Source organism: Pseudomonas sp. GW821-FHT03C07 (assembly GCF_059420925.1).
Genome location: NZ_JBWKUQ010000018.1, coordinates 19,124 through 76,794, shown reverse-complemented (window position 1 = coordinate 76,794; position 57,671 = coordinate 19,124). Strand labels below are relative to the sequence as shown.

Annotated in this window: 44 protein-coding genes and 1 pseudogene (1 of these 45 cut by a window edge); 10 read left to right on the top strand and 35 right to left on the bottom strand. The window is 59.2% G+C overall.

Annotated features, from left to right (window positions below):
• The 12 genes from AC07VG_RS26550 to AC07VG_RS26495 all read right to left on the bottom strand — a co-directional run.
• Nucleotides 1-1,385 carry the 5' portion of a hybrid sensor histidine kinase/response regulator gene (locus tag AC07VG_RS26550; protein WP_495003554.1) on the bottom strand. Its footprint begins 1,402 nt before the window's first position, so the window shows 1,385 of its 2,787 coding nt (coding positions 1-1,385); it begins with the start codon at nucleotides 1,383-1,385; its stop codon lies off the left edge, out of view.
• 99 nt (nucleotides 1,386-1,484) lie between these two features.
• Nucleotides 1,485-2,780, bottom strand: coding sequence for a phosphoribosylamine--glycine ligase (gene purD, locus AC07VG_RS26545; RefSeq protein ID WP_495003555.1), 1,296 nt, complete (start codon nucleotides 2,778-2,780; stop codon nucleotides 1,485-1,487).
• A gap of 135 nt (nucleotides 2,781-2,915) precedes the next feature.
• Complete coding sequence (gene purH / locus AC07VG_RS26540; RefSeq protein ID WP_495022181.1) at nucleotides 2,916-4,523, bottom strand: bifunctional phosphoribosylaminoimidazolecarboxamide formyltransferase/IMP cyclohydrolase; 1,608 nt, start codon at nucleotides 4,521-4,523, stop codon at nucleotides 2,916-2,918.
• Nucleotides 4,524-4,604: 81 nt separating this feature from the next.
• Nucleotides 4,605-4,925 carry a DNA-binding transcriptional regulator Fis gene (fis, locus tag AC07VG_RS26535; protein ID WP_003186237.1) on the bottom strand — a complete coding sequence of 107 codons (321 nt, stop codon included), beginning with the start codon at nucleotides 4,923-4,925 and terminating at the stop codon, nucleotides 4,605-4,607.
• Nucleotides 4,922-5,935 (bottom strand): tRNA dihydrouridine synthase DusB, encoded by a 1,014-nt coding sequence (gene dusB, locus AC07VG_RS26530; protein ID WP_495003557.1) that lies wholly within the window; start codon nucleotides 5,933-5,935, stop codon nucleotides 4,922-4,924. Before dusB ends, fis begins: the two co-directional genes overlap by 4 nt.
• 176 nt (nucleotides 5,936-6,111) lie before the next feature.
• Nucleotides 6,112-7,407 carry a DUF3426 domain-containing protein gene (locus AC07VG_RS26525; protein WP_495022180.1) on the bottom strand — a complete coding sequence of 432 codons (1,296 nt, stop codon included), beginning with the start codon at nucleotides 7,405-7,407 and terminating at the stop codon, nucleotides 6,112-6,114.
• Nucleotides 7,408-7,437: 30 nt separating this feature from the next.
• The gene (prmA, locus tag AC07VG_RS26520; protein ID WP_495003559.1) at nucleotides 7,438-8,316 is read right to left on the bottom strand and encodes a 50S ribosomal protein L11 methyltransferase; all 879 of its coding nucleotides are present in this window, start codon (nucleotides 8,314-8,316) and stop codon (nucleotides 7,438-7,440) included.
• 271 nt (nucleotides 8,317-8,587) lie between these two features.
• On the bottom strand, nucleotides 8,588-9,946 hold the full coding sequence (gene accC / locus AC07VG_RS26515) for an acetyl-CoA carboxylase biotin carboxylase subunit (protein WP_495003560.1): 1,359 nt from the start codon (nucleotides 9,944-9,946) through the stop codon (nucleotides 8,588-8,590).
• Nucleotides 9,947-9,963: 17 nt separating this feature from the next.
• Nucleotides 9,964-10,422, bottom strand: a complete 459-nt coding sequence (gene accB, locus AC07VG_RS26510) for an acetyl-CoA carboxylase biotin carboxyl carrier protein (protein WP_495003561.1) — start codon at nucleotides 10,420-10,422, stop codon at nucleotides 9,964-9,966.
• Nucleotides 10,423-10,446: 24 nt separating this feature from the next.
• On the bottom strand, nucleotides 10,447-10,902 hold the full coding sequence (gene aroQ, locus AC07VG_RS26505) for a type II 3-dehydroquinate dehydratase (protein ID WP_040063984.1): 456 nt from the start codon (nucleotides 10,900-10,902) through the stop codon (nucleotides 10,447-10,449).
• Nucleotides 10,903-11,170: 268 nt separating this feature from the next.
• On the bottom strand, nucleotides 11,171-12,214 hold the full coding sequence (locus tag AC07VG_RS26500) for a methyl-accepting chemotaxis protein (protein WP_495022196.1): 1,044 nt from the start codon (nucleotides 12,212-12,214) through the stop codon (nucleotides 11,171-11,173).
• 973 nt (nucleotides 12,215-13,187) lie between these two features.
• Nucleotides 13,188-14,849, bottom strand: coding sequence for a diguanylate cyclase (locus tag AC07VG_RS26495; RefSeq protein WP_495003563.1), 1,662 nt, complete (start codon nucleotides 14,847-14,849; stop codon nucleotides 13,188-13,190).
• 306 nt (nucleotides 14,850-15,155) lie between these two features.
• On the opposite strand from AC07VG_RS26495, the gene AC07VG_RS26490 reads away from it, so the two are divergent.
• The 6 genes from AC07VG_RS26490 to AC07VG_RS26465 all read left to right on the top strand — a co-directional run bounded on the left by AC07VG_RS26490 (nucleotide 15,156) and on the right by AC07VG_RS26465 (nucleotide 21,859).
• Nucleotides 15,156-16,223 carry a DUF2333 family protein gene (locus AC07VG_RS26490; protein ID WP_495003564.1) on the top strand — a complete coding sequence of 356 codons (1,068 nt, stop codon included), beginning with the start codon at nucleotides 15,156-15,158 and terminating at the stop codon, nucleotides 16,221-16,223.
• Between the two features lie 3 nt (nucleotides 16,224-16,226).
• Entirely contained in the window at nucleotides 16,227-16,754 is a 528-nt protein-coding gene (locus AC07VG_RS26485) for an NUDIX hydrolase (RefSeq protein WP_495003565.1), read from the top strand.
• Nucleotides 16,755-16,960: 206 nt separating this feature from the next.
• Entirely contained in the window at nucleotides 16,961-17,332 is a 372-nt protein-coding gene (locus AC07VG_RS26480) for a translation initiation factor Sui1 (RefSeq protein ID WP_248800307.1), read from the top strand.
• Nucleotides 17,333-17,559: 227 nt separating this feature from the next.
• Nucleotides 17,560-19,473 (top strand): arginine decarboxylase, encoded by a 1,914-nt coding sequence (gene speA / locus AC07VG_RS26475; RefSeq protein WP_495003566.1) that lies wholly within the window; start codon nucleotides 17,560-17,562, stop codon nucleotides 19,471-19,473.
• A 245-nt stretch (nucleotides 19,474-19,718) separates the two neighbouring features.
• Nucleotides 19,719-21,074 carry a contractile injection system protein, VgrG/Pvc8 family gene (locus AC07VG_RS26470; protein WP_495022179.1) on the top strand — a complete coding sequence of 452 codons (1,356 nt, stop codon included), beginning with the start codon at nucleotides 19,719-19,721 and terminating at the stop codon, nucleotides 21,072-21,074.
• Nucleotides 21,071-21,859, top strand: a complete 789-nt coding sequence (locus AC07VG_RS26465) for a DUF4123 domain-containing protein (RefSeq protein WP_495022178.1) — start codon at nucleotides 21,071-21,073, stop codon at nucleotides 21,857-21,859. The genes AC07VG_RS26470 and AC07VG_RS26465 overlap by 4 nt, the downstream gene beginning before the upstream one ends.
• Before the next feature lie 111 nt (nucleotides 21,860-21,970).
• Here the strand turns inward: AC07VG_RS26465 and AC07VG_RS26460 are convergent, their stop codons facing one another.
• The 4 genes from AC07VG_RS26460 to AC07VG_RS26445 form a co-directional block, all read right to left on the bottom strand.
• The gene (locus AC07VG_RS26460; RefSeq protein WP_495022177.1) at nucleotides 21,971-22,843 is read right to left on the bottom strand and encodes a hypothetical protein; all 873 of its coding nucleotides are present in this window, start codon (nucleotides 22,841-22,843) and stop codon (nucleotides 21,971-21,973) included.
• 98 nt (nucleotides 22,844-22,941) lie between these two features.
• Nucleotides 22,942-23,817, bottom strand: coding sequence for a hypothetical protein (locus AC07VG_RS26455; protein WP_495022176.1), 876 nt, complete (start codon nucleotides 23,815-23,817; stop codon nucleotides 22,942-22,944).
• A gap of 77 nt (nucleotides 23,818-23,894) precedes the next feature.
• Nucleotides 23,895-25,139, bottom strand: a complete 1,245-nt coding sequence (locus AC07VG_RS26450; RefSeq protein ID WP_495022175.1) for an AAA family ATPase — start codon at nucleotides 25,137-25,139, stop codon at nucleotides 23,895-23,897.
• The gene (locus AC07VG_RS26445) at nucleotides 25,139-25,783 is read right to left on the bottom strand and encodes a hypothetical protein (RefSeq protein ID WP_495022174.1); all 645 of its coding nucleotides are present in this window, start codon (nucleotides 25,781-25,783) and stop codon (nucleotides 25,139-25,141) included. The genes AC07VG_RS26450 and AC07VG_RS26445 overlap by 1 nt, the downstream gene beginning before the upstream one ends.
• Nucleotides 25,784-26,100: 317 nt before the next feature.
• On the opposite strand from AC07VG_RS26445, the gene AC07VG_RS26440 reads away from it, so the two are divergent.
• Nucleotides 26,101-26,478, top strand: a complete 378-nt coding sequence (locus AC07VG_RS26440; protein ID WP_495022173.1) for a Rap1a/Tai family immunity protein — start codon at nucleotides 26,101-26,103, stop codon at nucleotides 26,476-26,478.
• A 144-nt stretch (nucleotides 26,479-26,622) separates the two neighbouring features.
• On the opposite strand, the gene AC07VG_RS26435 is transcribed toward AC07VG_RS26440, so the two are convergent.
• The 12 genes from AC07VG_RS26435 to AC07VG_RS26380 form a co-directional block, all read right to left on the bottom strand.
• The gene (locus AC07VG_RS26435; RefSeq protein WP_495022172.1) at nucleotides 26,623-27,948 is read right to left on the bottom strand and encodes a TolC family protein; all 1,326 of its coding nucleotides are present in this window, start codon (nucleotides 27,946-27,948) and stop codon (nucleotides 26,623-26,625) included.
• Nucleotides 27,949-28,115: 167 nt separating this feature from the next.
• Nucleotides 28,116-28,943, bottom strand: a complete 828-nt coding sequence (locus AC07VG_RS26430) for a sulfotransferase family protein (protein ID WP_495022171.1) — start codon at nucleotides 28,941-28,943, stop codon at nucleotides 28,116-28,118.
• Nucleotides 28,944-29,078: 135 nt separating this feature from the next.
• Nucleotides 29,079-39,401, bottom strand: a complete 10,323-nt coding sequence (locus AC07VG_RS26425; protein WP_495022170.1) for a matrixin family metalloprotease — start codon at nucleotides 39,399-39,401, stop codon at nucleotides 29,079-29,081.
• 60 nt (nucleotides 39,402-39,461) lie between these two features.
• Nucleotides 39,462-40,043, bottom strand: a complete 582-nt coding sequence (locus AC07VG_RS26420; protein WP_495022169.1) for a DUF5625 family protein — start codon at nucleotides 40,041-40,043, stop codon at nucleotides 39,462-39,464.
• Entirely contained in the window at nucleotides 40,040-40,423 is a 384-nt protein-coding gene (locus tag AC07VG_RS26415; protein WP_495022168.1) for a hypothetical protein, read from the bottom strand. Before AC07VG_RS26415 ends, AC07VG_RS26420 begins: the two co-directional genes overlap by 4 nt.
• A 254-nt stretch (nucleotides 40,424-40,677) precedes the next feature.
• Nucleotides 40,678-41,091, bottom strand: a complete 414-nt coding sequence (locus tag AC07VG_RS26410) for a hypothetical protein (RefSeq protein ID WP_495022167.1) — start codon at nucleotides 41,089-41,091, stop codon at nucleotides 40,678-40,680.
• 274 nt (nucleotides 41,092-41,365) lie between these two features.
• Nucleotides 41,366-41,797, bottom strand: a complete 432-nt coding sequence (locus AC07VG_RS26405) for a lysozyme inhibitor LprI family protein (protein ID WP_495022166.1) — start codon at nucleotides 41,795-41,797, stop codon at nucleotides 41,366-41,368.
• Between the two features lie 196 nt (nucleotides 41,798-41,993).
• Nucleotides 41,994-43,415: an HlyD family type I secretion periplasmic adaptor subunit gene (locus AC07VG_RS26400; RefSeq protein ID WP_495022165.1), complete on the bottom strand. Its 1,422-nt coding sequence runs from the start codon at nucleotides 43,413-43,415 to the stop codon at nucleotides 41,994-41,996.
• The gene (locus AC07VG_RS26395; RefSeq protein WP_495022164.1) at nucleotides 43,402-45,579 is read right to left on the bottom strand and encodes a type I secretion system permease/ATPase; all 2,178 of its coding nucleotides are present in this window, start codon (nucleotides 45,577-45,579) and stop codon (nucleotides 43,402-43,404) included. Before AC07VG_RS26395 ends, AC07VG_RS26400 begins: the two co-directional genes overlap by 14 nt.
• A gap of 511 nt (nucleotides 45,580-46,090) precedes the next feature.
• Nucleotides 46,091-47,491: an MATE family efflux transporter gene (locus tag AC07VG_RS26390; protein WP_495022163.1), complete on the bottom strand. Its 1,401-nt coding sequence runs from the start codon at nucleotides 47,489-47,491 to the stop codon at nucleotides 46,091-46,093.
• Between the two features lie 33 nt (nucleotides 47,492-47,524).
• Nucleotides 47,525-47,818, bottom strand: coding sequence for a hypothetical protein (locus AC07VG_RS26385; protein WP_495003570.1), 294 nt, complete (start codon nucleotides 47,816-47,818; stop codon nucleotides 47,525-47,527).
• Between the two features lie 90 nt (nucleotides 47,819-47,908).
• Nucleotides 47,909-48,325: a response regulator gene (locus tag AC07VG_RS26380; RefSeq protein WP_495022162.1), complete on the bottom strand. Its 417-nt coding sequence runs from the start codon at nucleotides 48,323-48,325 to the stop codon at nucleotides 47,909-47,911.
• Nucleotides 48,326-48,637: 312 nt separating this feature from the next.
• On the opposite strand from AC07VG_RS26380, the gene AC07VG_RS26375 reads away from it, so the two are divergent.
• On the top strand, nucleotides 48,638-49,903 hold the full coding sequence (locus tag AC07VG_RS26375) for a hypothetical protein (protein WP_495003572.1): 1,266 nt from the start codon (nucleotides 48,638-48,640) through the stop codon (nucleotides 49,901-49,903).
• Between the two features lie 25 nt (nucleotides 49,904-49,928).
• On the opposite strand, the gene AC07VG_RS26370 is transcribed toward AC07VG_RS26375, so the two are convergent.
• The 5 genes from AC07VG_RS26370 to AC07VG_RS26350 all read right to left on the bottom strand — a co-directional run bounded on the left by AC07VG_RS26370 (nucleotide 49,929) and on the right by AC07VG_RS26350 (nucleotide 53,146).
• Nucleotides 49,929-50,489, bottom strand: coding sequence for a DUF4136 domain-containing protein (locus AC07VG_RS26370; RefSeq protein ID WP_495003573.1), 561 nt, complete (start codon nucleotides 50,487-50,489; stop codon nucleotides 49,929-49,931).
• Nucleotides 50,490-50,509: 20 nt separating this feature from the next.
• The gene (locus tag AC07VG_RS26365) at nucleotides 50,510-51,106 is read right to left on the bottom strand and encodes a DUF4136 domain-containing protein (RefSeq protein WP_495022161.1); all 597 of its coding nucleotides are present in this window, start codon (nucleotides 51,104-51,106) and stop codon (nucleotides 50,510-50,512) included.
• Nucleotides 51,107-51,120: 14 nt separating this feature from the next.
• Complete coding sequence (locus AC07VG_RS26360; RefSeq protein WP_495003575.1) at nucleotides 51,121-51,870, bottom strand: methyltransferase; 750 nt, start codon at nucleotides 51,868-51,870, stop codon at nucleotides 51,121-51,123.
• Nucleotides 51,867-52,172, bottom strand: coding sequence for a MazG-like family protein (locus AC07VG_RS26355; RefSeq protein WP_495003576.1), 306 nt, complete (start codon nucleotides 52,170-52,172; stop codon nucleotides 51,867-51,869). The genes AC07VG_RS26360 and AC07VG_RS26355 overlap by 4 nt, the downstream gene beginning before the upstream one ends.
• A 119-nt stretch (nucleotides 52,173-52,291) precedes the next feature.
• Nucleotides 52,292-53,146, bottom strand: a complete 855-nt coding sequence (locus AC07VG_RS26350) for a MaoC family dehydratase (protein WP_495003577.1) — start codon at nucleotides 53,144-53,146, stop codon at nucleotides 52,292-52,294.
• 261 nt (nucleotides 53,147-53,407) lie between these two features.
• Here AC07VG_RS26350 and AC07VG_RS26345 point away from each other — a divergent pair, with 261 nt between their 5' ends.
• Nucleotides 53,408-54,199 carry an AraC family transcriptional regulator gene (locus AC07VG_RS26345; RefSeq protein ID WP_495022160.1) on the top strand — a complete coding sequence of 264 codons (792 nt, stop codon included), beginning with the start codon at nucleotides 53,408-53,410 and terminating at the stop codon, nucleotides 54,197-54,199.
• Nucleotides 54,200-54,302: 103 nt separating this feature from the next.
• Here AC07VG_RS26345 and AC07VG_RS26340 read toward each other — a convergent pair whose 3' ends face one another.
• Together AC07VG_RS26340 and AC07VG_RS26335 are read right to left on the bottom strand one after the other, a co-directional pair.
• Nucleotides 54,303-55,031 carry a methyl-accepting chemotaxis protein gene (locus AC07VG_RS26340; RefSeq protein ID WP_495022195.1) on the bottom strand — a complete coding sequence of 243 codons (729 nt, stop codon included), beginning with the start codon at nucleotides 55,029-55,031 and terminating at the stop codon, nucleotides 54,303-54,305.
• Nucleotides 55,032-55,160: 129 nt separating this feature from the next.
• Nucleotides 55,161-56,051, bottom strand: a pseudogene (locus tag AC07VG_RS26335) (cache domain-containing protein); the annotation flags it as partial.
• A 639-nt stretch (nucleotides 56,052-56,690) separates the two neighbouring features.
• Here AC07VG_RS26335 and AC07VG_RS26330 point away from each other — a divergent pair.
• On the top strand, nucleotides 56,691-57,587 hold the full coding sequence (locus tag AC07VG_RS26330; protein WP_495003579.1) for a PA4780 family RIO1-like protein kinase: 897 nt from the start codon (nucleotides 56,691-56,693) through the stop codon (nucleotides 57,585-57,587).
• Nucleotides 57,588-57,671 lie beyond the last annotated feature (84 nt).

Sequence of the window (57,671 nt, the reverse complement as noted above, 5' to 3'; positions counted from 1 at the left end):
CCGGACTCCAGCTTGGAGATATCGAGGATCTCGTTGATCAGGGTCAGCAGCTCGTTGCCGGCGCTGTGGATGGTCTGCACATAGTCGCGCTGTTTGACCGACAGGGGCGTGCCCAGGAGCAGTTCGGTCATGCCCAGCACGCCGTTCATCGGCGTGCGGATCTCGTGGCTGATCTTCGCCAGGAACTCGGCCTTGGCGGCGATTTCCGCATTGCTCGCCGCCAGGTCGCGGCTGAGGCTGAACTGGTCTTCGGTGATGCTGCGGCGGCGCTCGCCCAGGGCCACGCTCATCAACAGGCCGCTGATGCAGATAAACACCAGCAGCGCGATGATCAGGCCTTGCGGCGCCACCTGCGTCAGTCCCAGTAGTGCGGGCAGGATCACCAGCGTGCCGATGTTGAAGATCACCATGGCCACCACGAACAGTCGCGCCGGACGGTAGCCCTTCTGCCAGTGATAGGCGGACACCAGCAGGATGCTCAGGCTCGCCAGGCCCACCAGGCCATAGGTCATGATGTTCAGCGGCAGGGTGTCGACGAACAACAGCAGCAGGCCGCCAAGGCTGATGATCAGGATGTCGCCCAGCAGTAACTTGTTCAGCGGATGCGGGCCCAACTGCGAAAAAAACGAGTAGGCGAACATCAGTCCACAGGGTGCCGTCAGCAGCAGCGCCACATAGGAGGCGGGGGTTTGCGCGCCATGCCAGTCGGGCAGCCAAGGGCCGATCAGGTTCAGCAGGAACAGTGCGCTGAGCAGCAGGAAACCTTCGCAGGCGGCCAGCCACAGGCTGCTGTGCGAGCGGGTGTAGGTGAAGCGGATCAGGTTGTGCAGGATCAGCATCGTCAGGCAGCCGAACAGCAGGCCGTAGAGCAGCGACTGGCTCTGGTCGGCGGCGACCGCGATAGCCGGTTCGAGGGTGATGTGCGGGCGTAGCTCGTGCTTGGACACCAGCCGCAGGTAGATATCCAGCGGTCGGTTGCTTTGTACCAGCGGCAGCATGAAGTCGCTGCTGGGCAATGGGCGCTCGGCCTGAGGCAGGTCGTTGCCGGTACGCACCTGGGCGATCAGGTTGTCGCCGTCGAGGGTATAGAGGTCAAGGCGGGCCAGATCAGGGGCGAAGACCCGCAGTACTTGTTCGTGGGTGCCCGGTTGCAGGCGAAAGCGCAGCCACAAGGCGCCTTCGGGTTGGGCCGCGGTCAGGCGTTCGAGCTCGACCGGACTGAATTGGTTGGTGTAGCGCGAAGAGCGGATATCGCTCAATTGCAGGTCGGCCTGGTCGTCGAACAATGACGCCCAGCCAATGCCTTGCGAGGCCTGGGCCGGAGCAAGGCAGAGCAGGGTCAGCAAGCTGACAGTAATACCTATGGCGATCCTGAGCCAGCGCACGGCGAAATCCCTTCGTAGGTTGATGCCTGGTGATAACTATGCGCAGGGCTGGAATAGTTCGGCAAGGGTTGCACACCCTTGCCTATCCCTTCGGATAGCTTATTCCTTTGATTCTGCGCGTTCGCGTGCAATTGCACGATAGCCGATATCGCTACGGTAGAAGCAGCCGTCCCAATCAATCTTAGCCGCGAGCTTGTAAGCTTGCTGCTGTGCGGCGTCAACACTGTTGCCCAGGGCGGTGGCGCAGAGCACCCGACCGCCGGAAGTTACTACCTGGCCGTCCTTCAGTGCGGTACCGGCGTGAAAGACTTTGCCTTCCAGACCCGCGGCCGCGTCCAGGCCCTTGATCAGCGCGCCCTTGGCGTAGTCGCCCGGGTAACCGCCGGCAGCGAGGACGATGCCCAGGCTCGGACGTGGGTCCCATTGGGCTTCGATCTTGTCCAGGGCCTGGGCCAGCGCGGCCTCGATCAGCAGGATCAGGCTCGATTGCAGGCGCAGCATCACCGGTTGGGTTTCCGGGTCGCCGAAGCGGCAGTTGAACTCGATGACTTTCGGATTGCCGGCCTGATCGATCATCAGTCCCGCATAGAGGAAGCCGGTGTAGACGTTGCCTTCGGCGGCCATGCCGCGCACGGTGGGCCAGATCACCTGGTCCATGACCCGCTGGTGCACCTCGGCGGTGACCACCGGTGCCGGCGAGTAGGCGCCCATGCCGCCGGTATTCGGGCCGCTGTCGCCGTCGCCGACGCGCTTGTGGTCCTGGCTGGTGGCCATGGGCAGGACGTTCTTGCCGTCGACCATGACGATAAAGCTGGCTTCTTCGCCGTCGAGGAACTCTTCGATGACTACCCGCGAACCGGCCTCGCCGAAGGCATTGCCGGCGAGCATGTCGCGCACGGCGTCTTCGGCTTCGCCCAGGGTCATGGCGACGATCACGCCTTTGCCGGCGGCCAGGCCGTCGGCCTTGATCACGATCGGTGCGCCTTTTTCCCGCAGATAGGCCAGGGCCGGCTCGATCTCGGTGAAGTTCTGGTAGTCGGCGGTGGGGATCTTGTGGCGCGCCAGGAAGTCCTTGGTGAAGGCCTTGGAGCCTTCCAGCTGGGCGGCACCGGCGGTCGGGCCGAAGCAGTCCAGGCCACGGGCGCGGAACAGGTCGACCACACCAGCGACCAACGGTACTTCCGGACCGACGATGGTCAGGGAAACGTTTTTCTCGGCAAAATCCGCCAGCTGCTCAAGGGCCAGGACGTCGATGGCGACGTTTTCGCACTTGGCCTCGATGGCGGTACCGGCGTTGCCCGGGGCGACGAAGACTTTCTCGACACGCGGGTCCTGCGCCACTTTCCAGGCCAGGGCGTGTTCACGGCCACCGCTGCCGATGATCAAAACATTCATTTCAAAAACCTCGATGACGCTGAATTCTGGGAGAGCATTGTGGGAGCCGGCTTGCCGGCGATGGCGGCCGCAAGATCAAATGCAGGACTCGCCGGCCTCATCGCCGGCAAGCCGGCTCCCACGGGGGCTGTGTTATCAGTGGCGGAAGTGGCGCATGCCGGTAAAGACCATCGCGATGCCGGCTTCATCCGCCGCAGCAATCACTTCATTGTCACGCATCGAGCCGCCCGGCTGGATCACCGCGGTGATACCGACCTTGGCCGCATTGTCGAGACCGTCGCGGAACGGGAAGAACGCATCCGAAGCCATGACCGAGCCCTGTACCTGCAGGCCAGCATGCTCGGCCTTGATGGCAGCAATACGAGCGGAGTTGACGCGGCTCATCTGGCCGGCGCCGACACCGATGGTCTGGCGGTTCTTGGCGTAGACGATGGCGTTGGACTTGACGTACTTGGCGACTTTCCAGGCGAAGATCAGGTCGTGGATCTCTTGCTCGGTCGGTGCGCGTTGGGTCACGACTTTCAAATCGTCGCTGCCGATCATGCCGATATCGCGGCTCTGCACCAGCAGGCCACCGTTGATGCGCTTGTAATCCCAGGCCGGGGCGCGGTTGGCATCCCACTGACCGCAGACCAGCAGGCGCACGTTGGCCTTGGCGGCAACGATGGCGCGAGCTTCTTCGCTGACGGACGGGGCGATGATCACTTCGACGAACTGACGCTCGACGATGGCCTTGGCGGTTTCGGCATCCAGTTCGCGGTTGAAGGCGATGATGCCGCCGAAGGCCGATTCACTGTCGGTGGCGTAGGCCAGTTCGTAGGCCTGGCGGATACCGCCTTCGGCGTCCGGGCTGACGGCCACGCCGCACGGGTTGGCGTGCTTGACGATGACGCAGGCCGGTTTGACGAAGCTCTTCACGCATTCCAGCGCGGCGTCGGTATCGGCCACGTTGTTATAGGAGAGCTCCTTGCCTTGCAGTTGGGTCGCGGTGGCGATGCCGACTTCGGCAGGCTTGGCTTCCACGTAGAACGCCGCGCTCTGGTGCGGGTTCTCGCCGTAGCGCATTTCCTGGGCCTTGATGAACTGGCTGTTGAAGGTACGCGGGAATTCGCTGCGACCTTCCGTGCTCAGGGTCTCGGCGGCCTGGTTCACGGTACCCAGGTAGTTGGCGATCATGCCGTCGTAGGCGGCAGTGTGTTCGAAGGCCTTGAGCATCAGGTCGAAGCGCTGGGCGTAGGTCAGGCCACCAGCCTTGAGGCTTTCCAGGACCTGGCCGTAGTCGCCGGCGTTGACCACGATGGCCACGTCCTTGTGGTTCTTGGCCGCCGAGCGAACCATGGTCGGGCCGCCGATATCGATGTTCTCGATGGCGGTCGGCAGGTCACAGCCGGGCTTGTTGATGGTGGCTTCGAACGGGTAGAGGTTGACCGCCACCAGGTCGATCGGCTTGATGCCGTGCTCGTTCATGATGGCGTCGTCGATACCGCGACGACCGAGGATGCCGCCGTGGATTTTCGGGTGCAGGGTCTTCACCCGGCCATCCATCATTTCCGCGAAACCGGTGTAATCGGCGACTTCCACCGCGGCCACACCGTTGTCTCGCAGCAGCTTGAAGGTCCCGCCGGTGGAAAGGATCTCCACGCCCAGGGCTTCCAGCTCCTTGGCGAATTCGAGGATCCCGGTCTTGTCGGAAACACTGATCAAGGCACGGCGGATCGGCAGGCGGGTAGTCTGGTCGGTCATCTCAATTTCCATCAAAAGCAAAGGAGTCAGCAAAAAAGGCGACCGTTTCTACGCGGGCGCCTTTCTGGTTTGATTGAATGCTTACAGCAAATCGTACTGTTTGAGTTTCTTGCGCAGGGTGCCGCGGTTCAACCCGAGCAGCTCGCTGGCCTTGGTCTGGTTGCCCTTGACGTAGTTCATCACGCTTTCAAGCAAGGGCGCCTCGACTTCCGAGAGCACCAGGTTGTACACGTCCGTGACGGCCGCGCCCTCAAGGTGGGCGAAATAATTGTGCAGCGCCTTCTCGACACTCCCGCGAAGGGTCTGGCCTTCTTCGCTCGGCGTGTTGAGGTGCTGTTTCAAATTGACGTTGTCGCTCACGGGCGTTGTTCCACTCACTAAAGTCTCGGTCATCATCGTCATGCGGCCACCCCCCTTCCTTCCCCTGTCACCAGGCTCTTGTAACGTTCGGCGAAGAACTCACGAACGTTGGCGCATTGTGCTTCCGTATCTTCCACACGATTGAAGTGGGCGCGAAACTCCTTGGCGCCCGGCAAGGTTGCGAGATACCAGCCAACGTGCTTGCGGGCGATACGCACACCCATCACCTCCCCATAGAAGGCATGCAACGCGGCCAGATGCTCTAGCAGAATACGTTCCACCTCGAACAGCTCCGGTGCCGGGAGGGTTTCACCGGTACGCAGAAAATGCTCGATTTCACGAAAAATCCATGGCCGCCCCTGGGCGGCCCGGCCGATCAACAGGCCGTCGGCACCGGTCGCGTGCAGCACGTGCCGGGCTTTCTCGGCCGAATCGATGTCGCCGTTGGCGAAGACCGGGATCGACACCGCCTGCTTGATCGCGGCAATGGTGTCGTACTCGGCTTCACCGGTATACAGGTCGGCGCGGGTTCGCCCGTGCACCGCCAGCGCCGTGATACCCGCCTGTTCGGCAATCTTCGCCACCGTCAGGCCGTTCTTGTTCGCCCGGTCCCAGCCGGTGCGGATCTTCAGGGTGACCGGGACCGCCACCGCCGCTACCACGGCGTGCAGGATCTCGCTCACCAGTGCTTCGTCTTTCAGTAACGCCGAGCCGGCGGCCTTGTTACAAACCTTCTTCGCCGGGCAGCCCATGTTGATATCGATAATCTGTGCCCCCAGCTCGACATTGGCCCGGGCCGCCTCCGCCAGCATCTGTGCGTCGCCACCGGCGATCTGCACCGAGCGGGGCTCGGGATCGCCTTCGTGGATCATGCGCAGACGCGATTTGCGGCTGTTCCACAAGCTCATGTCGCTGGTGACCATTTCCGAGACTACAAGACCCGCGCCCAAGCGTCGGCACAACTGACGAAAGGGCTGGTCGGTGACGCCCGCCATGGGGGCGAGAATCAAGCCGTTCTGCAATGTATATGGGCCGATGCGTACCGCCGACATAGGACTTCCCTGTTGTGGGGACGGATCATGAGAGTTCGAAAAAGGGTTGGCATGATACCCGCTCTCGATGACTGGATAAAGGCAAAATTGGATAAAATCTGAACAGTTATTCGCTTATCGCTGGCGGTTTGGTTGCCGCCGGAAAACAGCCGTCTCGCCGGGCGAAGGGCCCCGGGCTACTCGGGCGAGTGGAAGCTCAAGCTGTAGTTTACGGCTTTGGCGCCCGGGTCGAGGATGTCCAGGGCGATATGGATCGGTGTCTGTGGTGGCATTTCGCCTTGTCCGGCGAGGTCGCCACTCAGGTACTCGGCGGGTTTGAAGCGGCGGCTGGCGATCAGATGGCCGTTCAGGTCGGCGAAGCGCAGCTCCAGCAGCGGGAAGGGCTGGGAGAACGGCGCGCGGTTGTAGATGATTGCGTCCACCACCAGGGCGCCGGCAAAGTCCGGGTGGCTGCGCACCACCAGGTTACTGCTCTTGATCCGGGCGATATCGACTTTTGAGGGCACTTTGCAGCCTATTTCCGGGCACAGTTGCTGGAACCAGGGACGGTACTGGTCCTGGCGCGCCAGTTCGTCGAAGTGATAACCGACGTATTGGCCGAGCAGGGCAGCGGCGGCCAGCAGCACCAGCAGCAGCCAGAGCAGGCGTCGGCCCCAGGGCGAGCGACGGCGTTGCCAGTCGAGCTGGATCGGGTCGTCGACCAGGTCCAGCAGCACATCGTCGTGCAGGCCGGGCTCGTTGCGCTCGCGTTTGGACTTGGGTTTCTTGCGCTCGTCTTCGGGGGGCGCTTCGTCAATGTGCTCGGCGGCCGGGGCGGCATGGAAGGCGTCGTCTTCCAGCTCGTGGTGTTCGAGTTGCAGACGCGGGACCGGCGGTTCGTCGTCGAGGTCGGCGAGATCGAAGGACAGCGAAGGCTCGGTACGCGCCGACTTGGGTTGTTCGGCTTTGTTTTCCGCGGCCTTGGCCGGGGCCGTTTCGTCCGCGTCGGTAAGGTCGGCTTCGACGTGCGGGGTCGGCGGCTCGCTGAACAGACTGTCGGGCCATTGCTCTTCAGTGTCCGGGTCGTCGCGGCGGGCGCTGAGGGAGTCGCCCTTGCCGCCACGGTCCTGGCCGAATGCCTTGGTCGGCTGAATTTCCCGTTGTTCCAGGCGCGCCAGTTCCTCGTCCAGGTCAAGGTTGTCCAGGTCCAGCTCTTCGGCCGACCATTGCCTCTGGCTGATGGCCCGTGGCTGCTCAGGCGGCTCTGGAGGCGGTGGCGGTGCTGGCGGTTTCGGCGCCGCGGCGGGCGCGGCAACCGCGGCGGCGCTCGCCGCTTCCCTGGCTGCGCGTTGTTCGAGCAGTTGTCGCGCAGCGTTGAACACCTGCAGGCAGGAGCCGCAGCGAACCACACCACGGGCCACGCTCAATTGAGCGTGACTGACGCGGAAACTGGTCTGGCAATGCGGGCACTGGGTGACGAAGCTGTCGGTCATGCGGCGATCCGGTTCATGCAAGCGCCCATTCTAGCGCCGACGACCACTGATGCGCACCCAGCCATCGCGATTGGCAATCGGGTCGAGGTCGAAGTCCTGGGCATAAGCGGCAGCCACTTGCGCGCCTTGTTCGGCGAGGATCCCCGAGAGTGCCAGACGCCCGCCAGGCTTGACCAGGGTGGACAATTGCGGGGCCAGGGATACCAGCGGGCCGGCGAGGATATTGGCCACCAGCACGTCGGCCTGGACCTGGGGCAGGTCTTGCGGCAGGTACAGTGGGAACAGCGCTTCGGCGATGTGGTTACGCCCGGCGTTGTCACGGGAGGCTTCCAGGGCCTGGACGTCGATATCGGTGCCGACCGCTTCACGGGCGCCCAGCAGCAGGGCGGCAATCGCCAGGATCCCCGAGCCGCAGCCGAAGTCGAGGACGCTGCAGTCCTTGAGGTCCTGGCCGTCGAGCCATTCCAGGCACAGCGCGGTGGTCGGGTGGGTGCCAGTACCGAAGGCCAGGCCCGGGTCGAGCAGCAGGTTGACCGCTTCCGGCTCCGGCGCGGCGTGCCAGCTCGGGACGATCCACAGGCGACGGCCGAAGCGCATCGGCTCGAAGTTGTCCATCCAACTGCGTTCCCAGTCCTGGTCCTCGATCACTTCGCTGTGGTGCTCGGGCAGCGGCGCGCCGGTCAGCAATTCCAGGTGCGCGAGCACGCTGGCCGCTTCAGTGCCGCCTTCGAACAGGGCCAGCAGGTGGGTGTGGGACCACAGCGGGGTGGTGTTGAGTTCCGGTTCGAAGATCGGTTGATCTTCGGCATCCATGAAGGTGACCGAAACGGCGCCGACTTCGAGGAAGGCGTCTTCGTAGATTTCGGCTTGTTCCGGGCTGATGGCCAGGCGTACTTGCAGCCAAGGCATGGCGGGGCACCTTTGTAAAAATGGAGTGTGCAACCGCTGGAGGCTGCGAGAAACGCGCAAGTCTACTTGAGCAGCGCCCCGGACGGTATTCAAAAAAACGAACCTGAGTCTGGCGCAATCCCCTGTAGGAGCGTGGCTTGGTGGGAGCGGAGCTTGCCCGCGAAGCTTTTTGGCGATCTTGAGGCCCCCTTCGCGAGCAAGCTCTGCTCCCACAAAAGGAGCAAAAACAACAAGGCCGCAATTAAGCGGCCTTGTCGATCGGATCACGGACTCACTGGTTGGCGAGCTTGTGTTCCAGGTAGTGGATGTTTACGCCACCCTTGCAGAAGCCTTCGTCGCGAACCAGGTCGCGGTGCAGCGGGATATTGGTCTTGATCCCGTCCACCACGATTTCGTCCAGGGCGTTGCGCATGCGCGCCAGGGCTTCGTCACGGTCCTTGCCGTAGGTGATCAGCTTGCCGATCAACGAATCATAGTTCGGCGGTACCGCATAACCACTGTACAGGTGCGAATCGACGCGAACGCCATTGCCGCCTGGCGCGTGGAAGTGCTTGACGGTGCCAGGGCTCGGAATGAACTTCTTCGGGTCCTCGGCGTTGATCCGGCACTCCAGGGCGTGACCGCGGATCACCACGTCGTCCTGGGTGTACGACAACGGGTTGCCAGCGGCGATGCTGAGCATCTCCTTGACGATGTCGATCCCGGTGACCATTTCCGAGACCGGGTGTTCCACTTGCACGCGAGTGTTCATCTCGATGAAGTAGAAGTTGCCGTTCTCGTAGAGGAACTCGAAGGTGCCGGCGCCACGGTAGTTGATGTCGATGCACGCCTTGACGCAGCGGGCGAAGACTTCCTGGCGGGCTCTTTCATCGATGCCCGGGGCCGGTGCTTCTTCCAGTACCTTCTGGTGGCGGCGCTGCAGCGAGCAATCGCGGTCACCCAGGTGGATGGCGTGGCCCTGGCCGTCGGACAGCACCTGGACTTCCACGTGACGCGGATTGGTGAGGAATTTTTCCAGGTACACCATCGGGTTGCCGAACGCTGCACCGGCTTCGGTGCGGGTCAGCTTGGCCGAGGAGATCAGGTCTTCTTCCTGGTGCACCACGCGCATGCCGCGACCACCACCGCCACCGGCGGCCTTGATGATCACCGGGTAGCCGACTTCACGGCCGATGCGCAGGGCCTCTTCCTCGTCTTCCGGCAGCGGGCCGTCGGAGCCGGGAACGGTCGGTACGCCGGCTTTGATCATGGCGTGCTTGGCCGAAACCTTGTCGCCCATCAGGCGAATGGTGTCGGCTTGCGGGCCGATGAAGGCAAAACCGGATTTCTCGACCTGTTCGGCGAAGTCGGCGTTTTCCGCGAGGAAGCCGTAGCCCGGGTGGATCGCCGTGGCGCCAGTCACTTCCGCCGCCGCGATGATGGCCGGGATGTGCAGGTAGGACTGGGCGGCAGACGCCGGGCCGATGCACACGGATTCGTCTGCCAGGCCCAGGTGCATCAGCTCCTTGTCGGCCTTGGAGTAGACGGCGACGGTCTTGATCCCCAGTTCCTTGCACGCGCGCAGGATCCGCAGTGCAATTTCACCGCGGTTGGCGATCAGGACTTTTTCCAACTTCGCAGGTTTCGACATCGTTGTCTCTCCGCGCTTCAAACGATGGTGAACAGCGGTTGGTCGTACTCAACCGGCTGGCCGTCTTCGACGAGGATGGACTCGATCATGCCGCTGGATTCGGCTTCGATGTGGTTCATCATTTTCATGGCTTCGACGATGCACAGGATGTCGCCTTTCTTCACGCTCTGGCCGACTTCGACAAAAGACGGGGAAGCAGGCGAGGCCTTGCGATAGAAGGTACCGACCATCGGCGAACGGGCTACGTTGCCGTTCAGCGCCGGGGCGGCGGCAACGGCCGGGGCCGCGGCAACAGGGGCGGCAGCCGGAGCGGCGGCGACCGGTGCGGGCATCGGTGCCGGAGCGTAGTACTGCTGCGCCGGGGTCTTGCTGTGGCGGCTGATGCGTACGGACTCTTCGCCTTCCTTGATCTCGAGCTCGTCGATACCGGATTCTTCCAGCAATTCGATCAGTTTCTTAACTTTACGGATATCCATTAATCGTCAACTCCCAAGGGTCGGTCAGGGGTGTTTAGCCTGTGATTCAAGCTGTTCCAGGGCGGCCTCCAGGGCCAGTCGGTAACCGCTGGCGCCAAGGCCGCAGATCACTCCCACAGCGACATCTGAAAAGTAGGAGTGATGGCGGAAAGGTTCGCGTTTGTGCACGTTCGACAAATGCACTTCGATGAATGGGATGCTCACCGCCAGCAGCGCGTCACGTAATGCGACACTTGTATGCGTAAAAGCCGCTGGATTGATCAGGATGAAGTCCACGCCTTCGCCACGGGCCGCGTGGATTCGCTCGATCAGTTCGTACTCGGCGTTGCTTTGCAGGTACAGCAGATGGTGCCCCGCCTCGCGGGCCCGGCGCTCCAGGTCCTGGTTGATCTCGGGCAGCGTCACCGCGCCGTAGACGCCCGGCTCACGGGTGCCGAGCAGGTTCAGGTTGGGTCCGTGCAGAACCAGTAGGGTCGCCATCGGTTGTTCCTTGTCATTCGCGTGCAGTTGTCGGTGCGGGCCGACTATGCCGGAAAGCTTTGGCGACTGTCCAGTTACCTGCAATAGCCAGCACGATGTCCGATGTTCGCGCGAAATTTATGACTGATTTGTCGGATCCGGTCACTTGTCCCGGCGGCAGGTTCGGCGAAGTTCGCCGCGCCGCTGTCGCCGATGCCCGGCACTGCGGCGATTTTGCCGCCGTTGCGGGCGAAAGGCCGGGGCGCGGGGCGCGACTTGTGGCGCGGTGTCAGACGCGGAAGGCCTGCACGGCGGTGCGCAATTGCCCGCCCAGCACCAGCAGGTGTTCGCCCTGGCTGCGGCCTTCGCCGATGCGCAGCAGGTTGTCGCCACCCAACTGGTGGATACGTTCGCTGTGATCACGGATTTCACTGACCGCGCCGCTTTGCTGGGCGGTGACATCGGCGATGCGCACCGCGGTCTCGGCGATGGTCTGGATGGCACCGACAATCTTGTCCAGGGCGCCGTCCGCCGCCTGCGCCTGGCTGGCCGTGGCCTCGGCATGCTCGACCTGCGCGCGCATGCCTTCCACGGACTGCCGCGCGGCGCTTTGCAGGCCGGCGATCAGGTTCTGGATCTCGCCGGTGGCCCCGGCGGTGCGTTGCGCCAGGCTGCGCACTTCTTCGGCGACCACGGCGAAACCACGGCCCATTTCTCCGGCACGGGCGGCTTCGATGGCGGCGTTGAGGGCCAGCAGGTTGGTCTGGTCGGCAATCGAGCGAATCACCGTCAGCACGCCGCCGATGGTGGCCGATTCCTCGGCGAGCTTTTCGATCATCTGCGCGTTCCCCTGGACCTCGCCCACCAGCGCGTGCAAACCGGTCAGGCTCAGGCCGATGACCTGCTGGCCGTGTTCGACCGCACTGCCGGCGCTGCGACTGGCATCGGCGGCCTGGCTGGCGTCGCCGGCGACTTGCTGGATGGTCGCTTCCAATTCGCCAAGGGCGTCGCGGATCTGCGCGGTATCGCCGGCCTGGCGCTCGGCGCCGCTGTGCAGGCCACCGCTGAGGTCGGCCAGGGCACGGCTGCTGCCGGCGACTTCCTCGGCGTTCTGCCGAATGGTCCCCACCAGGTCCACCAGATAGGCGCGCAGGCGGTTCAGCGAAGCTTCGATATCGTGCAGTTCGCGGTTGGTCTTGCCCAGTTGGATATCCCGGCTGAAATCGCCTTCGGCCCAGGTCGACAGCGCCGGCGCGAGGTTGCTCAGAACCCGTGACAGCTTGCGTTGCAGGGTATCGATCAGCAACGCGATCAGCAGGATCAGGCCGATCATCAGGCCCTGCATCAGGCGGACGTCGCCCTGGATCTTGCCATGCTGGGCGCGAACCACCGGCTCCAGCGCGGCAATTGCCTGCTGTACGGCGCTGATCTTGAGGTGGGTCGCCGTCGCCAGGTCCGAGCGCTTCTGGATTTGCTCGCGGGTGCGGCTCAGTTCCGCCGGGTAACGGCTCAGCAGGCTGTGCAGTTCGCGCTTGAGGTCGACGCCGCTGTCCTGGGCCACGGCCTTTTCGGTGCTCTCCAGGCCCATCATGGCGCTGAAGTCGTCGGTGTTGGATTCGCTGCTGGCGGTCACGCCGAGCAAGGGCAGGGCTTCCAGCTGTTCGGCCTGACCGCGGATGCTCGCCAGTTCGCGTTCGACATCGGCGGCCAGTTCGCTGCGTCCGCTGCTGACCAGCTTGTCCCGCGCCAGGCTCAACCTGGCCAGGTGCGACGAAGCGGCCAGCAAGGGAGGCAGATAGGCGGCCGCGCCCGGCGCCTTGGCCCCGGTGGCGTATTGGCCGAGCTGATCCAGGTTACCGCCCAGTTCGCGTTCGGCCTGGAGCAGCAGGGCTTGAGGGTCACCGGCCAGCTTGCCGGCGGCGAGCAGGTCGGTCTTGCTGAAGTCGTTGAGGGCGGCGAGGCTGGGGCGCAGGGTCGCGGTCATGTCCGACGGCAGGGTGCCGAGCTGTTTTTCCAGCTGCTCGATGGCCTGGCTCGCGCTGCTCAGGCGCAAGGCGTCACCGCTGCCCAGGTAGTCTTCGATATTGCGCGCCGCCTGGTTCTGGAATTGCTGCGACAGGCTGAGGTAACGCTCCATCAGTTGGTAGGGCCGTTCCAGTGCCTGTTGCGACCACCAGAGCGTGGCTCCGAGCGCGAGGCAGACGGCGACAAGCAGCAGGGTGTTGAGATTGGTCAGCAGCTTCAGGCGCATTCAGGATTCTATCCACGACAAAGAGTGGTAAGTACCTGAAGTTATTGCTGTTTTGTTACAGGGTCATGACAGAATCGGTAGGCTCCGATGAAAAGCTGGCACTTTGCCGTGCTGCTTGCACGCGGTTGCGCCCGGCATGTTTGGCGCGGTAGAGCGCTTCGTCGGCTTGGGTGGCCATCATCAGGCTGTCGGAATCGGCCTGCAGTTCGACCACCCCGGCGCTGAAGGTGCACCACAGGTCCTGGGGTTGTGCCGGGTAGTGGATTTCGGCAAACCGCTGGCGAATTTCATCCAGCACTTTATAGGCTGAATCGAGGTCGGTGTCGGGCATGACGATGGCGAACTCTTCGCCGCCATAACGGCCGATATAGTCGGTCTTGCGCAGGCGTTGCTTGAGAAACAGCGCCAGGCTCTTGATCACCCGGTCGCCCATGGGGTGGCCGTGGCTGTCGTTGACCCGCTTGAAGTGATCGATATCGAGCATCGCGAAGCTCAGCGGCTTGCATTCACGGCGGGCGCGAAAGCTGCAGTCTTCGAGCAGTTGCAGGATATGGGTGTGGTTGTACAGGCCGGTGAGGCTGTCGCGGACCATCCGCGCCTTGAGATTGCGGGCGCGGGCGGCGCGGTTGCGCACGGTGGTGATCAGGTGGCGCGGCTTGATCGGCTTGGTCAGGAAGTCGTCGCCGCCCTCGCTCATGGCGTCGAGTTGCTTGTCCAGGTCGTCTTCGGCTGACAGGTAGATGATCGGTACGCTGACATAACGGTCGTTGTGGCGGATGACCTTGGCCAGTTCGGTGCCGGTGCAGGCGGGCATGTACATGTCGAGGATGATCAGGTCGGGCTGGAAGTCCGCCAGCTCGGCCATGGCCTGGATCGGATCGATCAGGGTCCGGGTGACGATCCCGGCGCTGTTGAGCAGGCGTTCGGTGTGCAGCGCCTGGGCTCGCGAGTCGTCGATGATCAGTACCTTGTACGGATCGTATTGGGCGACGCAGGTAAGGATTTCGATCTTTTCCAGCAGGCTGGAAGCTTCCAGGGTCCCGGTGAGGAACTCCTGGCCTCCGGCGCGCACGGCGGCCAGGCGAGTCGGGGTATCGGTTTCGTGGAGACTGAAGAACAGCAGCGGCAGTTTCTGTTCCAGGCCCAACTGCGCTTCGGCCGCCAGGTGCAGGCCCATGCCCGTGCCGCTGAAGTCGACGTCCATGACGATGGCCGAAGGCAGGCGCTCGGCCATCGACGAACGGAACGCCGCGACACTTTCCAGCGACTGGGCACTGAGGCCGAAGAATTCCAGTTGCTTGGCCAGGCGCTCGCCGCGGTCGTGGTCTTGCAGCATCACGTAGACCGGCTTGCGCAGCGGCGGCAGGAAGGTGTGTTCGAGCTGGTCGCCGTGGCGCAGGCCGGTGCGCGACAGGCGCTGCATCAGGCGATTGAGTTCGGTGATCAGGCCGCTGCTCAGGCGCCCGCGGTTGGCACTCACTGCTTCCAGGGAGTGACTGATGTGGCGGGCCAACTGGCTATGTTCGGGTTGTTCGAAGCGTTCGGCGAAGCGCAGCAGGCGCAGGTTCGCCTCGCTCAGCTCGGACATGTCGACGCTCGACCATTCGCTGCGCTGCAGGCGTTGCCAGATCTCGAGGATTTGCCGGGCCTGATGAATGACCCGCTGGGCAAAGTGCTGCTTGAGGCGCTCGCGGCTGGGGTCTTCTGGCTCGGTCATGTCCTGACTACTAGTGAGGGGAACGGCTGGGATCGACTGGTGGCTCTATGCTAGCAGCTCTTTTCGTCAATGGCCGTGTCGTACGTCAATTAACCTGATTCATTTAGTGACCAACCGGTTCTGTGTGCGTTTTCTCCCACAAGCAGGGCGCAGAGGTCGTATCGAGGAGGCGTCCCACCGGGGCTTGATTTATAGTGCTCGCACGGATGGCAACGCTGCCGTGCCCTTGGCCTTGTACGAAGACAGGAAAGGCACGATGGGGCAGGGTTGTGGTCGAACCGATGAATTCAGGAAAAGGATAGAGCCATGCTGGACTGGAAAAAACGCGAAGACAGCGCGCCGGAACGTGCCGCCGAACCCAAGTCGGCGACCCGCGGTTACTTTCGCGGGATGCTGTTCAGTCGCGCCTTGGCGACCCTGCTGGGCTTGTACCTGCTGACCACGATCCTCATCGGTTGGTACTGGAGCCAGGAGCCGGCGCTGTTTCCAGTGCAGCAGAATGCGCAGTTGGCCGCCGAGAAGGAAGGTCGCAAGATGGTGGTGGGCTACACCACGGTGGAAACCCTCAAGACCGTGGCCGGTACCTTGCTCAGCAAACCGGGCGGCTACCTGTCCAACGATCGCTTTCCGCCAGGCGTCTGGCTGGACAATATCCCCAGTTGGGAATACGGCGTGCTGGTCCAGGTCCGCGACCTGACCCGCGCCTTGCGCAAGGACTTCGCCCGTTCCCAGTCGCAATCGGCGGAAGATGCTGACCTGGCCAAGGCCGAACCGCGCTTCAACTTCGACAACAAGAGCTGGATGCTGCCGTCCAGCGAATCGGAGTACCAGGAGGGGATCAACTCCCTGAGCCGCTATCAGGCCCGGTTGTCCGACCCGAACCAGAACAACGCGCTGTTCTATGCCCGCGCCGACAACCTGAACAACTGGCTCGGCGATGTCGCGACCCGTCTCGGCTCGCTGTCCCAACGCCTGTCAGCCAGTGTCGGACGGGTCAAGCTCAACACCGCGTTGAAAACCGAAAGCGTGATCCCGGGGCAGGTGCCGCAGGTTGACGAGGAAATCGTCGAAACCCCGTGGTTACAGATCGACAACGTGTTCTATGAGGCGCGCGGCCAGGCCTGGGCGCTGTCGCACCTGCTGCGGGCCGTCGAGGTCGACTTCGCCGATGTCCTGGCGAAGAAGAACGCCACGGTCAGCGTGCGCCAGATCATTCGTGAACTGGAGGCCTCCCAGCAACCGGTGTGGAGTCCGATGATCCTCAATGGCAGCGGCTTCGGCATTTTGGCGAACCACTCGCTGGTAATGGCCAACTATATTTCCCGGGCCAACGCGGCGGTGATCGATTTGCGTCAACTGTTGAACCAGGGTTGAGCCATGGATAATGCTTCGCGGGAGGCCCGGCACCGCGCCGCCTCCGACGCCGAACAGATCGCCTGGGTCGACGCCGATGACCAGTTGCTCGGCGCCCTGGCCCGAATCGAGTTGCGCGAGCGCGGCCTGATCGGGCGCGGCACCTATATCCTGCTGTTCAACTCCGCCGGTGAGCTGTGCGTGCACCGGCGGACCTTGAGCAAGGCGATCTACCCGGGTTACTGGGACGTGGCCGCCGGCGGCATGGTCCAGGCCGACGAAAGTTATGCCGAGTCCGCTGCTCGCGAGTTGGAAGAGGAACTGGGTGTCAGTGGCGTGCCGCTGACCGAGCATGAGCACTTTTTCTTCGACCAGCCGGGCAACCGGCTCTGGTGCGCGGTGTTCAGCGCGGTCTGGGACGGGCCACTGCGGCTGCAGCCGGAAGAGGTGCTCGAGGCGCGTTTTGTCCCGCTTGATCAGGCTCTGCGCGAAACCCTTGAAAAGCCCTATTGCCCGGACTCCCTGGCGGCGTTGAAACGTTATCTGCAATAACACCGTAGCGACGTCGCAAAAGCTTCATGAATTGGCGCTGTTTGGCTATTGGGCCGAGGGCTTTTTGCCGTTACACTGCGCGACTTTCAAAGCTGCGGCGGCGTTGCCCGCCGCAGTTGCGCTGCCCCTGCCTGAGTGGGGCTTCGCGGTCGCAGGCCCCTCCCGGGGGTGTGACCAGTCTTTTAGTCCTCCCAAGAGGATTGCCGGTGGCCAAAAAAGCCGCATCCTTCGCCGCCCTCGGTGGCCTGGTGTTTTCCACCGACGCAGGTCGACATTGCCCGGACTGTAGCCAGCCGGTGGCTGCCTGTATCTGCAAACAAAGCGTTCTTCCGGCCGGTGACGGCATTGCCCGCGTGCGTCGCGAAAGCAAAGGCCGTGGCGGCAAGACGGTGACCACCATCACCGGCGTGCCCTTGGCCGAAGACGCCCTCAAGGACCTGGCGACCGCGTTGAAGAAACGCTGTGGGACCGGTGGTGCCTTGAAGGATGGCGTTATCGAGATCCAGGGCGATCACGTCGAGTTGCTGTTGGCCGAGCTGGAAAAACACGGTTTCAAGGCGAAAAAGTCCGGCGGCTAGCAGCCTCTGTGAAAACCACTGTGAAGTTGACCTGCCGGCCGGGCTGAACGAGGCCGGGCTGTCGTCCCCATGGTTTTCACAGAGCCTGTTCCCGAACAGTTTCTAAACTCGGTGCTGGATTCAAGGTCTTAGTCCCTTGTATGCAGGCGAATCGTCATTTTCATTCTTTAGACTGCGCGCAGCCTGGACCCAGGCGGCGCTATTTGACTTCTTTATAGGGGACTTCGATGTCCGTACGACGCACACGCAAAGACGATGGCAGCCAATGGACAGTTGCGGACAGCCGCAGTGTTTATGGGATTCGCCATTGGGGGGCCGGGTATTTCGCGATCAATGACGCCGGTCGCGTCGAGGTTCGTCCGAACGGTCCGAGCAGTTCGTCCATCGACCTCTTCGAGCAGGTCGAGGAACTGCGCAAGAGCGGTTTGTCCTTGCCGTTGCTGGTGCGCTTCCCGGATATCCTGCAGGACCGCGTTCGCCAACTGACCGGGGCCTTTGACGCCAACATCGAACGTCTGGAATACCAGAGCAAGTACACCGCGTTGTACCCGATCAAGGTCAACCAGCAGGAAGCGGTGATCGAGAACATCATCGCCACCCAGAACGTTTCCATCGGCCTGGAAGCCGGCTCCAAGCCGGAGTTGCTGGCGGTGCTGGCCCTGGCGCCGAAGGGCGGCACCATTGTCTGCAACGGCTACAAGGACCGCGAGTTCATTCGCCTGGCGCTGATGGGCCAGAAACTCGGTCACACGGTCTTTATCGTGATCGAGAAAGAATCCGAGGTTGAACTGGTGATCGAAGAGGCCGCGGCCCTCAAGGTCAAGCCACGGATCGGCCTGCGGGTGCGCCTGTCGTCCCTGGCCTCGAGCAAGTGGGCCGATACCGGCGGCGAGAAGTCCAAGTTCGGTCTCTCGGCGGCGCAGTTGCTGTCGGTGGTCGAGCGTTTCCGCGATGCCGGCCTGGACCAGGGCATTCGCCTGCTGCACTTCCATATGGGCTCGCAGATCGCCAACCTGGCGGACTACCAGTACGGTTTCAAGGAAGCGATCCGCTATTACGGCGAACTGCGCAACCTCGGCCTGCCGGTGGACCACATCGATGTCGGCGGCGGCCTTGGGGTGGACTACGATGGTACCCACTCGCGCAACGCCAGCTCGATCAACTACGACATGGATGACTACGCCGGTGTCGTGGTCGGCATGCTCAAGGAATTCTGCGATGCGCAGAACCTGCCGCATCCGAACATCTTCTCCGAGAGCGGCCGCTCACTGACCGCTCACCACGCGATGCTGGTGGTGCAGGTGACCGACGTCGAGAAACACAACGACGACGTGCCGCGCATCGAGAACCCCGAGAACCTGCCGGAAACCGTGCAGTGGCTGGTGGAGCTGTTGGGGCCGACCGATATCGAGATGGTCACCGAAACCTACTGGCGGGCCACGCACTATATGAGCGACGTGGCCACCCAGTACGCCGACGGCAAGCTGACCCTGGCCGAGAAAGCCCTGGCCGAGCAATGCTATTTCGCCGTGTGCCGGCGTCTGCACAACTCGTTGAAGGCGCGCCAGCGTTCGCACCGCCAGGTGCTCGACGAACTCAACGACAAGCTGGCCGACAAGTACATCTGCAACTTCTCGGTGTTCCAGAGCCTGCCGGACACCTGGGCCATCGGCCAGGTCCTGCCGATCCTGCCGCTGCACCGTCTCGACGAAGAGCCGCTGCGCCGTGCCGTGCTGCAGGACCTGACCTGTGACTCCGACGGCAAAATCAAGCAATACGTCGACGAGCAGAGCATCGAAACCAGCCTGCCGGTGCACGGCCTGAACGACGGCGAGGACTACCTGCTGGGGATCTTCCTGGTGGGCGCCTACCAGGAAATTCTCGGTGACATGCACAACCTGTTCGGCGATACCGATTCGGTGAACATCTACCAGAACCCGGATGGCAGTGTTTACCACGCCGGTATCGAAACCCACGACACCATCGAGGACATGTTGCGTTACGTGCACTTGTCGCCGGAAGAGCTGATGACCCACTACCGCGACAAAGTCGCCAGCGCGAACATCAGCGTCAAAGAGCGTACCCAGTACCTGGATGCCCTGCGCCTGGGGCTGACCCGCTCCTCGTACCTGTCCTCATAAGGCCGCGCCAATAGTTCCTAGGAAATGGCCTTGTTTGAGTTTGGTTTTTTCCTGTGATCTTGTAGGCATTGTCTGTTTGTTAAAAACCCACCCTTCGCGGTGGGTTTTTTATGCCTTGAAGTCAAGATGATGGCTTCCTCTGTTCCGTGTTTGGTGTAGGTCTTTTCTCTAACACTACTTCAGCCCTCCATTCGGCCTTGTCTCTCGGCGAGAATCCCTGTCGGTGCCACGTATGAGGAAAGCCAATGTTCGATCCAGTCAACGAGCCGTTTTTTCGGCTGGATGTAGCGGGCTTGTCCCATCCCCTGATCGTCACCGCCTTTACCGGTACGGAGGCGATCGACGAGTTGTTTGCCTTTGAACTGGATGTCCTGGATGAGGAAGGCGAACTGGATCTGGGGGGCTTGATGTACCGCAGTTGCTACCTGGCGCTGGGGGCCGGGAACGGCGGTTTTCACGCGCAGATACAGGGCGTCAATCTGACGCTGCAGGGCTTGGCGCGGGGCCATTGCCGCCTGTCCCTGGGGCCGCGCCTGGGTTGCCTGGGGCAACGGGTGACCCGGCGCCTGTTCCAGCACTGCTCGGTCCCGGCGATCATTGCGCGAGTCCTCGAGGAACACGGCCTGGGTGACGACGCGGTGCGTTTCTCGCTCAAGGGCCACTATGCCCGACGTGCGTATTGCGTGCAGTACGAGGAGTCGAGTCTGGCGTTTGTGCAGCGGCTTTGTGCACAGGAGGGGATCCATTTCCACTTCCAGCACAGCCGGGATGCGCACTGGCTGGTCTTTGCCGATCATCAGGGGGCGTTTCGCCGGGCTCATCGGGCGCGCTTCGCCCATGAGACGGGCCCTGGGGTGCTCGATCTTTGCGTCACGCTGACTGAAAACACTCGCCGGCGCGGCGGTTGCGGGCCGCAGGTGGCGGAGGGCGAAAGCGATCTGTTCGGCCTGGCCAGCGGCACGTACCTGCCCGTTTCGGGTCATCCTTGTGCGGCCTGGAACCGTTTGTGGTTGGTCACCCGGCTTCGCCATCGTGGTGACAGCCTGCCCGGCGGGCCTGCTGACCCCGGACCGCAGGTGCGCTACAGCAACACCTTTGCGGCGACGTCCTGGGAGGTGGCCTTTCGTTCCCGAAGGCGCTGGCCGAGTCCGCTGTTGTCGGGCCTGTTCCGCGCGCAAGTAGTTGATACCGACGAACGGGGGAGCTTTCGCGATGCCCTGGGGCGAGTGGCGGTGCGGATCGACATTTTTTCCCAGGGCGGTGCGGCGTCACAGGTACCCTGCTGGCTGCCGCTGGCCTGCTCGCTGCGGCATGAGTGTGAGGCAACCGGCTTGGCACTGACGGTGGGCAGCGTGGTGTGGGTACGGTTCCTGGGTGGGGATCCGCAGGCGCCGCGGATTGTTCTGCGCGACCATGCCCGGTTGCCGACGCGGCTGCCCACGAGCGCCGCATGTCTGCACCGGGACCTGATCCGCGAGTCTCTGCAGGGCGGTTATCCGCTGGTGCTGCTGTGTGGGCAGCCCATGGGCGACACGGAGCGTCACTGCGTGGTGCAGGATTGTGCCTGCCGGGGTGCGTTCCCGCGAAGGGGGACGCCGTGAGGACGGCGGACGAGGCCAGCCAGTGGTTGTTGCTGGATGTCCCGGGTGCGCCGGGGCTGGTCGAGGTCCTGCAGGAGCGTTACCCGCACTACCTGGCTTACAACCTGTTCGAAGGCACGCCGTTTCAAGGTCTGGGTGAAGTCGCTCCGCGTCTGTTGCAACTGGCCGAGGATTGCCCGTTGAGCCGCTTCAGCCAGGCCAATCCGAGTCTCTGCCCCGGCTTGTTCCTGCACACTCGGGCGTCGGTGCCGGTGTTGCTGGCCCATTTGCGGCAGATCCTGGTGGTGGGCTTCGACGATCAGCATCGGGGTTTGCTCAGCTACTACAACCCACAAACCGCCAGTTATTTCTTCGATTCGTCGGACCCGCGCGAACTGAGCGGCTGGCTTGGCCCCATCCACTGTCTGTACTGGCATGGTGGGACCTGGGCGGACCGGGCTATTGGCAGTGTCGGCTGGCAGCAGTTGTTCAACCCCGGACTCGACATTCCCGCCCTCGGCGCGCCGCCGGTCTTGAGCAGTCGCCAGCAGCGGCGCTTGCAGAGCTGTCTGCTGGAGCGCCACGCCTATCAGTGGAGCCGCTGCAGCGGGCATGAATACGAGCGGACCTGGTGCCATGTGCAGGAGGGCATTGCCGAGGGTTTTCGCGAGTACGGCCTGCTCGATGGCTGGCTGCATCTGCGCGCGGAGTATCCCGCGGCGCCTATTCCCACGGGGCTGCCGGGAGACTCCCCGGTCGAGCGTCTGGAAAGTCTGCGCCGTACCTGGAGTGCAGGTCAGGGTTGATCGTTACTTGGCTGATCATGGAACGACAAGTGTGCGCGCCATTGCCTTAAAGAAGGTCTGAAAGTAACAAAGCATCGGTTGACAACCGATGGAATTCAGAGCGCACTTGGCTCAGTTCATCTGTTTGGGGGCGGGTGGCAGCAACTGGTCGGCTTGATTCTGGAGTGCGACCCCTAATTTTTTTGCCCCCTCTCTTGGGAAAAAATAAGGTAGCCATCCAAAACGGGGGTCTCTTATGTGGACGATGGAGCCGCCCATCATGACTTCGGAGTGTGTTGCCCAATTTGCTTTAAAAGCGTTAACCCTTCCACCTCCTTTGAATTCCTGCGGTACTACCGGCGTCATTTTTTGACGAATGGAGCCGATGTTGTGCGCCAAAGCCTCAACTTCGGAGACGGTTAATCTCACCTCCACGGGGGGATTCGTTTGAAGCGTGATAGTTGCAATTTTTTGATCGTCATCAAGTTTCCAATCTAGGGGTAGCCCGTTTTTCTTCTCAGGTGCGCTGATCTGCTCGATCTTTTGTGCTTGCTTCGCTCTGAAGGAATTTGCGGCGGTAAAATCGACGTGAGTCACAAAGTTGACTTTAAAATCCGGCACAAGGATGGAATCATCCTTAATATCATGAGGGACACACAGGGCGAATATGCCTTCCTTCACCGCTTCTTTAACGGAGTTAAACCTTTCTGGAGAGAGGGGGTACGAGGGTCGATGTTGAGATTGATCAATTCCGCGTTGGATGGAACGCTCAAGCACATCTATCGCAACACACACTGGCCAGTTTGCTTTTTTGCCATCTCTTATAAAATCTCGTCTCTCCTCGTGAGAAATAACCCAAAAATAAAAAGTAAGATCTGGGCTCGCGTATTTATACGTAAGCACAGAAGGACTTGTGTCACTCCAAAGGCCATGAGGCCCGCATATGGATACATTCCGATCTTTATCTAGGGCAGTTCTTGTTTCTCGGTCGTTAACAAAGGGCATCGTCAGATTCCTAACTGATCAACGGGGCGGTCAGCCAACGCAACTGATGGGGGCCGCGCCCATCAACCCGGCAAGTTAAAATTAAGGCCTGCATCGCCTTAGTGCACCTGAGCTGCCATGAACGCTGCTTTAACGCGCGGCCACATGGCCGTTCCCCAAACCTTTAGTTTTTCTTCGAAGGCTAGTTTCTCGGGGAAGCGTCCGATATTACCCGGAGCCCAGTCAGACTCCACAAATGTCGGCACTTCGCTAGATGTAATGCCTTCAACTTCAGGGTTGAACTGATAGGTTATATAGAGAAATCCCCATTTCTTAATCAATAAGAAATTTATTGAGGGCATATCTTTCGGATAGCTTACGCTTTTGGTGTCGAGGCCTCTGGCTGCTGCGCGGACAAGGGGGTTAACCGGAGCGGCGCTATCTGCCCAACGATGCATGTCAGTAGCAAAATACCTGAAGACATCCCAGCAAGAGGGAAAAGCGTTATCGAACGGATCATCCTTATACATATAAACCGCATCGGTTTTATTACATCCCGGAAATATTTTAATCGGTGACGCTGCCGTAATTAACTGGTTCGTATCCTTGATGGCATAGATAATCACACCGCCAATAAGTCGGTTATGGTCGATTTTCCCCAAATAATACTGCACGCCTGACATGGGGGGCGATGACGAATTTATCCGTCCATACGCCAGCATCCTCCATTCTCCGTCAGGCAGTGGCACGTTGAAACCAGACGTCAGAATTGAGTCTCTATATACACGCTCAGTCATCGTTTCGCCCGAGTCCGTCGGATTCTTTTCTGCCGCCGGCATTGGGGCTACGGCAGGAGAGGGCTTAGGCGTATTGTTTTCGTTATGCGACGTGGATTGCGATGTGTAGGTCGCTTGATCGAACTTGCCTGGAGCGGATACATCAGGTTGTGCGGGCGGGAAAAGAAGGAACAGCATTGTAAGCAACAGTGCGGACATCAGCGAGAAGCGCCAGAAAGGCGCGCGCCTCCATAAAGTCCTTCCGGCACGGAAAAGTGATGTTGTTCCAGATGTCGTCATTGTTCAGGCTTAGCCACGATGCTGTCGTTAAGAGAAACGAGGGATACCTTTGCGTAGCCTTTCTGCTTGGCTTCAATAAGGGTGTCGGCGATCATTTCCTCTGCTGAGCGAACCAAATCCCGCGAAGACGCGCCTATTCCCAGTTTTTTCTGACGACGCATCATATCAAGCAATATTTCGGGGTCGATGCCTCCCTCGGCAACGCCCAATCCATAACTTTGGATCATCGCCTCGATTTCAAGTGCGGTAACGCGGGCGACATCCAACCCCGACAGCGATTTGAACACCAGTATCCGATCAATGCGGTTCAAGACTTCGGGCGCAAACCCTGCTTCGCGCAAGGCATTTGTCGAGGTACGGCGCAACTCGTCGGCGTCGTTGGCGTAGGTGAGGCTTAAGGTTTGCAACACATCGGTCGCCGCGTTCGTGGTCAAAACGAAAATGGCATTAGTTGTCGAAATTTGTTTCCCATCTGATGCTTCTGTAACAAATCCGTCATTCCACGCGGTCAGGAAGTTTTTATGCACTTCCGGATGCGCCTTTTCAAACTCATCGAGCAACACAACGGCATCAGGTGTATCTCGCATCGCGCCCGTAAGTTTGCCGTAGGTATCGGAGCCGACATATCCCTTGGCTGAACCGAATAATTGGGTCGCGCCGTGGCCACTGCTGGAAAACTGGGTCATGTCGAGATGGAGGAGTTTGCGCTCAAGCTCGAAAGCCAGCCGTTTTGCCAGATAGGTTTTCCCCGTCCCCGGAGGCCCCGCAAGCGCAAAGACGCCGACAGGTTTTCCGCGCTGTTTCAGCGCCAAACGCCGCCTGATTTGCGCCGCGATGTCGTCGCAAACAGCATCTTGGCCAATAATTTTGCTTTTGAGCGCCGAGGCCAGCTTTTCCACGTCAATGAACACGGCTTCAGGTTCTTTGGTTATCTTGTCTTCCAGAACTTGGCGGTTCGTTAAGCGATCTAATATATCCATTATTCCCCCTTTATTACCAAAGCCGGTGTTTCCTTGACGCTCATGAAGAAGGCCAAGGAAGGTAATTGACCAAAAGGCTGAAGCCAGCGCGAGAATGCTCCACGCGTGCAGATGTAGAAAGGCTGTCGATCCTTGAAGATAACCGCGTGTCGCGTCACTGGTCGGGCCGTGTTGAAACCAGAATTGGAGAATAGAAACTGCCGCCATTGCGATAAAAGCTACGGGCATCAATTTTGTCGCTGTAGAAGTAAACCAGCGCATTACGGTGTAACCCTGACTTGTTTACTCAAAGTTTGGCCTTGATCAATATGTTGAACGACCCATTTTGCCTCGAGGGAACCGGGCGGCCAGCCAATGGTACCATATGAAATGGTCTGCCCGTTTTGAGCGAAAGAGCCTGTGATACTGATGTGTCCGTCAGCAGGAAGAGGAATGGAAAAAGTGATGGGATTTTTTGTCAACGTTACCATTCGTACATAGCCCTGGCTGTCTATGCGCACAACATCTCCGTTTTTCATCCCGGCTTCCCAAAGTGTTATGTGCGCGAGCCGGTTTTTTCTTGTCGTGGCAGTGGCTGCTTGTGGGCTTTCCTTCAGGTCGGATTCTAACGCTTGTTTATCGGCGGGAGAAAGTCGCATATCGTCGATGGCTGCGGCAACCTCTTGCTCCGGTACCACATATAATTGCAGGGCGGTCGGAGCATCGGGTGTCACAAGCTGCTCTTTGGGTGAATTCGCGCCTGGCAGGAAGGAAAGAGAAAATCCAGCATTGCCATAGAAACTCTCTCCCACCAAAATGATGCCAAGAAGAGTTCCGGTCGCCAACAATGACTTTACCAGCAGGAAAGAAGGCGAAGCCCGCTTTGCTTCGGTAGGGAGCTTGGCTTGCTGGGAGGCGGGGATCATCAGGATGTTACCTTTGGCCGCGGATAAAGGATTTTACAGTCGCCGGTATTGAATTGCCATCGTTATATTATTTTTATCGCGAGGATATTCACTCCATGATCACCACTTCCTTTCGTTAGGTCGGTCTTCCAACCGCTATTGTTCAGCCTATATTGTCTGGCAGCTGTCGGACATGTACCTGAAGCAGAGTCACGAAAAGACAGCGGAAATGGTTTGCCGGTACGGGGACCATACAAACTAGGACAGACACAAAAGTATAGTGGCAACCCACTAACAGCTTGGTGTAAACTGGACCCTCCCTCATAAGAAATTGAATCATGAAAGCATGGATGGTTGCGGCTATATTGGCTGGGACAATCGCGAACGGAAACGCGATGGCTGACGGGAAGCGACTCTTGGAGTATTGCCAAACAGAGGTCCGTCTCGCTGACAGCAAAGGTGTTGGCGTAACCAAAAGTGACTACTTCAATATGGGATATTGCTTTGGGGTGCTTGACGGCGTGACCTCTCTGGGCAAGATCACCAACGCAGCCTCCCCCAAGCAGACTCAAACGTGCATGCCATCTCCAGCGGTGAACAGGGATCAGGTGGTAAGAGTTCTTGTGAAGTTCATGACAGACAATCCTGAGAAGCTGAGCCTCAATGAAGGTGTCATTACAGTTATGGCACTACAACATGCCTACCCCTGTAAGTGATTGACCATTCTTTGAGGCTCGATGCGACGCCGTCCGAGCAGACTCGTAATTATCGAAATTAACCATGCACCAGCAAAAAAATAAGCATGGAGACGGCCGCATCCGCATAGCTTCTTAGTCGTATGGTTTTCTAGGTCCTCGGCTTCATGGCGCCGGATACAGGCTCCTCAAATCCAGGCTGCCCAAGCTCGATGCCAGTTGGATTCGTGCGTTCTGCCACCCCGCCAAAGCGCTGATCTGTTGCTGCTGGGCGTTGGCTAATGCCGTCTGGGTCGTGATCAACTCAAGGATGCCCGTCACCCCTTTGGTGTAGCGCGCCTGCGCCGCATCGAAGGCCTGGTTGGCACTGTCGAGAATCTCCTGGCTGGTCCGCACATTTTCAGTGCCGACTTTCAAGGTCTGATAGTCCGACCAGACACTGGACGCCACTTGCAGCTCGGCATCGCTCAAGGCGGCTTCCTTGCCTTCGACTTGTGCCTGCGCACCACGCACCTGATAGGTCCGGGTAAAGCCCTCGAAGAGCGGTATGTTGACCTGAATCGCCATGGAGCGATCCCGGACGGTCTCGCCTAAAAACTGCTGACCGACACCGGAACTCTGTGGTTGATTGTCGTAGCTGTATTTGCCGACAAAGCTGATGGTGGGCCGTCCCTGCGCACTGATCATGTCTTCATTCGCCTGCGCCGCCGCCAGTTCCGCACGTGCCGCAATCAACGAGGGATGCCGCTGCTGGGCGGTTTTCAGCAACTCGTCGATGGACTGCTCAAACGCCGTGCCAGGCGGAGCCACATCATCCGCCCCTAGCAGACGCAAGGGCAGATTGGGCCGTCGTCCCATATCGATAGCCACCTGCCCCAACGCGGTCTTCCAGTCGCCCTCCGCCTTGTTGCGGTTGAAGGTAGCCTGGAAATAAGACGTCTGGGCCTGTAGCTGATCGCTGACCGCCGCCACGCCATGGCGCACCCGGAGCGTGGCCGCGTCCAATACGTGTTTCGCATCGGCTTCGATCTGTTGCGTGGCTTGCCTGTCCTTCTGCGCAACGAGGGCGGCATAGTAGTCCTTGACCGTGCTGGCAAAGACCGTCTCCAAGGCACTGTCTTGCCCGGCCAACGCGGATGCGAGCTTGCTCTGGGCAGCATCAAGGCTCGCCGAGCGGGCGCCGAAGTCGTAGAGCACCCAATTCAAGGTCAGCGCGGCATTCTGGTAACGACTATCGGACTGGACGACAAAGGGATTGGCCGAGGTGCCATGACTGGTCGTACTGTCCTTCGCCTCTTGCAATGTACCGTTCAAGGTGGGCAGGTAAGCCGCCTTGGCGACACCGACCTGGGCGGTTTGGACCTTGACATTGGCCCAGGCTTCCCGGGTCTTGGGGTTGTGGCACAAGGCACTGGAGACGATGTCCAGCAGGCTCAGATCCACCTTCGAGTTGTCCACGCAACCGTCTGCCGCCGGCGCCGAATCGAACATGTGATTGGCTGCAGTGGCTGGGACGCTATCAAATTGACGCAGTGGATCGGCAGGGCCGAACCCACTGGCAAACGCCGAGCCCGTTCCGATAAGAAAAGTGATGCACGCGCCCAGATTGAACGACAGCGCTTTACGAATTTTCAGCATGCTTTCTGAACCCATCACGCTCACAGAATCGTCACACCATGCGTGTTGAGTTCGGCATTGTTCCAAAAGCCGGTCGTTGAATATCGAGCAAAGATGTCCGGCGGGATGCAGAGTTTACGGGCCTGGAATTCGACATTTTTGCGTACGGCATGTAAGCCGGGCATGCCCAGGTGGGCATCATAATCCGGCTCGTCATACACCACGTTTTGCATGTCGTGCTCAAACAAGGGTTCGCCCAGTTCGGCATATAACCGAGCCAAGGTACGCTGTGGTTCTTTGACCAGATGATCGTAAGGCACCAGGATCAAGCGTTTCGCCTGCTCGCCAAACCAGGCTTCGCGCAGCGTGCTCCAGGCCAATCCAATCAGGCCGGTGTCCGAATTCATCAGGATTTCCGCCCGGGCATAGACCGAAGCTCCCGGCTGAAAGTTGAACATGCGCGACAGCTGCAAAGGGTTCTTGGCGAGCATTCGCTCTACGCTGTCGATGATCCAGCCGACGTCGCGGACACAACAGATGATGCGTGACTGGGGATACATCGCTCCCCATAACGCTGCTCGCCCCGTCCATGTACGGTTGGTATCGAACACCACCGGGTTGTCGGGCAAGGTGCGGGTTTTATCGGCGTAGTAGGACTCGACGACCGCGCGCAGGATCGTTGCACGCTTGCTGTCATCAAAAAAACCACCGAACTCGCCACCGCACATTTTCTTATGCACGGAGCCGACCAACACGGCAACCGGGCTGGTCATCGCCGCCGAAAATCGTGGGTTCTGGCGCAACAGCGCCGACAACAGTGTCGACCCCGAGCGCGGCAAACCGGATATCGCATGAAATTGAGTAGCCAAGGAGTCTCCCTAGGCGCTTGCGGCCTTCAAGTGTCACAAGCTGCAAGCGTCGTATGCTGATAAGCGAAGCTCTTGGCTGCTACTCGCAGCCAGGAGCCTCTATCGCTTTGATGGAAATGATGTGGATTGGCGCAATCAGGCTGCGTGTGAGGAAGCGCTCAAGGTCACGTTGTCGTTCGCCAAGGCAGGCGGCAGCAAGGTGGTATCGGCAACCCCGGCATCCGCATTGAAGGTGGACATGGCCTGAATCAACTGGTTTATGCCAGTGCTGCCGACTGACGCGCTGCTTGCTCCGGCGCCATAGAGCGAGCCGATACCGATCAGGTCCGTACGATCCAGCGTTCGGTTGTTGGCTGTAAGCTGGTAGTTCATCACCGAGTTTTGATCGGCGTTGTTTCCCAGCCCCAACACATGACCGATCTCATGCAGCAGCACTTGGGACAGCGTGGCATCGGTGCCGGCGTAGGTCTGTTGCCCATCGGCTCCTGTTGTCAGCTCGTTCTCTGTTGGATCTTCCACCCGGATGATGGCGTTGGGCGCTATCTGGCCGTCATCGGCCTGGTAGCTGGTGTAGCCAACAACACCCGTAGTCGCTGTATTGAAATCACCAAAACCGACGCGGATATCCGATTGTGCGGAGTCGGAAACTTCTTCGAAGGTCACTCCCGATGCGGCGCTGGCCCAAGTGCTGAAGGCCGCTTGTACGACAGACTCCTCGGCGCTGCCCATGTAGCCAGAGAAGGGGGCAGCCTGCGTTCCCGAGCTATCTGCAAGGCTCCAGGTGACGACCTGTTGGTCGAACTTGGCACCATCGAACACAGCCGATCCACTGCCGCTAGTCGGTACAGCGGTCGACATGTCGATGGATTGTTGTAATCCTTTTTCCGCAGCGTTTGCGGCTGCCTGATGACCCTGGCTCAAATCGTACTGGGCGATGGAACCGATGTTGCTGCCGGTCGTGGACAATGTTGTGGCTTTACTACCAGCGAAGCCGTAGTAGCCTCCATAATAACCTCCTGGATCACCACCTCCATAATAACCTCCCGGATCGCCACCTCCATAATAACCTCCCCCAGAGATATCCCCACCGCTGTTGATATCATAGGTATCTCCGCCAGTGACGCCTAGTCCGTTCAGCGTATCACCGCTGCCGTTAGCGGTTACCCCAGAGTCGACCCCCATATTGAAGGCGTCATTGTTGCCTGATGCACTGATGTAAGTATTCGCCAAAGTATCAATCGTATCGCCCGAACCACTCACCGAGTAAGTGCCTCCGAGCAACCCGAGGTAATCACCCGTTCCCCCCAGGGCGACGCTATCGTTGCCACCGGATAGGTTAACGCTCGTGCCGCCCGAAGTGCTGATCGAATCGCCCGTGCCACTCACCGAGTAAGTGCCTCCGAGAAGCCCGAGGTAATCACCCGTCCCCCCTAGGGTTACGCTATCGTTGCCACCCGATAGGCTAAGGCTCGCGCCGGAGCCGACGACGATGCTGTCATTCGTAGCCGAGAAGCTGGCACTTCCGTTCACGTTGATGCTGTCACCACTGCCGACGATGCTGTCTCCAGAGTCGCCTGCACTCATATCGATAACGTCGCCTTTCGCATCGATGAGATCGTTACTTCCCACCATCGTGGTCACGCCCGCGGATTGACCCGCAGCCAAATTGCCGCCCACATTGACGGTATCGCCAGAACCAACGATGACATCGTTCGCATTGGTCTCGACCGTCATGCCGGTACCGCTGGTGGTCAGGGTGTCGTTGCCACCGAGGTACAGCAGATCGTTCTTGCCCTGGACCGTGTCGTTGCCCTGCACCGCGACTGTGCTGCCCGTCGCATCGATAAGATCGTTACTTCCCACCAGCGTGGTAACGCCTGCGGATTGACCCGCGGCCAAATTACCGCCCACATTGACGGTATCGCCAGAACCGACGATGACGTCGTTCGCATTGGTTTCAACTGTCATGCCGGAACCGCTGGTGGTCAGGGTGTTGTTGCCACCGAGGTACAGCAGATCGTTCGCGCCCTGGACCGTGTCGTTGCCCTGCACCGAGACTGTGCTGCCCGTCGCATCGATAAGATCGTTACTTCCCACCATCGTGGTAACGCCTGCGGATTGACCCGCCGCCAAATTGCCACCCACATTGACGGTATCGCCAGAGCCAACAACGACATCATTCGCATTGGTTTCAACTGTCATGCCGGCACCGCCGGTGGTCAGGGTGTCGTTGCCACCGAGGTACAGCAGATCGTTCGCGCCCTGGACCGTGTCGTTGCCCTGCACCGCGACCGTTCTACCCGTCGCATCGATAAGATCGTTACTTCCCACCATCGTGGTAACGCCTGCGGATTGACCCGCCGCCAAATTACCGCCCACATTGACGGTATCGCCAGAACCGACGATGACATCGTTCGCATTGGTTTCAACCGTCATGCCGGCGCCGCTGGTGGTCAGGGTTTCGTTGCCGGCAAGGTACAGCAGATCGTTCGTGCCCTGGACCGTATCGTTTCCTACCACCGATACCGTATTGCCAGTACCACCATCGACCTGGTCGTTGTTACCAACGACTGTAGTCGTGGTGTTATTCCCAAGCGAAACGGTGCTGCCGCTCGCGTAGATCACCTCACCCTGGTCGTTGCTCGCGATGCTTACTGTGCCACCAGCGCCCATTGTGACAATGTCGCTGTTGCTTGCGCCGTCGAGGGTCAGTGCGGTATTGGCCCCATCCGTGATGGTATCGCCTGAACCGGTGAGGGTGGCCTGACTGCCTGCGCCGACTACGAAAGTACTACTGCTGAGATCTGCCGTGACTGAGCCACTCTCAACATCCAGAGAACTGCCAGTGCCCAGCGTGATATTTTCGTCGGTACCCTGAGTCGTGACGACGTCGTCGATCCCGCCTACAAGGCTGTTGTCACTGCCGATGAACGAGATATTGTCATTGCCCACGGCATTGATAATGTCGTTGCTACCGTCGATGGTCACTTGGCTACCGGCGGCAACTGTGATCGTCGCACCACTGATATCAAGCGTGACACCTGTACCCGCTATATCAATCGTATCGCCGTGGGAACCACTCGCACTGCTGAAAATGTCATTGTTGCCGGTGGCGTTCACCGTAAGCCCTGTGCCATTCAGATTGATCGTGTCACCTGATGCGTTGACAGTATCGCCACTACTCTCAAGATTGACCGTCGCGCCGCTGCCACTGATGGTATCGCTACCGCCACTGAGCGTGACTTGACTGCCGGCGGCAGCGGTGAGCGCGCCGCTACTAAGCGTGACGGTGGCAGAGCCGCTTGCCACGTCCAGGGTGCTGCCAACCCCCAGCGTGACATTTTCTCCGCTGCCCTGAGTGGTGACGGTGTCGCCGGCCCCGCCTGTGACGCTGTCGTTGTTGCCGGTGGCATCCACCGACAGCCCTGTGCCACCCAGATTGATGGTGTCACCTGATGCGCTGACCGTGTCGCCACTATTCTCAATATTGACCGTCGCACCACTGCCGCTGATGGTATCGCTACCACCGTTGAGCGTGACTTGACTGCCAGCAGCAGCCATGACTGCACCGCTACTGAGTGTGGCGATGGCGGAGCCGCTTGCCACATCCAGGGTACTGCCAGTGCCCAGCGTGATAGTTTCTCCACTGCCCTTGGTGGTGACAGTGTCACCGATCCCGCCTGTGACACTGTCGTTGTTGCCGGTGGCCGTGACGGCCAGACCTGTGCCACCCAGATTGATCGTGTCGCCCGATGCACTGACTGTATCGCCACTACTCTCAAGATTGACCGTCGCACCGCTGCCACTGATCGTATCGCTGCCGCCGCTGAGCGTGATTTGACTGCCTGCGGCAGCAGTGACTGCACCGTCACTTAGCGTGGCGGTGGCGGAGCCGCCCGACACATCCAGAGAACCGCCAGTGCCCAGCGTGATATTTTCTCCCCGGCCTTGGATCGTAACCGTGTCGTCGATCCCGCCTGTGACGCTGTCGTTGTTACCGATGGCATTCACCGACAGCCCCGTGCCATTCAGATTGATCGTGTCACCTGATGAGCTGACCGTATCGCCACTATCCGCAATATTGACCGTCGCGCCGCTGCCGATGATCAGATCACTGCCGCCGCTGAGCGTAACTTGACTGCCAACGTAAGCACTGACCTCACCCTCGCTGAGCGTGGCGGTGGCGGAGCCGCTCACCAAAGCCAAAGAGCTGCCAGTCCCCAGCGTGATAGTTTCTCCGCTACCATGGCTGATGACGTCGTCGTCAATCCCACCTATAACGCTGTCGTTGTTGCCGGAGGCAATCATGATCAGCCCTGTGCCATTCAGATTGATCGTATCGCCTGATGCGCTGACTGTATCGCCACTATCCGCAATATCGACCGTCGCGCCGCTGCCGCTAATCAGATCGTTGCCGCCACTGAGCGTGACTTGACTGCCGACATCAGCAGTGACCATACCGCTGCTGAGCGTGACGGTGGCGGAACCACTTGCCACATCCAGAGTACTGCCAATGCCCAGCGTGATAGTTTCTCCGCTGCCTTGAGTGGTAACCCTGTCGTCGATCCCTCCTGTAAGGCTGTTGTCACTGCCGATAAACGAGATACTGTCATTTCCCGCAACATTGATAACGTTACTGTCGCCGGTGGCATTCAGCGCAAGCCCTGTGCCATTCAGATTGATCGTGTCACCTGATGCGCTGACCGTATCGCCACTACTCTCAAGATTGACTGTCGCACCGCTGCCACTGATCGTATCGCTGCCACCGCTGAGCGTGACTTCACTGCCGGCGGCAGCAGTGACTGCACCGCTACTGAGCGTGGCGGTGGCGGAGCCGCTTGCCACATCCAGGGTGCTGCCAGTCCCCAGCGTGATAGTTTCTCCACTGCCCTGGGTGGTGATCGTGTCACCGGTCCCGCCTGTGACACTGTCGTTGTTGCCGGTGGCCGTGACGGCCAGACCTGTGCCACCCAGATTGATCGTGTCGCCCGATGCACTGACTGTATCGCCACTACTCTCAAGATTGACCGTCGCACCGCTGCCACTGATCGTATCGCTGCCGCCGCTGAGCGTGACTTGACTGCCGACGGCAGCAGTGACCGCCCCGCCACTGAGGGTGGCGATGGTGAAGCCGCTTGCCACATCCAGGGTACTACCAGTGCCCAGCGTGACATATTCTCCGCTGCCCTGAGTGGTAACGCTGTCGCCGATCCCACCTGTGACGTAGTCGTTGTTACCGGAGGCCGTTACGACCAGCCCAGTACCCCCCAGATTGATCGTGTCATATGACGCGCTGACCGTATCGCCACTATTTTCAAGATTGACCGTCGCGTCGAAACCACTGATCGTATCGTTGCTGCCGTTGAGCGTGACTTGACTGCCAGAGGCAGCAGTGACCACGCCACCGCTGAGTGTGGCGATGGCAGAGCCGCTTGTCACATCCAGGGTGCTTCCAGTTCCCAGCGTGATATTTTCTCCGCTGCCCTGGGTGGTAACTGTGTCGCCGGTCCCGCCTGTGACGATGTCGTTGTTACCGGAGGCCGTTACGGCCAGCCCAGTACCCCCCAGATTGATCGTGTCATTTGATGCGCTGACCGTATCGCCACTACTCTCAAGATTGACCGTCGCGCCGCTACCGCTGATCGTATCGTTGCCACCGTTGAGCGTGACTTGAGTGCCGACGGAAGCCGTGACAGTACCGCTACTGAGCGTGGCGGTAGCAAAGCCGCTTGCCACATCCAGGATGCCGCCAGTGCCCAGCGTGATATTTTCTCCGCTGCCCTGGGTGGTAATCGTGTCGCCGACCCCACCTGTAACGCTGTTGTCACTGCCGGTAAGCGAGAGATTGTCATTTCCCGCAGCGTTGATAATGTTGCCGTCGCCCGTGGCATTTACTGTAAGCCCTGTGCCACTTAGAGTGATCGTGTCGCTCGACGCCGAAAACTTATCGCCAGTTCCGCTCACGTTGACGCTGTCGTTTACACCGACAATATTCACGCCGGTGTCATTCGCCCCCAGATTGACAGTACCGTTCGCGAGGTTCACCACTTCCCCCTGATCACCATTCTCGATGCTGACCGCGCCATTGCCCCCCATGGTGATGCTGTCGTTATTGCTGGTACTTGTTACAATCAACGAGGCATCATTACCAGCCGCGACCATGGTGCCTGACCCTGTGAGGGTGGCAACCACATCATTTCCTGTCGTGAGCTGATTGTCATCACCGGCCAGTGTCGTATTTGCGCCATCGGACAAGGTAACGATGCCATCGGTGGCATCAACGCTATTGTTCGTCCCAGCTACGCTAAGCTTTGCCCCGTCCCCGACGGCTGTTGCTGTATTGTCGTTACCGTTGATACTGGCGATATTGCCCGCGTGAAAGGTGAATTGGTTGCCATCACCATCAATCGCGACAGTAGAGTTGCCAACCACAAAATTATTGTCGCCCTGGACCGTCAGAGTTGTGCCCTTTTGGGTAGTAATGGTGGCTTCGCTCAGTTCCGCAGTTGCGATGCCGACCCCCAGTGTTACATTATCTCCAGTAGAGCCGACTACTTGTGTAATGATGTCGGCGTGAGCGGAGTTGGAGTCGGCATCAAAGAGGGTTGCATTGTTCGATAAGATAAACTGATTACTTTGTTGTGAATCCGAGGTGCCGTCAGGTGACTGGCTGCTTACAGTTCCACCATTACCCATCGTGATAACATTTCCGGTGCCAGCGACATTTAGCTGAGCACCTGCAGCCAGTGTGATCGAGGCATCATTGAAACCAACTAGCCCGCCGCTCCCCGCCACCAAGACACTCGTATCTTGCTCAGTCGCGTTATTATTGATAACGACTTGCTGCTGCTCTACGCCATTGCTATAAGTGGTATTCGTCTCCGTACTACTACCATTGGCAGCTCTTTGATCTAACTCGACGATACTTTGCTGTCCCGAAGGGGAATATGTGATCGATGTCGCATTAGCGCTTCCGTCTTGGTTTTCTTGGATGATGGCACTTTCTTTGAGAACACCACCTCCAGTTGTAACATCTTGCGTAATAGCTCCTGTGACGGGATCAATTGATTGCACAAGAGTAGTACCATCTAGACTTTGTGTAACCGCCTTTACGATTTCTCCCGATGTGTTACTGACATAGGTATTAATCGTACCGTCCGCGTTATTCAAAGTCTCTGTCGTTGCCCCATCCTCGGCAATGACAACCGTCACTTTGGAGCCGTCACTCAACGTATCCGTATTTGTCTGCCCACCTTGGGCGGCAATGGAGGGGTCAATGTCACCGTTCTGATTGATGCCGTAAATACTGTAACCGTCTGCGTTGTACCCATTTTGATCATAACCCGCAGCGTCATAGACAGTGGTATTGGCCTGATTTACGCCGAATGCTTCTTGCATCTGTGAGGCAGACATTCCTCCCAGTTGGCTCAGTTGCATCTGCCCCAGAACAGTTCCTGACAAGTCATTTGCCAATACAACGCTGGAACGCGCGTCCAACGTAGTAGATAGACCGTCCACGATGAATGCATCACCCAGCCCGATCTTCCCTTCGGTTGCCCACATAGAGGGTCCAACCGCTAAAGAGACATCGGTTGTCCCCGCCAAATTACTACCGCCGGACAAGTTAAGCAGATCACCTTGTGCTGAAAAATCGTAGCTCGTGTATTTGCTACTGTCACCGGTAATCGATAACCCAGCAATCCCAGGAGCATCGAAAGATACGTTAGTAATTTTGACATCCGAGGGAAGCAACGGCGTGCCCTCTGGATCGGTGGCGGTACTTAACAATGCGGCTTGCGCTTGAGACTCTGTGCCGCCCAGAGAATCGCCCGTTGTGTAGATAGCACTGATATCCACCCCAGACAAGCCCAGTTTAGTTTGTGCCGCAGCCAGTGCCGCCACGGCGTAATCATTCGCTACCTGTTGCGCGCCATTTGCCGTACCCAGAGCAATATCGGTAGCGGAAAGAATATCTTGTACATTATCGATAGCACCACGATCGGCAATGATGACCTCGCCGGTTTGAGTGTTGACATAGGTTTGGCCAGAAAAATCATATGCCCTCATATCTCTCGCGAGAGTGGTGCCAGTGGGAGCAGCATTGACAAGCGCCCATTGACTGCCCATGACGGGAGCGCCGGCTCCACCGTAAGTGGCTACAGCAGCAGTGGCAAGATCATTAAGTGTGGCGCTGGTGTCCAGAGTCGTAACGGTGTCGTCGACTCCGCCTGTAAGGTTATTGTCACTGCCGATGAACGAGATAGTGTCATTTCCCGCAGCATTGACAATGTTGTTACTACCGTCAATGGTCACTTGGCTACCGGCGGCGACCGTGATCGTCGCACCACTGATATCAAGCGTGCCCCCCGTGCCCGTCACATCAATTGTATCGCCGTGGGAGTTACTCGTACTGATGAAAGTGTCATTGCTGCCGGTGGCATTCACCGTAAGCCCTGTGCCATTCAGATTGATCGTATCGCTTGATGCGCTGACCGTATCGCCACTATCCGCAATATTGACCGTCGCGCCGCTGCCGCTGATCAGATCGCTGCTGCCGATGAGCGTGACTTGACTGCCGACGGCAGCAGTGACCGTACCGCCGCTGAGTGTGACCGTGGCGGAGCCGCTCGCCACATCCAGGGTGCTACCAGTGCCCAGCGTGATATTTTCTCCGCTGCCCTGGGTAGTGACGGTGTCGCCGGCCCCGCCGGTGACGCTGTCGTTGCTGCCGGAGGTATTTACCGACAGCCCTGTGCCGGTCAGATTGATTGTGTCGCTCGACGCCGAAAACGTATCGCCCGTGCCACTCACGTTGACGCTGTCGCTTGCGCCGACGATGTTCACGCCCGTGTCATTCGCCCCCAGATTGACAGTGCCGTTTGCGAGGTTCACCACTTCGCCCTGATCGCCATTCGCAATGCTGACTGCACCGTTAGCGCCCATAGTGATGCTGTCGTTGTTACTGGTGCCTGTCATCGTCACCGTGGCATCGGCCCCAACCGTGATCGTGTTACCCGACCCAGTGAGAGTGGCAATGTTGCTAGTGCCTACGAGGGTAGCGACCACATCGCTTCCCACCGAGAGCTGATTGTCATCGCCAGTCAGCGTTACGCTTGTACCATCGGCCAAAATAATGATGCCATTGGTGGCATCAACGCTATTGTTTTCCCCAGCCACACTGAGCTGTGCACCGTCTCCAATCGCTTTTGTTGTATTGTCGTTACCATTGATGCTGGCGATATCGCCTGCGTGCAACGTGAATTGATTGCCGTCGCCATCAATCGCAACGGTGCAGTTGCCATCCACGCAGTTGTTATTACCCACGACTGTCAGGGTGGTGCCATCTTTGGTGGTGATGGTGGCACCGTTGAGCTCCGTGGTAGCAACACCGCCGTCCAACGTAACATTCGCGCCTGTAGAACCGGGTGTTTGCGTAATAGTGTCGGCGACAGTTCTGCTGCCTTCGTCATCAATGAGAGTAGCGCCGCTCGACAGGGTGAATTGATTACCTTGTTGAGAACCCGAAGTGCCGTCAGGTGCCTGGGACACCAGACTTGCACCATTATCAATCGTGAAGGTATTTCCAGTGCCCGTGATATTTGCCTGAGCATTCGGGGTGAGGGTGACAGCAGTATCACTAATACCGACAACAGCGCCCTGATCAGAGATGTTGACATCAATAGTTGTGCCGTTCCACGAAGTCTCTGCTTCATTCAAAGTGGCTGCATTAACGGGGTTGTAGGTCACCGTATCAGATTGAGCATCCCCCGTATTTAGGTTGATTAATTCAGTTGTAGACTGGGCAATCGCGCCTGCAGCATTTTTTGTCGCAATTAATACTGAGTCGCCATCAGCGCCATAAGTATAAGTTGAAGTAGATAAAATGTTCCCGCTAGCATCACTTGTGGTCGAGGAAATCAAATTCCCACTATCGTCATAAGTATCCACTGACTGAGGATTGGCAGAAACTCCAGTATTTGACTGAGGTTGAAATGAAGTTAACGCACTTTGTACGGATTCTGCGTTCCAAGTGGGTAGAAGAAGGGTGCCAGGAATATGGATTGGCTCTTGAATTCCAATCGTGCTCAAAGCAGCCCAGGTAAAGTCAATGCAACTATTGGTTAAGATGTTGTAGTTTGGGTTTGATGGGTTTGAAGAAAATCCGTTCAAATAGCCTGGGGCGCCAGGCGTTCCGAAGTTTTCTAGAGTAGTATATTGTTCTGGGGTAATATTAACTGTATTCGATGAGTAGGTTAAATTGCCATATTTTGTGTTGTCGTCCGTACCGACAGCCCCTGGGCCATACATTGAATGCTCAACCACCGGGGAAAATCCAAAGCTGTGCTGTGTTCCGTCGCTATCAGTTAACACGTAGTACATATGTCCTACGAGAGAGCTACTGCCATCTGCTTCAGTCCCGCCGTGAGCGGTTACAACCGTCAAAGTTTGAGTTGCCATACCAAATCCCTTAGTATCAAACATTTAGAAAGTATTATGTTTTAGCCGAAAGAGTTGCTCTCAATGCTTGCCAGGAAGGCCAATTTGAAAATTTATAGGTGTTTCAGAAAGTTCACTAACTGCGGCCAATGGTTCCAAGCGTACTCTGTAGCGTGCGGGCTCTAGCTTGACGCGGTCAATGGCTTTTAAAATGCTAGAATTGTTACCTCCCAAGCTCCACAGTTGATGGAATTTCTTATCGTAGACGAGAACTTCACTTTCACCATCAAGACGGCTGATGGTGAGCCTGAGATCAATGGGGATTCCTGTTCTAATTTCAACAAGTTGGTCGTTCGCATCCTTATAAGTTCCACCATTTTTTGGATCTTTCAATCCGAGTAATGTCGTAATGCGCTGTAATTCTTTTGAGTCGTTTTTTATCAAGAAATTTAGATAAAAAGTGTACGTGTAAGTTTTGGCGCCAGCATCAAGAATGGTGGTGAAAATAATTCCCTTTTCCGCCAGGCTGAATGGGATTGTGATATTTGGAAGTTTTTCTGAAAGAGCACTCAGATCTAATGGGGAGGAGCTTGCATTAAAAGGTGGTAATAAGGCAGCTACCCCTAAAACTATTCGACGAAATCTCAAGGGCCAGATTTTCATTTATTAGCTACCGATTCTTTTTCAATTTTTGACGCCCGGCCTTTTTCAAAGTGCACAGTGAATTTAGTAAGTTCGCCGCCAGGAAATTGCGTGGAAGTTTCAAAAGTAAGCCAGATTTTGCTATTGTCAGGATGAGTCGCTTGTTTGGCTATGACAAGGTTAGGGTCACTGTTCGGAGGCCAAATCGATGAGTCGGCTTCAATTTTAAAATAGTAAGACCCCGCTGCTGTTTTTGCTTCATAAGGTGACATGCCAAGTATGATTTTTTGTTCAAGAATGGCTTTTTGTGCTTCTGCAGGGATTTGCTCACCATAAAGTCGGATTATTTCTTTTGCGTGAGCAAGGCGTTTCTGATCCAGTAAAGGTTGTGCTATCGACATAACTCTGCTCCAGATTGGCAGGCAAATACGTATTGCCATAACGAACGCGAAAAAATAAAAAGAAACGGCTTTTTAATATGCCATCCTAGGAAAAAGGGGGGCAGATTTATTTTCATGGTGCGCCGCTCTAAAAATAATCTGTCCCCTTTCGCTCGCGGGTGAATTGACTGATATTTTAAATAATTTAACGCAATAGACAAGGAAAAGCCAGCCATTCAGTTCACCGCAGCATAAGAGTTAAATAAGAAAACCAATCAGCGAATAGATACCTGCACATTCGCGATACCGCTGCGGTGCTTTGAAAGAGCCTCTAGTGCATCTTTAAAAGCACGTTCAATCAGAGCGCGCTCTGGCTCAAGTAACGTTGGAAGACTGATACTTATAACATCCCAAAAAACATCGCATAATTTTCCTTCCGTATCTGGAGTTACCTTTAGAGTCTCAATTACTTCAGCTCTAACATTCCCATCCCCCTTCCAGCACGCCCCAAAAATTTGATTGGGCCATTCAGGCATACGCCCTTTAATACGCCAAATAAAAACATCAAGTTCGCGATCTATTACCCAGGCATCTGGATGAGCCTTCCACGAATTTTGATATTCAGGGTGCGTTTCCCAGCGAACAGCATTCGCCACATCCGCGCCAATACTTTCATAAACAAATGACATCTCGCCACTCCCCTCACATATGATTTTTTATCACCGAATGCAATTAAAAGCATAAAATTTCATCACAGGCAATGACTAACAAAATTTCACTATGCGTATTATTTTCATGCCCCCCACACACAAAATAAACCGCATTAGTGCAAGGGCAGCTTTATTTTCACAACACATCACTCCAAAACAAACCCTTTCCTTCGAGCGGATTAAAGCTCAGCATCATTACATTAAAAATGTAACTATATTCTAGCCACCATAAGGAGTCTGTCACTTCTCCCTCTTAGTAAATTTTTGGCACTCCATCAGCTGCCTGCAGATAGATGCTCAAGAAGTCAATACGCCTCTCAGTCTCCTCTATGGCGCAGTCATTAGCAAAAGTAGTCACCCACTTGCTGCTCCCTCCCTGTAGCCCTCCTACATAGCTGCAATTTTCATCTCGGTAGGCTTTCCATGCCCGCTGCGCTTTTTCAAGTTGACCTTTGGTTTCGCGAGCGTCCCATTTGCTCGTGACTGGCAATTTCCCCAATGCTTCCTGATAACCTGCATCAAGATCTTTTTCTAAGGATTTCAATTTTTCCGCTTTGCACTGCGCGGTATTCCAAGAGCCATTTTTGCTCTCGCACGGGTCATTATCTGCAATCGCATTCATGCAGCCACCCAGCCCAAACAAAATAAATAACAATGCTTTTTTGTAAACAGTGAACCCAGCCATACTTATCCGCCCCATTTTGATAACTTTACACACTCCAAACGATACAAATTCCAAACACGTAGCTCACATAAACCCTCTGTTTAAAAAAACAAGCTGACTCATGACATACCCTTTGAAATCTCGAAAAATCATCATAAAAAAGCAAAAATAGGACAGTGGGCTCGACCGGCCAACGCAACGCAAATTATTTACCCATTTAACGCTCCCTCAACGCCTCACTCTGATACTTCAACAACGGCGTCAACAGATACTCAATAATCCGCCGTTGCTCGGTCTTGATCTCCACCGAACTCGACATCCCCGGCTCCAACTGAACATCCTTGCCATCCGCCACAATCACATGCGCACCGAGTTGAATTCTTGCCGGATAGATCAGCCCCAACTTGTCGTCCTTGACCGCATCCTGCGAAATCGACATGACCTTGCCCGGGATCGTGCCGTAGTGGGTATACGGAAAGGCATCCAGCTTGATTTCAGCCTCCTGCCCCGGGCGAACAAAGCCGATATCCCGATTGAGAATCTGCGCTTCAATTTCCAGCCCTGCGTCGTCCGGCACAATCACCAACAACGCCTGCGCCGGAGTGACCACCCCACCAATCGTATGCACCGCCAGTTCCTGCACGGTACCGCCCACCGGCGCGGTCAAATGAGTTTGCCACTGCCGTTGCTGAAACTTGGTTTCATCGCCCTGATCCTGCGCCAACTGCTGCTGCGCCTGGTTGAGCGCATCGAGTTGTTCACGGCGAAATTGCGCAATGGCGGTATCAATATCGTCGCGTTGCTCCTGGATCGTGGCCTGCAATTCCTTGGCGTAACTCTGCTGCCCGGCCAGCTCCTGCTCTTGCTGAATGCGCGCCTGCACCTTTTCCAGATAGGCATGGCGCGGCACATAGCTTTGCTGGAGCAAGGTCTGGTAGTCCTCCTCTTCGGCGCGGGTCATCGGCAAGGTTTGCTGCAGGCTGCTGATCTTGTGCTGGGTGGTTTGCAGTTCCTGCACACGCTTCTGCAACTCCGAACGCAAGCTGGTGACTTTGCTACGGTGTTCGTAGAAGGCGCTTTCGGCAAAACGCTGGGTATCCCGCTGCCGATCCTCCGTGGCATCCGGGACCGCTTTGACCATCGGTGCCCGGTTGGCGCTTTGCGCATCCAGCAGGGCTTGGGCGCGGTTGATCGTCAGCATCGCGTCGACCCGCGCCGTCCTCGATTTACTGACGTCCGCCGTGGCCTCGGTCGGGTCCAGCTCGATCAAGGCCTGGCCTTGCGTCACATGCTGGCCGTTGTCGACCAGGATCGCCTTGACGATGCCAGCCTCCAGCGGCTGGATGGTTTTGCTTTTGCCGTTGGGGACGACCTTGCCCTCTGCCACCGCGACGACATCGAGCTTGCCGAGGGTCGACCAGACCAAGGCGATCGCGAACAGCAGCATCAACGCCCACATCAGACCACGCCCTACCGGGGACGCGGGGGTTTCCAGCACTTCCAGCGCCGCCGGCAAGAACTCGACCTCGTCGCGTTGCCGTTGCAGAGGATTGCCCTGGGCTTTTTCAGCGTCGAGGGCGGCGCGAGCGATGTCGCGGTAATGCCGCAGTCGGGGAAACCAGCGATCAAGCAGCGACATGCAGATGCCCCGTCTGATGGCGCCACAACGAGGCATAACGCCCGTCTTGCTGCAGCAGTTCGTCGTGGCTGCCTTCCTCGACGATGGTGCCCTTCTCGACCGTGATAATCCGCTGGGCGATTCTGACCGCGGACAAGCGGTGGGCGATGATGAACACCGTCCGGTCCTTGCAGATCTTGTGCATGTTGCCGTGGATGATGGATTCCGACTCGGCATCCAACGCCGAGGTGGCTTCGTCGAAAATCAGGATTTTCGGATTGGTCACCAGGGCCCGGGCAATGGCAATGCGTTGCCGCTGACCGCCAGACAAACCATTGCCGCGCTCCCCCAGTTCCGTGTCGTAACCTTGCGGCAGCTCCAGGATGAACTCATGGGCACCGGCCAGCTCCGCGGCTTCGACCACCTGGTCAAAGTGCATGCCGGGGGAGGCAAAGGCGATGTTGTCGCGCACCGTGCCTTTGAACAGCATGTTCTCTTGCAGGACCACGCCGATTTGACGCCGCAGTGAAGCGGGATCGAGCACCGACAAATCCATACCGTCGATCAGCACCCGTCCGCGCTCTGGCGAATAGAGGCGCTGGATCAGTTTGGTCAGGGTGCTTTTGCCAGATCCGGAAGGACCAACGATGCCGATGACGCTACCGGCCTCAGCCGTCAACGACAGGCCGCGCAGGATCTCGGGACCATCGGCGCGGTAGCGGAACACCACCCGGTCGAACACCACTTCACCCTTGACCGGCGGCATCGAGGCTTGTCCAGCGGAGACACCGGATTCGGCACGGTTATCGAGGATGTCGCCCAGGCGGGCCATCGACAGCCGCACTTGCTGGAAGTCCTGCCACAGTTGCGCCAGCCGCAGGATCGGGCCACTGACGCGCCCGGACAGCATGTTGAAGGCAATCAGTTCACCGACCGAGAGGTCGCCACCAATCACCAGCCGGGCACCGAACCACAGCAAGGCGGCGGTGGTGAGCTTGCTGATCAGGGAGGCCACCTGATTGGCCGAACTGGACAGATTGGAGGCCTTGAAGGCACTGGATACATAGGCCGCCAGCTGTTCTTCCCAGCGCCGCTGCATCAAGGGTTCGACCGCCATCGACTTGACGGTCTCGATGCCGGTCACCGACTCTACCAGGAACGACTGGTTTTCCGAGCTGCGGCGGAATTTTTCATCGAGCCGGGCCTTGAGTACCGGCGTGACGAGCACCGACAAGGCGATGTAGCACGGCAGCGAGATAAAGACGATCAAGGTCAACAACGGCGAATAGGTCAGCATCACCGCGAAGAACACCAGGGTGAAGAACATATCCATGGCCACCGTCAACGCGTTGCCGGTGAGGAAGTTGCGGATATTCTCCAGTTCACGTACCCGCGCCACACTGTCGCCCACTCGCCGTGCCTGGAAATACGCCAGCGGTAAACCCAGCAAGTGGTTGAATAAACGTGCGCCCAGTTCGACGTCGACCCGGTTGGTCGTATGGCTGAAGACGTAGGTGCGCAAGCCACCCAACAAGGCCTCGAACACGGAAATGGTGATCAGGCCGAACGCCAGCACATCCAAGGTCGACATGGATTTGTGCACCAGCACCTTATCAATCACCACCTGCATGAATAAGGGTGAGACCAGACCAAATAACTGCAGGAAAAACGAACCGGCCAGCACTTCCATGAATTGCTTGCGGTATTTGACAATCGACGGAATGAACCACGACATATCAAACTTTCCACCACCTTGGGCGAGGATGGCGCGCGAAGTCATCAGGATTAAACGACCGGACCAGAGGTGTTCAAATTCGGCCAGGCTGATTTGGAAGGTGCGCTGTTGCACTTCATCGTGCAGCAATACGTTGTCGTTCGCACACTTGGCCACCACCAAAAAGCGGCCATCGCGAAGTTCGGCGATAGCGGGGAGTGGTGTCTGGGCAAGGCGACTGATCTGGCTCGTGGTGGAGCGGGCCTTGAGCCCGACCTGCCGGGCCAGACGCACCAGGGTCAAGGCATCGATAGGCCGGGACAGCCCCGACAGGTGCCTGAGGCGCTCGGCACTGACGGCGACACCCGAGAGTTGGGCGATGACGACGAGTGAGGCAATGCCACTGTCTTCACTTCCTGTGGGTTGTGGCGTTTCGGGCGAAACGCGGCTCCTTGCGTTACGGTCAGACATGTCAACTCAATGGCATTTACGAAAGATAAAAGTACATCGTGCTTATCACAGGCACGACGAACCAACCTTGAGCAGACAAATACATGCAAAAGGTGTTGTAGCTAAAAATTTTGAATTACCAAAAACTTGAACTTAATATCCACTTACAGCAGATATCAAAGAGCCATCAAAGGCTAGCACCTATTACTCTCCAGAAAAAGCATGGTTTTCGCCCACCTACGTGCATTGATGGGCAGGCGCGAGCAACCCTTTCAGTCGAGACGGTTTGTATCAATAAATAAATATTAAGGTACAGGCCTACACTTCGAATGGGCTCTGTTGACTCAACAAGCCACGAATTTCAATGGCTACGGCCATTTTCTCAACTGAATCGCCAGGTAACGGCTATCTTACAATTGGCCCATGATTTTCTATTCCGCACACCCGCAACGCCGTCTCTCAGGCTAGGAATAAGTCCCATTCCCCTCAATGCTGAATTGATAACTTCAACCCTGTTCAGCGTTGGTTCAGCTTAATCGACGGCATTGCCATTGCCTGCTCGTGGCGCTGCTTGCTGCGACGATGCTGACTCAAAGCCGCTGAACCAGCCGTCATTGCGCTGCAGCTTCAAGGCGCAGAGCCCCAGGGTCAGGCTGCGCAAGGCCATGAACAGCAGGAAACTTATCCACAGGCCGTGGTTGCCAAAGCCACTCAGCAGCCAGGCGCAGGGCAGGCTGAGCAGGACGCTGAGCAGCATGCTGTCGCGCATTTCCCGGGCGCGGGTGGCGCCGATAAACAAACCGTCGAGCAGGTAGCTCCAGACCGCGATCAACGGCAACAGGGCCAGGTAAGGCAGGTAGCCGAAGGCGATGTCGCGCACGCTGGGGATGTTGGTCTGCAGGCTGACAAACAGTCGCCCGCCGAGCAGGAACAGCAGTCCGAAGCCGAGGCTCGCCAGCAGCGACCAACCCGCCGCCACCACCAGGGAACGGCGCAAGGTGTCGCGATCGCGCGCGCCGATGGCGTGGCCACAGAGCGCCTCCACGGCATGCGCCAATCCGTCCAGGGCGTGCGCGGTGAGCAGCAGGCCGTTAAGCAGCAGAGCGTTGGCCGCGACGGTGGCGTCGCCCAGGCGCGCGCCCTGGACGGTGATCAGGAAAAACACCGATTGCAGGGCCATGCTGCGAATGAAGATATCGCGGTTCACCGTCAGCAGCGGGCGCCAGTTCCGCCAACGCTGGAGTGCCGCCCAGGCGATGTGCCCGGGGTAGGCGCGCAGGGCCTTGCCGGTCAGGCTCAGGCCGAGCAGGGCGCCGGTCCATTCGGCGATCACCGAGGCGCGGGCCGAACCGACCACGCCCCAGTCCAGTCCGAGGACGAACCACAGGTTCAGGGCAATATTCACCAGGTTGGTGCTCAGCAGGATGGCCAGCGGCGCGCGGGCGTTCTGGGTTCCGAGGAACCAGCCGACCAGAGCATAGCTGGCCAGCGCCGCCGGCAGCCCGAACAGCCGGATGTGGAAGAAGTCCAGGGTCAACTCATGCAATTCGGGCGAAGGTTGCATGAAGGTCAGCGCCAGTTGACTGAACGGCACGGCGATGCTCCCCAGGAACAGCGCCAGCACCAGGCTCAGCAGCAGCCCCTGGACGAGCACCTGGCGCAACGCCGCGCCGTCGCCGCGTCCAGCGGCCTGGGCGGCGAAACCGGTGGAGCCCATACGCAGGAAGCCCATGGCCCAGGCGAGAAAAATATACAGGCTGGCCCCGACCGCCACCGCGCCGAGCTGATGGGCATGGGGCAGGTGACCGATCACGCTGCTGTCGACCAGTGCCACCAAGGGCACGGAAATATTCGACAGGATCATGGGCGCGGCGAGCGCCCAGACCCGGCGGTGAGTCGGGCGGTCGCGCCAGTCAGCGATCAGGGGGGACATGCGGGCTCCTTGCAAGAGCGGGCATTGTAGCGGCTACTGAATGACCCAGCTCAACAACCAGAGCCCGAGTACCAGCCAGAGGATGCCGAGAAAGATCGAGGCGCGCATGAAGGCGCGAACCGCCGAGTAGAGCAGCATCAGGCCGAAGATCAGGATCAGGATGCTGAAGAACGAGGGACTCATGCCCAGGGCGCGGGCGAAGCCGTCGATAAAGTTGCCGCCGGCATGGGTCAGTGCGTGGAAGAAGCCGCTGAGTCCATCGATGATAAAGCGGATCACCGAGCCCAGTGCCTGGCCCAGCCATTCGAAAAAGCTTTCTACCTGCATTAGGTACCCCTGATGAATAAGTCGACTGACGCGCCGCACTCGCAGGGAGCAGGTTTTACAGACCTCCTCGGAGGTTGTCCAGACAGCGTATCAGGAGGGGTTGACCAGATGCATTCTGGGTTGTGGAAACAGGTTGTTGAGGGTTTCCAGCAGGCGCACGTGGTAGATGGGTTTACGGAACAGATCCAGGACCTGCAGCCGCAGCATATCGCTGACATCATCCGTGTCGGTATGGTTGGTGGTCACGATCACCGGTAGGTGCTGGCGCGAGGTGTGTTCACGCAGGCGCTTGATCAACGACATGCCGCTTTCTTCCGGCATACGCAGGTCGGTGATCACCAGGGCGATATCCGGGTGATGCGTCAGGTGCGAGAGCGCGAGCTCGACGGAGATGGCGGTGAAGCAGCAAAAGCCTTCTCCCTCCAGCAATTCGGCCAGTTCCAGCAGTGCGTCCTCTTCGTCGTCCACTAGAAGGAGCTGCTGGCGTGGGGCGGAAGAGGCGTTCATGGGACCATTCCTGTCACTGAGTTCGCTTCCTAGTGTAGCGCCTCTTTACCCGGATGAGGTCGGACGGCGACCAGGTGTCGGCGGCACGGACCCTGGGGGCACAGCGCACGAACCAGGTTGATAGAGCAAGACTATGCATCGGCTAAAAAACGCCCTTTCCCGGCGAATGATCCTATGATGAAAGCAATGTGCAGTTGTCAGGGTAGACGTTGTCATGAACCCCAGCCCCCCTAAGAAACCAAAGATTGTCGCCGCCATAGAGTTTGACCTTGTGTGCGTGATGGTGCTCACCGTGATCTCGAGTCTGCAACTTTGAGCGCGGGAGACAAACTGTTCGGGCTCCTGCTGGGGCGGGGCAGTGAGTCGGCGCCCGAGTCCGTGCGCAATCTGTCCGCCCCGGCGTTCGGCTTGCAGATCCGGCTCGACGACGAAGGCCGGGTATTGAGTGTCGACGGTCCCTTGCGCCATGACCTGGCGCCGCAGGATGCGGCGGGAGGGTTACGCGACCTGCTGCTGCTCTCCAGTCGCCTGTGTGTCGAGGGCGTGCCGGCGGATTGGCTCGGGCAGAGCCTGGACCTGGACTTCATCGGGCCGGCCGGGCAAGTCCTGCATACCCGCGCCTGGGTCCAGCCCGGCAGCGTGGGCTGGTGGCTGCAGGCTGTGGATATCGGTGACCTGCTGGAACACAATCTGCGCTCATCGCTACGTGAGCAGTTGCAGTATTTCGCCGGGCAGATGAGCGAACAATTGCGTATGTGCAGCCTGGCGCGCTTGCCCCAGGTGCTGAACGAGCAGTTGCAGGGGCTGTCCCGACACTGGCGGATTCCCTGTGTCGCCCTGGCGCTGCTGGACGAACATCAGCAGCAGTGGATGGTGTACAGCGAGTATCGGGCCCATGACGCCCCGGCCCTGTGGCGGACCGGTCAAGTCCTGGGTCGTGGCCTGGACAGCCTCAACGGCATGGTGCCGCTGTACTTTAGCGCGCAACAAGGCCTCAGTGAGCATATGCGCCTGCAAGGGGTGATGGGCGATGCCGATGGCTTGCTTATTCCTTTTTGCGATGACCATGGGGTGGCGGCCTGGTTGCTCGGCGGTTTTTACCCGGTGCAACAAACGGCGGCGCGATTGGAGGACCGTGACTGGCTGCAACTGGCGGCGGCTTTGGCCGCGCCGTTGTTGGCCCGCCTGCGGCAGCAATCGCACCATCATCAACTGGAGCGCCTGGAGGTGTTGCAAGGTTTGCTGGGCACCGGTTGGTGGGAATGGACCCCAGCCATTGATCAGTTGCAACTGGCTCCGCAATTGGCCCGGGGGCTGGGGGTGGAGGCGTCGTATGGGATGTTGTCGCTGGAGGGTTGGCTGAGGCTGTTCCATGCCACCGATCGCCAGGAACTTTCCAGCCGCATGCACGACTTGCAGCAGGGCAAGGCGCTGCTGCAAGTCGTGCGACGCCATGCGGAGGATGCCCTCCAGATCCCCCAGTGGTATCGCCTTCAGGGACAAGTGCTGGGTGTCGGTGACAGCCTGCGGATGATTGGCTTCATGCTTGATATCAGTGATGCCAAGCGTCAGAAGTAGCTCGCCACGGCCGCTGTCGGTGCGACTACTTCGGCGGATATGCGCTCATCAACTTGGCCAGCGCCTGATTGATCGCCGCGCTACGCTCGGCGGGTGTCGAACCGTCGTTGAGCCTCTGCTCGGCACTGCCGCGCCAGACCAGCTTGCCGTCCTTGCCATCGAGCAGGTCGACCTGGATGGTCGTGGCCTGGTAATCGACGTTGCGGGTTTCCGTGTACCCAGGGCCGCCCCAGAAACCACCGTGCCAAGGGCCACCCCAACCGCCGCCGTAGCTGGTGCTGACCTGCTGCTGGCGGTTGTCGACGATCAAGTACGCCTGGACCTTCACATCGGCCTTGCCGCCGGCCATGGCCGGGCGCAAGCCATGCTGGTCCAACTGCTCGGCGACCGCCTGGCGAATACGCTGCTCGGTCAAGTCGCTCTTGATCCGCGGATCATCTGGTCGGTACTGCAACGCGGGTTCTTTCCAGCTCCAGCTGCGGTAGGCGGCGAAATCGCGGCTGGCGTCGAAGTCATGGCTGACCTGGGTGGTTTCGCAAGCGCTGAGCAGCACGGCAAAAACCACTAAAGCAAGACGGCGGAACATGATTTTTCTCCGAGACGGGTCTAGCGGGGTGGATAACTGGCCAGGGCCTTGCTCACGGCTTCGCGCAAGGCATCCGCGCGTTCGAGCTGATTGCCCTGGGTGCCGGTCTCGGCGCTGGCGCTCCAGACCGGTTGGCCGGAGCCCGCGTCGAACAGGCTGATGCGCACCACCAGCACTTGCACCTCATAGGTGCGCATGATCGGGGCGCTGGGGTACATGCCATAGCGGTAGCCGTAGGGGCCGCCGGCGTAACCGTAGTCTTCCTGGACCTGGCGCAGACGTTTCTCCACCTGCAGGTCGGCGCTGACCCGCAGGTCCGGCGGCGCCGTGTCGCGGCGTGGCCGCAGGCCCTGCTGTTCGAGGGCATTGCCCACCACTTCGGCCAACTGCGCCGGATCGGCCCAGGGGCTGCCCGCGGGCAGCCGGTCATTGCTCCAGGCCCAGCTGCGGTAGCGTGCGTAGTCCCGTGGCGGCGCCGGGTAGCTGCTCAGGTCCGGGGCATGGGCGACCGGCGCCGGAGCGGGCGGCAGGGGCATGGAGCTGGCGGTGTAGGGGTTGTCGCTCTGGCAGGCAGTCAGACCCAGGCACAGCGCGAGCAGGCAAAAACGGCGACTCATTGCATCCTCCCTATTCAGACCGGACGGCAGATCCAGTGCAGGTAACGTCCCAGTCCGGCAAAACCGGGATGGCGGCGGTGGGCCAGCTCCATTTCCAGCAGGTCCGCCAGGGCGGCGCGGGCCTGGAATTCAACCGGCATGTAATCGTGGAAAACCCGCACACCACTCTGGGTTTCGACCTGCCACAGACCTTCAAGTTGCGCCGCCAACTCCCGTGGATCAAGCGGTTGTTGCGGGGTCAGACTGTGCTTTTCGCCGGCCATGTCGTTCTTGCGCATCTTGCGGAAATGGCCCTTGAGCAAGTTGCGGTAGATCAGCGCATCACGGTTGTAGAAGGCCAGGGACAGCCAGCCATCCGGTTTGCACAGCTGGTGCAGCACCGGCAGGATCGCATGGGGTTCGGCCAGCCATTCGAGCACCGCGTGGCAGAGCACCAGGTCATAAGGTTCGGTGAGCTGGCCGAGCAGGTCCTGCCACGGCGCCTGGATAAAGGTCGCGGTTTGTCCGGCCTCGGCAAAGCGCTGGCGTGCACCCGCGAGCATCGGTTCGGCGGGTTCGGCGAGGGTCACCTGATGACCGCGCTCGGCCAGCCACAAGGACATATGACCCAGACCCGCACCGATATCCAGCACCCGCAACGGGCGCTGCGGCAAGCTCTCGGTCAGGTCGGCCTGGAGCACGGCGAGGCGGATCGCGCCCTTGGCCCCACCGTAGATTTTCTCGGCGAAACGGGTTGCCAGCTGGTCGAAATGACGGTCGCTCATTGGGCGAAGCGCCGTTCGCTGTCGGCCAGCTTGGCGCGGACCACCTCGTTCATGTCCAGCCCCAGTTCACTGCACAGCAGCAGCAGGTAGAGGACAATATCGCCGACTTCCTGCCCGGCATGGGCGAGTTTTTCCGGCGGTAACTGGCGCGATTGATCCTCGCTGAGCCACTGGAAAATCTCCACCAGCTCGGCCATCTCCACGCTGGCGGCCATGGCCAGGTTTTTCGGGCTGTGGAAAGTTTTCCAGGCGTTGCGATCGCGGATGCCGTGCAGGCGTTGGGTCAGTTCATCGAGGTTCATGCGGGTGTTCTCCTTCAAGGCGTCTAGCTTCCGGTGGATGAGAACGGGAAGCAAGGGCCTTGCTGTAGGGATAACACCTGGAGCCGATGAAATATTCGTCAGGGCGGGTAGGTGCAGTGTCAGGCAATCGGCTGCCAGCGACCGCTCAGATGCTCCAGCCCCTTGGCCCCGGACAATTTGAACGCGCCGTTCGAACCGGGTGCGCTGGCCCACAGGCCGACTTCGCCGGGCAGGCGCACCGGCCTTCTGAACGCCACCTCGATCTCGATATTGGCGCTCGGCAGGTGCTCGTGCAGGGCCGCGAGGATACGGGCCTTGTTCCACAAACCATGGGCGATGGGCCGGGGGAAACCGAACAGGCGGGCGCTCAGGGCCGTCAGGTGGATCGGGTTGTAGTCACCGGAAACCCTGGCGTACCGCCGGCCGATATCGACCGGAACCTGCCAGTGCGACAGCTCGGTCAAGGGCAGGGGCGAGGCCTTTTTTTTCTTCGCCGGCTTGGTGTCCAGGTTAACGCCCCGGCAGAGTATCCGGCTTTCGGCTTCCCAGAGCGGCCCGAGGGCATCATCGATCTCGGTGAGCAGATCAAAGGTCGCGCCCTGGACATGGGGCTGCAGGTTGCGTACCTGCACGCCGACCCGCAGATTGCTCATGCCGCCCAGGGGCCGTAACAGGCGGATACGGTTGTTCAGGTGAACCAGGCCCGGCAGTGGAAAGGGAAACTCCTTGGCCGTCAGCAATTGCAGTTGCAGGGGCAAGGCCAGCACATGGGGATAGGTCGCCGGCATCGGGCTGCCCACGGCAAAGCCGCAGACCCGGCGATAGGCAGCCAGGCGCCGTTCATCGACGGTCACCCAACTGCGTAGCCCCAGGTCTGGCAGGTGTTGGCCGGCGATAATGCGTCGTGTCGCGGCACGCAAGTAAAGCGCGGGCAAGCTAGGCGCGGCGGTCAGGTATTGCCAGTTTACGGGCATGCGCGGGCTTTCCATGAGCGGTCGCTATAATTTGTAGGGATTATCTTTATTTATCGTGGGCAATATCTTTCCCATCATAGGACGGATTCGTTGCCTTGTATTGCTCTGATCCCAGGCGTGAATGCAAGGGCCTGCCATCGCAGTGTTGCGCACCAACGGCTTGCCTGGTGTCGGCAGCGCTGGTCCTGTCGGCATTGTCAGAAGTGCCCGCTTGGCCTAAGGTCGCAGCCTGAACGCCGTCTTGCGACATAAGGTCTATTCATGCCGACTAACGGACAACGTGGTCCCCAACGCCAGATTCCGACCCTGTCGTCCCTGCCGCGGCCGCTGTACGCCCGGGCCGAGAGCCTGAGCGCCGGCTCGTGGACGCCGCGTCATCGGCATGACTGGGTGCAGTTTTCCTATGCCATCAGCGGGGTGCTGGGTGTGCACACCGCCGAAGGCAGCTTCTTCGCACCGCCGCAATGGGGCGTGTGGATTCCGGCCGGGCTGGAGCATGAGGTGGTCACCTCGATGCGCGCGGAAATGCGCAGTCTGTACGTGCGTCGCGAGGATTGCCGGTGGGCGCCGGCGCGGTGCCGGGTGCTGGAGGTGACGCCGCTGGCTCGGGAACTGATCAAGAGTTTCTGCCGGTTGCCGGTCGATTATCCCGAGGACGGTGGCAGCGAAGGGCGCTTGGTGCAGGTGTTGCTGGATCAGTTGGCGGGGTTGCCGGAGGTGGGGTTTTCGCTACCGCTGCCGCGTCACTCGCGGCTGCTCGACTTGTGCAATGAGCTGATTGAAAACCCCGAATTGGCGGTGACCCTGGGGCAGTGGGCCGAGCGCCTGGGCATGTCGGAAAAAACCTTGATGCGCTTGTTTCAGCGTGAGACCGGCCTGAGTTTTCGTGGCTGGCGTCAGCGCGCCCGATTGCTGTCGTCGCTGCGGACGTTGGAGGCGGGTGACAGCGTGACCCGGGCCGCGCTGTCCTGTGGTTATGACTCGACGTCGGCCTTTATCGCCGCGTTCAAGGGCTTGTTCGGTTATACGCCGGGGGAACTGTTCCGCCACTGAGTGCCGAAACACCGCCGCACCAATGTGGGAGCGGAGCTTGCCCGCGAAGAGGCCCTTGAGGGCGCTAAAAGCTTCGCGGGCAAGCACCGCTCCGACGTGTGTCTCAGGTCCGGAACCGCTTGACCAACGCATCCAGTTCGCTGGACAGCCCCGCCAGGCCCTGGGAGTCGAGCCGCGCCGAGTTCGCCAGTTCCGCCACCAACTGCGCATCGCCATGGATCTGGCTGATATGTCGGTTGATGTCTTCGGCGACGTGGTGCTGTTCTTCCGCCGCGGTGGCGATCTGGGTGTTCATGTCGCGGATCACGTCCACCGACTCGCGGATCTGCCCGAAACTGGTGCGTGCCAGGCCGATACGGTTCACCGATTCCTGCGACACCTCAAGGCTGGCATGCATCTGTTGCGCGACCTGGCTGGTGCGTTTGGCCAGATTACCGAGCAGACCGTCGATTTCCGCCGTGGAGTCGGCGGTACGCTTGGCCAGGGCTCGCACCTCGTCGGCGACCACCGCAAAACCACGGCCTTGTTCTCCGGCCCGGGCCGCTTCGATGGCGGCGTTGAGCGCCAGCAGGTTGGTTTGTTCGGCAATCGAGCGAATGGTGCCGAGAATCGACTGGATATTGTTGCTGTCGGTCTCCAGTTGCTGCATCGACTGGGCCGACTGCGAGATTTCATGGCTCAACTGGTCGACGCTGGTGACCGCCGCATCGATCTGCTGCTGGCCTTCGCGGGCCTGGCGCTGGCCGCTGTCGGCCGATTCGGCGGCCTGGCTGCAGGAACGGGCGACTTCGTTGGCGGTGGCGACCATCTCGTGGAACGCCGTCGACACCATGTCCACTGCCTCGCGTTGGCGTCCGGCGGCGTCGGCCATGTCCCCGGAGACCCGGGTGGAGTTACGCGACGAATCGAGAATTTTGTTGGCCGACTGGCCAATGTGCTGAATCAGGCTGCGGATCGCGCCGAGGAACTGGTTGAACCAGTTGGCCAGCTGCGCGGTTTCGTCGCTGCCACGGATCTGCAGGTTCTGGGTCAGGTCGCCTTCGCCCTGGGCGATGCCTTCCAGGCCGCTGGCCACGCTGCGGATTGGCCGGACGATGAGGCTGGCGAAGCTGGCGCCGACAATGGCGAAGATCACCGCGAGCACGGCGGCGATAATTGCCACCAGCCAGGTCAGCTGGTTGGCCGAGGCCATCACTTCGCTCTGCTTGATCAGGCCGATAAAGGTCCAGCCCAGTTGCTCGGACGGCCAGACGTTGGCCATGTAGTGCTCGCCGTTGATATCGACTTCCACCAGGCCTTTGCCGGCCTTGGCCAGGTCCGCGTAACCGCCACCGAGACTGCCCAGGGCCTTGAAGTTGTGCTCCGGCTGCTTGGGGTCCACCAGCAGGTTGCCGCTGCTCTCCATCAGCATCAGGTAGCCGCTTTCACCGAGTTTGATCTGCTTGACGATCTCGGTGAGCTGCTTGAGGGTCACGTCGACACCGACGACGCCTCCCTGGGGCCCCAGCTTGTTGTCCACGGTGCGCACGGTACCGATCATGACGGCGTCGTCGGCAGCCCAGTAGTAGGCGGAGGTCCGCAGGGTCTTGCCGGGGTTGGCTAGCGCGGTCTTGTACCAGGGACGGACACGTGGGTCGTAGTTGGCCAGTTTCGGGTCGGCTGGGGTGGAAACGTAGCCACCGTTACCAACGCCGTAGGACACGTAGGAATAGGCCGGATGGGCCAGTCGCATGCCCTCAAGCAGGTCGTAGATCTGTTTGTCCTGCTCGTTAAGGGCCGTTTGCCCGGCATCGGCGCTCATGTAGCTCTTGAGCACGCCATCGGAATTTTTTATCAGTGGATGGTTCGTCATGTATTCAACGTTCTGACTGACGCCGTCGAAGAACAGCTGCATGGCGTTGCTGACCTGACGGATTTCCCGGCCACTGCCGTCGACAAAGTTGCTGCGGGCTTCGCTGCGCAGGTTCAGTACCACCAGGGTGGCAACCAGGACCACCGGTAAGCAGGCGACGATTGCAAACGCCCAGGTCAGTTTCTGCTTGATGTTCATCCGCGCTCCAGATTTTTCTTGTAGACCCCAGACGTGCTGATCACGTGGGGGCGGTATAGGGCAGCTGTGAAAGTGATGGTTGTGCTGAAAATCCGTTTCGCTGGCGGCGTGCTGATTGTCCGACAAAAACGCCTTTGTCTTAAAGCGCTTCGGCTGGCGCGGAAAAAAGTTGAGGTATAGGGTGGATATTCTGATTTTTTCTGAGCATCAGGCTGTCGACCGTGCTCGGAAACCACAAGGTGCTGCCTGAGCCATAGCCTGATAATCGTCGGCTATTCTCTGGCGTTGCGGCGTTCACTTGGCCGATTCGTCGGAATAATCTGGCACATTGAGTGCATTGGAGAGTATTCGAGGTCGGCATCCTCTCCCCGCTGTGAGAGGATTGCCGTATAACGAGTGACATTCGCGTGTTTGGCAATAAAGGACCCACAATAAAAGCTGATGAAGACTCCAAAACGCATTGAACCCCTGATCGAGGACGGTCTGGTCGACGAGGTGCTGCGCCCACTCATGAGTGGTAAAGAGGCAGCGGTTTATGTGGTGCGCTGTGGCAATGAGCTACGTTGTGCCAAGGTCTACAAGGAGGCGAATAAACGAAGTTTTCGTCAGGCGGCCGAGTATCAGGAAGGCCGCAAGGTGCGCAACAGCCGGCAGGCCCGGGCCATGGCCAAGGGCTCCAAGTTCGGCCGCAAGGAGACCGAGGACGCCTGGCAGAACGCGGAGGTGGCGGCGTTGTTCCGTCTGGCCGGTGCCGGCGTACGGGTGCCCAAGCCGTTCGACTTCCTGGAAGGCGTGCTATTGATGGAGTTGGTGGCGGATGAGTACGGCGATGCCGCGCCACGCCTCAACGACGTGGTGCTGGAACCGGATCAGGCGCGCGAGTATCACGCGTTCCTGATTTCCCAGATCGTGCTGATGTTGTGTACCGGTCTGGTGCATGGTGACCTGTCGGAGTTCAACGTGTTGTTGACGCCGCAGGGACCGGTGATCATCGACCTGCCCCAGGCGGTGGATGCGGCGGGCAACAACCATGCCTTCAGCATGCTGGAGCGCGACGTCGGCAACATGGCGTCGTACTTCGGGCGTTTTGCTCCGGAGCTCAGGGACACCCGCTATGCCAAGGAAATGTGGGCGTTGTTCGAAGCCGGCACCTTGCATCCGGGCAGTGTGCTGACGGGTGAGTTCGACGATCCGGAAGAACTCGCCGATGTCGGCAGCGTGATGCGCGAGATCGAAGCGGCGCGCTTCGAGGAGGAGCGCCGGCAGGCGATCCGCGCGGCGGATGACAAGCCGCCGAGCAAGGCCGAAGAGCCGCCTCCGCCGTGGATGCAGCAGTGATCGAGTAAAAACTGTGGGAGCGGGGGGGGGGGGGGGGGGGGGGGGGGGGGGGGGGGGGGGGGGGGGTGGGGGGGGGGGGGGGTG

What these genes read in the sequence shown, in the direction of transcription:
- purD (WP_495003555.1), bottom strand. Translation starts at nt 2,780, where the DNA reads ATGAATGTTTTGATCATCGGCAGCGGTGGCCGTGAACACGCCCTGGCC.
- purH (WP_495022181.1), bottom strand. Translation starts at nt 4,523, where the DNA reads ATGACCGACCAGACTACCCGCCTGCCGATCCGCCGTGCCTTGATCAGT.
- fis (WP_003186237.1), bottom strand. Translation starts at nt 4,925, where the DNA reads ATGACGATGATGACCGAGACTTTAGTGAGTGGAACAACGCCCGTGAGC.
- dusB (WP_495003557.1), bottom strand. Translation starts at nt 5,935, where the DNA reads ATGTCGGCGGTACGCATCGGCCCATATACATTGCAGAACGGCTTGATT.
- AC07VG_RS26525 (WP_495022180.1), bottom strand. Translation starts at nt 7,407, where the DNA reads ATGACCGACAGCTTCGTCACCCAGTGCCCGCATTGCCAGACCAGTTTC.
- prmA (WP_495003559.1), bottom strand. Translation starts at nt 8,316, where the DNA reads ATGCCTTGGCTGCAAGTACGCCTGGCCATCAGCCCGGAACAAGCCGAA.
- accC (WP_495003560.1), bottom strand. Translation starts at nt 9,946, where the DNA reads ATGTCGAAACCTGCGAAGTTGGAAAAAGTCCTGATCGCCAACCGCGGT.
- accB (WP_495003561.1), bottom strand. Translation starts at nt 10,422, where the DNA reads ATGGATATCCGTAAAGTTAAGAAACTGATCGAATTGCTGGAAGAATCC.
- aroQ (WP_040063984.1), bottom strand. Translation starts at nt 10,902, where the DNA reads ATGGCGACCCTACTGGTTCTGCACGGACCCAACCTGAACCTGCTCGGC.
- AC07VG_RS26500 (WP_495022196.1), bottom strand. Translation starts at nt 12,214, where the DNA reads ATGATCGGCCTGATCCTGCTGATCGCGTTGCTGATCGATACCCTGCAA.
- AC07VG_RS26495 (WP_495003563.1), bottom strand. Translation starts at nt 14,849, where the DNA reads ATGACCGAGCCAGAAGACCCCAGCCGCGAGCGCCTCAAGCAGCACTTT.
- AC07VG_RS26490 (WP_495003564.1), top strand. Translation starts at nt 15,156, where the DNA reads ATGCTGGACTGGAAAAAACGCGAAGACAGCGCGCCGGAACGTGCCGCC.
- AC07VG_RS26485 (WP_495003565.1), top strand. Translation starts at nt 16,227, where the DNA reads ATGGATAATGCTTCGCGGGAGGCCCGGCACCGCGCCGCCTCCGACGCC.
- speA (WP_495003566.1), top strand. Translation starts at nt 17,560, where the DNA reads ATGTCCGTACGACGCACACGCAAAGACGATGGCAGCCAATGGACAGTT.
- AC07VG_RS26470 (WP_495022179.1), top strand. Translation starts at nt 19,719, where the DNA reads ATGTTCGATCCAGTCAACGAGCCGTTTTTTCGGCTGGATGTAGCGGGC.
- AC07VG_RS26460 (WP_495022177.1), bottom strand. Translation starts at nt 22,843, where the DNA reads ATGCCCTTTGTTAACGACCGAGAAACAAGAACTGCCCTAGATAAAGAT.
- AC07VG_RS26455 (WP_495022176.1), bottom strand. Translation starts at nt 23,817, where the DNA reads ATGTCCGCACTGTTGCTTACAATGCTGTTCCTTCTTTTCCCGCCCGCA.
- AC07VG_RS26450 (WP_495022175.1), bottom strand. Translation starts at nt 25,139, where the DNA reads ATGCGCTGGTTTACTTCTACAGCGACAAAATTGATGCCCGTAGCTTTT.
- AC07VG_RS26445 (WP_495022174.1), bottom strand. Translation starts at nt 25,783, where the DNA reads ATGATCCCCGCCTCCCAGCAAGCCAAGCTCCCTACCGAAGCAAAGCGG.
- AC07VG_RS26440 (WP_495022173.1), top strand. Translation starts at nt 26,101, where the DNA reads ATGAAAGCATGGATGGTTGCGGCTATATTGGCTGGGACAATCGCGAAC.
- AC07VG_RS26435 (WP_495022172.1), bottom strand. Translation starts at nt 27,948, where the DNA reads ATGTTCGATTCGGCGCCGGCGGCAGACGGTTGCGTGGACAACTCGAAG.
- AC07VG_RS26425 (WP_495022170.1), bottom strand. Translation starts at nt 39,401, where the DNA reads ATGGCAACTCAAACTTTGACGGTTGTAACCGCTCACGGCGGGACTGAA.
- AC07VG_RS26420 (WP_495022169.1), bottom strand. Translation starts at nt 40,043, where the DNA reads ATGAAAATCTGGCCCTTGAGATTTCGTCGAATAGTTTTAGGGGTAGCT.
- AC07VG_RS26415 (WP_495022168.1), bottom strand. Translation starts at nt 40,423, where the DNA reads ATGTCGATAGCACAACCTTTACTGGATCAGAAACGCCTTGCTCACGCA.
- AC07VG_RS26410 (WP_495022167.1), bottom strand. Translation starts at nt 41,091, where the DNA reads ATGTCATTTGTTTATGAAAGTATTGGCGCGGATGTGGCGAATGCTGTT.
- AC07VG_RS26405 (WP_495022166.1), bottom strand. Translation starts at nt 41,797, where the DNA reads ATGGCTGGGTTCACTGTTTACAAAAAAGCATTGTTATTTATTTTGTTT.
- AC07VG_RS26400 (WP_495022165.1), bottom strand. Translation starts at nt 43,415, where the DNA reads ATGTCGCTGCTTGATCGCTGGTTTCCCCGACTGCGGCATTACCGCGAC.
- AC07VG_RS26395 (WP_495022164.1), bottom strand. Translation starts at nt 45,579, where the DNA reads ATGTCTGACCGTAACGCAAGGAGCCGCGTTTCGCCCGAAACGCCACAA.
- AC07VG_RS26390 (WP_495022163.1), bottom strand. Translation starts at nt 47,491, where the DNA reads ATGTCCCCCCTGATCGCTGACTGGCGCGACCGCCCGACTCACCGCCGG.
- AC07VG_RS26385 (WP_495003570.1), bottom strand. Translation starts at nt 47,818, where the DNA reads ATGCAGGTAGAAAGCTTTTTCGAATGGCTGGGCCAGGCACTGGGCTCG.
- AC07VG_RS26380 (WP_495022162.1), bottom strand. Translation starts at nt 48,325, where the DNA reads ATGAACGCCTCTTCCGCCCCACGCCAGCAGCTCCTTCTAGTGGACGAC.
- AC07VG_RS26370 (WP_495003573.1), bottom strand. Translation starts at nt 50,489, where the DNA reads ATGTTCCGCCGTCTTGCTTTAGTGGTTTTTGCCGTGCTGCTCAGCGCT.
- AC07VG_RS26365 (WP_495022161.1), bottom strand. Translation starts at nt 51,106, where the DNA reads ATGAGTCGCCGTTTTTGCCTGCTCGCGCTGTGCCTGGGTCTGACTGCC.
- AC07VG_RS26360 (WP_495003575.1), bottom strand. Translation starts at nt 51,870, where the DNA reads ATGAGCGACCGTCATTTCGACCAGCTGGCAACCCGTTTCGCCGAGAAA.
- AC07VG_RS26355 (WP_495003576.1), bottom strand. Translation starts at nt 52,172, where the DNA reads ATGAACCTCGATGAACTGACCCAACGCCTGCACGGCATCCGCGATCGC.
- AC07VG_RS26350 (WP_495003577.1), bottom strand. Translation starts at nt 53,146, where the DNA reads ATGCCCGTAAACTGGCAATACCTGACCGCCGCGCCTAGCTTGCCCGCG.
- AC07VG_RS26345 (WP_495022160.1), top strand. Translation starts at nt 53,408, where the DNA reads ATGCCGACTAACGGACAACGTGGTCCCCAACGCCAGATTCCGACCCTG.
- AC07VG_RS26340 (WP_495022195.1), bottom strand. Translation starts at nt 55,031, where the DNA reads ATGGTGTCGACGGCGTTCCACGAGATGGTCGCCACCGCCAACGAAGTC.
- AC07VG_RS26330 (WP_495003579.1), top strand. Translation starts at nt 56,691, where the DNA reads ATGAAGACTCCAAAACGCATTGAACCCCTGATCGAGGACGGTCTGGTC.